Origin of the sequence: Streptomyces anatolicus, assembly GCF_019400875.1 — a bacterium.
GTDB classification, from domain to species: Bacteria; Actinomycetota; Actinomycetes; order Streptomycetales; family Streptomycetaceae; genus Streptomyces; species Streptomyces anatolicus.
On record NZ_WMBF01000009.1, the window covers coordinates 1 to 44,980 of the forward strand.

54 protein-coding genes and 3 tRNA genes are annotated in these 44,980 nt (G+C 66.8%); 53 read left to right on the forward strand and 4 right to left on the reverse strand.

Going from position 1 to position 44,980, the window contains the following annotated elements; all coding sequences use genetic code 11:
* Positions 1 to 904 (reverse strand): amidohydrolase family protein (locus tag GKQ77_RS02285; protein ID WP_219686907.1); only part of this gene is annotated, 904 nt, incomplete at its 3' end.
* 265 nt (positions 905 to 1,169) lie between these two features.
* Between GKQ77_RS02285 and GKQ77_RS02290 the strand changes: the two genes are divergently transcribed.
* The 6 genes from GKQ77_RS02290 to GKQ77_RS02315 all read left to right on the forward strand — a co-directional run bounded on the left by GKQ77_RS02290 (position 1,170) and on the right by GKQ77_RS02315 (position 3,762).
* Positions 1,170 to 1,242 (forward strand) — tRNA-Thr (locus GKQ77_RS02290).
* Between the two features lie 48 nt (positions 1,243 to 1,290).
* A tRNA-Met gene (locus tag GKQ77_RS02295) sits at positions 1,291 to 1,363 on the forward strand.
* An 89-nt stretch (positions 1,364 to 1,452) separates the two neighbouring features.
* Positions 1,453 to 1,617 (forward strand): 50S ribosomal protein L33, encoded by a 165-nt coding sequence (gene rpmG, locus GKQ77_RS02300; RefSeq protein WP_006604855.1) that lies wholly within the window; start codon positions 1,453 to 1,455, stop codon positions 1,615 to 1,617.
* A gap of 100 nt (positions 1,618 to 1,717) precedes the next feature.
* Entirely contained in the window at positions 1,718 to 2,182 is a 465-nt protein-coding gene (locus GKQ77_RS02305) for a MaoC family dehydratase N-terminal domain-containing protein (RefSeq protein ID WP_219686908.1), read from the forward strand.
* A gap of 4 nt (positions 2,183 to 2,186) precedes the next feature.
* Entirely contained in the window at positions 2,187 to 2,615 is a 429-nt protein-coding gene (locus tag GKQ77_RS02310; protein ID WP_219686909.1) for a MaoC family dehydratase, read from the forward strand.
* A 91-nt stretch (positions 2,616 to 2,706) separates the two neighbouring features.
* Entirely contained in the window at positions 2,707 to 3,762 is a 1,056-nt protein-coding gene (locus GKQ77_RS02315; RefSeq protein ID WP_219686910.1) for a UDP-N-acetylmuramate dehydrogenase, read from the forward strand.
* Here GKQ77_RS02315 and GKQ77_RS02320 read toward each other — a convergent pair.
* Positions 3,752 to 4,774 carry an adenosine deaminase gene (locus tag GKQ77_RS02320; RefSeq protein ID WP_219686911.1) on the reverse strand — a complete coding sequence of 341 codons (1,023 nt, stop codon included), beginning with the start codon at positions 4,772 to 4,774 and terminating at the stop codon, positions 3,752 to 3,754. The genes GKQ77_RS02315 and GKQ77_RS02320 overlap by 11 nt on opposite strands.
* A gap of 150 nt (positions 4,775 to 4,924) precedes the next feature.
* Positions 4,925 to 6,151 (reverse strand): pyridoxal phosphate-dependent aminotransferase, encoded by a 1,227-nt coding sequence (locus GKQ77_RS02325; RefSeq protein ID WP_219686912.1) that lies wholly within the window; start codon positions 6,149 to 6,151, stop codon positions 4,925 to 4,927.
* A 181-nt stretch (positions 6,152 to 6,332) separates the two neighbouring features.
* Here GKQ77_RS02325 and GKQ77_RS02330 point away from each other — a divergent pair.
* From GKQ77_RS02330 to truA, 46 genes are all read left to right on the forward strand, one after another.
* Positions 6,333 to 6,405, forward strand: a tRNA-Trp gene (locus GKQ77_RS02330).
* Positions 6,406 to 6,512: 107 nt separating this feature from the next.
* Positions 6,513 to 6,800, forward strand: coding sequence for a preprotein translocase subunit SecE (gene secE / locus GKQ77_RS02335; protein WP_055564537.1), 288 nt, complete (start codon positions 6,513 to 6,515; stop codon positions 6,798 to 6,800).
* Positions 6,801 to 6,877: 77 nt separating this feature from the next.
* Positions 6,878 to 7,819, forward strand: coding sequence for a transcription termination/antitermination protein NusG (nusG, locus tag GKQ77_RS02340; protein ID WP_219686913.1), 942 nt, complete (start codon positions 6,878 to 6,880; stop codon positions 7,817 to 7,819).
* A 192-nt stretch (positions 7,820 to 8,011) separates the two neighbouring features.
* A complete protein-coding gene (rplK, locus tag GKQ77_RS02345) occupies positions 8,012 to 8,446 on the forward strand; it encodes a 50S ribosomal protein L11 (RefSeq protein ID WP_030782612.1) in 435 nt (144 codons plus the stop codon).
* Between the two features lie 90 nt (positions 8,447 to 8,536).
* The gene (gene rplA / locus GKQ77_RS02350) at positions 8,537 to 9,259 is read left to right on the forward strand and encodes a 50S ribosomal protein L1 (RefSeq protein WP_125514461.1); all 723 of its coding nucleotides are present in this window, start codon (positions 8,537 to 8,539) and stop codon (positions 9,257 to 9,259) included.
* Between the two features lie 161 nt (positions 9,260 to 9,420).
* On the forward strand, positions 9,421 to 10,323 hold the full coding sequence (locus GKQ77_RS02355) for an SCO4651 family lipoprotein (protein WP_219686914.1): 903 nt from the start codon (positions 9,421 to 9,423) through the stop codon (positions 10,321 to 10,323).
* Between the two features lie 123 nt (positions 10,324 to 10,446).
* Complete coding sequence (locus GKQ77_RS02360) at positions 10,447 to 11,301, forward strand: SCO4651 family lipoprotein (RefSeq protein ID WP_219686915.1); 855 nt, start codon at positions 10,447 to 10,449, stop codon at positions 11,299 to 11,301.
* A 282-nt stretch (positions 11,302 to 11,583) separates the two neighbouring features.
* A complete protein-coding gene (gene rplJ, locus GKQ77_RS02365; RefSeq protein WP_219686916.1) occupies positions 11,584 to 12,114 on the forward strand; it encodes a 50S ribosomal protein L10 in 531 nt (176 codons plus the stop codon).
* A 108-nt stretch (positions 12,115 to 12,222) separates the two neighbouring features.
* Positions 12,223 to 12,606: a 50S ribosomal protein L7/L12 gene (gene rplL, locus GKQ77_RS02370; RefSeq protein ID WP_219686917.1), complete on the forward strand. Its 384-nt coding sequence runs from the start codon at positions 12,223 to 12,225 to the stop codon at positions 12,604 to 12,606.
* A 577-nt stretch (positions 12,607 to 13,183) separates the two neighbouring features.
* Complete coding sequence (gene rpoB, locus GKQ77_RS02375; RefSeq protein WP_125514464.1) at positions 13,184 to 16,669, forward strand: DNA-directed RNA polymerase subunit beta; 3,486 nt, start codon at positions 13,184 to 13,186, stop codon at positions 16,667 to 16,669.
* 98 nt (positions 16,670 to 16,767) lie between these two features.
* Positions 16,768 to 20,682: a DNA-directed RNA polymerase subunit beta' gene (locus tag GKQ77_RS02380; protein ID WP_125514465.1), complete on the forward strand. Its 3,915-nt coding sequence runs from the start codon at positions 16,768 to 16,770 to the stop codon at positions 20,680 to 20,682.
* 343 nt (positions 20,683 to 21,025) lie between these two features.
* Positions 21,026 to 21,397, forward strand: coding sequence for a 30S ribosomal protein S12 (rpsL, locus tag GKQ77_RS02385; protein ID WP_003948652.1), 372 nt, complete (start codon positions 21,026 to 21,028; stop codon positions 21,395 to 21,397).
* Between the two features lie 2 nt (positions 21,398 to 21,399).
* Positions 21,400 to 21,870, forward strand: coding sequence for a 30S ribosomal protein S7 (rpsG, locus tag GKQ77_RS02390; protein WP_003974303.1), 471 nt, complete (start codon positions 21,400 to 21,402; stop codon positions 21,868 to 21,870).
* Between the two features lie 39 nt (positions 21,871 to 21,909).
* Positions 21,910 to 24,036 (forward strand): elongation factor G, encoded by a 2,127-nt coding sequence (fusA, locus tag GKQ77_RS02395; protein WP_125514472.1) that lies wholly within the window; start codon positions 21,910 to 21,912, stop codon positions 24,034 to 24,036.
* 143 nt (positions 24,037 to 24,179) lie between these two features.
* Positions 24,180 to 25,373: an elongation factor Tu gene (tuf, locus tag GKQ77_RS02400; protein WP_219686918.1), complete on the forward strand. Its 1,194-nt coding sequence runs from the start codon at positions 24,180 to 24,182 to the stop codon at positions 25,371 to 25,373.
* 521 nt (positions 25,374 to 25,894) lie between these two features.
* A complete protein-coding gene (gene rpsJ, locus GKQ77_RS02405; RefSeq protein ID WP_003948644.1) occupies positions 25,895 to 26,203 on the forward strand; it encodes a 30S ribosomal protein S10 in 309 nt (102 codons plus the stop codon).
* Between the two features lie 14 nt (positions 26,204 to 26,217).
* Positions 26,218 to 26,862: a 50S ribosomal protein L3 gene (gene rplC / locus GKQ77_RS02410; RefSeq protein WP_030782583.1), complete on the forward strand. Its 645-nt coding sequence runs from the start codon at positions 26,218 to 26,220 to the stop codon at positions 26,860 to 26,862.
* 8 nt (positions 26,863 to 26,870) lie between these two features.
* Positions 26,871 to 27,524, forward strand: a complete 654-nt coding sequence (gene rplD / locus GKQ77_RS02415; RefSeq protein ID WP_219686919.1) for a 50S ribosomal protein L4 — start codon at positions 26,871 to 26,873, stop codon at positions 27,522 to 27,524.
* Positions 27,524 to 27,943: a 50S ribosomal protein L23 gene (gene rplW, locus GKQ77_RS02420; RefSeq protein WP_219686920.1), complete on the forward strand. Its 420-nt coding sequence runs from the start codon at positions 27,524 to 27,526 to the stop codon at positions 27,941 to 27,943. Before rplD ends, rplW begins: the two co-directional genes overlap by 1 nt.
* Before the next feature lie 39 nt (positions 27,944 to 27,982).
* Positions 27,983 to 28,819 carry a 50S ribosomal protein L2 gene (rplB, locus tag GKQ77_RS02425; protein WP_055698225.1) on the forward strand — a complete coding sequence of 279 codons (837 nt, stop codon included), beginning with the start codon at positions 27,983 to 27,985 and terminating at the stop codon, positions 28,817 to 28,819.
* Between the two features lie 12 nt (positions 28,820 to 28,831).
* A complete protein-coding gene (gene rpsS, locus GKQ77_RS02430; protein ID WP_125514475.1) occupies positions 28,832 to 29,113 on the forward strand; it encodes a 30S ribosomal protein S19 in 282 nt (93 codons plus the stop codon).
* Positions 29,114 to 29,155: 42 nt separating this feature from the next.
* Positions 29,156 to 29,503 carry a 50S ribosomal protein L22 gene (gene rplV, locus GKQ77_RS02435; protein ID WP_004571827.1) on the forward strand — a complete coding sequence of 116 codons (348 nt, stop codon included), beginning with the start codon at positions 29,156 to 29,158 and terminating at the stop codon, positions 29,501 to 29,503.
* Positions 29,503 to 30,345 carry a 30S ribosomal protein S3 gene (rpsC, locus tag GKQ77_RS02440; protein ID WP_125514476.1) on the forward strand — a complete coding sequence of 281 codons (843 nt, stop codon included), beginning with the start codon at positions 29,503 to 29,505 and terminating at the stop codon, positions 30,343 to 30,345. The genes rplV and rpsC overlap by 1 nt, the downstream gene beginning before the upstream one ends.
* 5 nt (positions 30,346 to 30,350) lie before the next feature.
* Positions 30,351 to 30,770, forward strand: a complete 420-nt coding sequence (gene rplP, locus GKQ77_RS02445) for a 50S ribosomal protein L16 (protein WP_030782563.1) — start codon at positions 30,351 to 30,353, stop codon at positions 30,768 to 30,770.
* Positions 30,770 to 30,994, forward strand: coding sequence for a 50S ribosomal protein L29 (rpmC, locus tag GKQ77_RS02450; RefSeq protein WP_005481220.1), 225 nt, complete (start codon positions 30,770 to 30,772; stop codon positions 30,992 to 30,994). The genes rplP and rpmC overlap by 1 nt, the downstream gene beginning before the upstream one ends.
* Positions 30,994 to 31,278 (forward strand): 30S ribosomal protein S17, encoded by a 285-nt coding sequence (rpsQ, locus tag GKQ77_RS02455; RefSeq protein ID WP_125514477.1) that lies wholly within the window; start codon positions 30,994 to 30,996, stop codon positions 31,276 to 31,278. Before rpmC ends, rpsQ begins: the two co-directional genes overlap by 1 nt.
* A gap of 130 nt (positions 31,279 to 31,408) precedes the next feature.
* Positions 31,409 to 31,777: a 50S ribosomal protein L14 gene (gene rplN / locus GKQ77_RS02460; protein WP_003974257.1), complete on the forward strand. Its 369-nt coding sequence runs from the start codon at positions 31,409 to 31,411 to the stop codon at positions 31,775 to 31,777.
* A 2-nt stretch (positions 31,778 to 31,779) separates the two neighbouring features.
* Positions 31,780 to 32,103 (forward strand): 50S ribosomal protein L24, encoded by a 324-nt coding sequence (rplX, locus tag GKQ77_RS02465; protein WP_030685463.1) that lies wholly within the window; start codon positions 31,780 to 31,782, stop codon positions 32,101 to 32,103.
* Entirely contained in the window at positions 32,103 to 32,660 is a 558-nt protein-coding gene (gene rplE, locus GKQ77_RS02470; protein WP_125514478.1) for a 50S ribosomal protein L5, read from the forward strand. The genes rplX and rplE overlap by 1 nt, the downstream gene beginning before the upstream one ends.
* A gap of 5 nt (positions 32,661 to 32,665) precedes the next feature.
* Positions 32,666 to 32,851 carry a type Z 30S ribosomal protein S14 gene (locus tag GKQ77_RS02475; protein ID WP_003956452.1) on the forward strand — a complete coding sequence of 62 codons (186 nt, stop codon included), beginning with the start codon at positions 32,666 to 32,668 and terminating at the stop codon, positions 32,849 to 32,851.
* Between the two features lie 219 nt (positions 32,852 to 33,070).
* Positions 33,071 to 33,469, forward strand: coding sequence for a 30S ribosomal protein S8 (gene rpsH / locus GKQ77_RS02480; protein WP_018528360.1), 399 nt, complete (start codon positions 33,071 to 33,073; stop codon positions 33,467 to 33,469).
* A 21-nt stretch (positions 33,470 to 33,490) separates the two neighbouring features.
* Complete coding sequence (rplF, locus tag GKQ77_RS02485) at positions 33,491 to 34,030, forward strand: 50S ribosomal protein L6 (RefSeq protein ID WP_125514479.1); 540 nt, start codon at positions 33,491 to 33,493, stop codon at positions 34,028 to 34,030.
* 3 nt (positions 34,031 to 34,033) lie between these two features.
* A complete protein-coding gene (gene rplR, locus GKQ77_RS02490) occupies positions 34,034 to 34,417 on the forward strand; it encodes a 50S ribosomal protein L18 (protein WP_219686921.1) in 384 nt (127 codons plus the stop codon).
* Between the two features lie 41 nt (positions 34,418 to 34,458).
* A complete protein-coding gene (rpsE, locus tag GKQ77_RS02495) occupies positions 34,459 to 35,067 on the forward strand; it encodes a 30S ribosomal protein S5 (protein WP_007384078.1) in 609 nt (202 codons plus the stop codon).
* A complete protein-coding gene (gene rpmD, locus GKQ77_RS02500) occupies positions 35,067 to 35,249 on the forward strand; it encodes a 50S ribosomal protein L30 (protein ID WP_005481207.1) in 183 nt (60 codons plus the stop codon). Before rpsE ends, rpmD begins: the two co-directional genes overlap by 1 nt.
* 1 nt (position 35,250) lies before the next feature.
* Positions 35,251 to 35,706 carry a 50S ribosomal protein L15 gene (gene rplO / locus GKQ77_RS02505; protein ID WP_125514481.1) on the forward strand — a complete coding sequence of 152 codons (456 nt, stop codon included), beginning with the start codon at positions 35,251 to 35,253 and terminating at the stop codon, positions 35,704 to 35,706.
* Positions 35,707 to 35,931: 225 nt separating this feature from the next.
* Positions 35,932 to 37,245: a preprotein translocase subunit SecY gene (gene secY / locus GKQ77_RS02510; RefSeq protein WP_125514482.1), complete on the forward strand. Its 1,314-nt coding sequence runs from the start codon at positions 35,932 to 35,934 to the stop codon at positions 37,243 to 37,245.
* Positions 37,245 to 37,898: an adenylate kinase gene (locus tag GKQ77_RS02515; protein ID WP_219686922.1), complete on the forward strand. Its 654-nt coding sequence runs from the start codon at positions 37,245 to 37,247 to the stop codon at positions 37,896 to 37,898. The genes secY and GKQ77_RS02515 overlap by 1 nt, the downstream gene beginning before the upstream one ends.
* 118 nt (positions 37,899 to 38,016) lie before the next feature.
* On the forward strand, positions 38,017 to 38,856 hold the full coding sequence (gene map / locus GKQ77_RS02520) for a type I methionyl aminopeptidase (protein ID WP_219686923.1): 840 nt from the start codon (positions 38,017 to 38,019) through the stop codon (positions 38,854 to 38,856).
* 153 nt (positions 38,857 to 39,009) lie between these two features.
* Positions 39,010 to 39,231 carry a translation initiation factor IF-1 gene (gene infA / locus GKQ77_RS02525; RefSeq protein ID WP_003948620.1) on the forward strand — a complete coding sequence of 74 codons (222 nt, stop codon included), beginning with the start codon at positions 39,010 to 39,012 and terminating at the stop codon, positions 39,229 to 39,231.
* Between the two features lie 58 nt (positions 39,232 to 39,289).
* Positions 39,290 to 39,403, forward strand: a complete 114-nt coding sequence (gene rpmJ, locus GKQ77_RS02530) for a 50S ribosomal protein L36 (protein WP_003948619.1) — start codon at positions 39,290 to 39,292, stop codon at positions 39,401 to 39,403.
* Between the two features lie 190 nt (positions 39,404 to 39,593).
* The gene (rpsM, locus tag GKQ77_RS02535; protein WP_030782528.1) at positions 39,594 to 39,974 is read left to right on the forward strand and encodes a 30S ribosomal protein S13; all 381 of its coding nucleotides are present in this window, start codon (positions 39,594 to 39,596) and stop codon (positions 39,972 to 39,974) included.
* Between the two features lie 65 nt (positions 39,975 to 40,039).
* Positions 40,040 to 40,444, forward strand: coding sequence for a 30S ribosomal protein S11 (gene rpsK, locus GKQ77_RS02540; protein ID WP_003948617.1), 405 nt, complete (start codon positions 40,040 to 40,042; stop codon positions 40,442 to 40,444).
* Between the two features lie 115 nt (positions 40,445 to 40,559).
* Positions 40,560 to 41,582 (forward strand): DNA-directed RNA polymerase subunit alpha, encoded by a 1,023-nt coding sequence (locus GKQ77_RS02545; protein WP_016645160.1) that lies wholly within the window; start codon positions 40,560 to 40,562, stop codon positions 41,580 to 41,582.
* 135 nt (positions 41,583 to 41,717) lie between these two features.
* Positions 41,718 to 42,218: a 50S ribosomal protein L17 gene (rplQ, locus tag GKQ77_RS02550; protein ID WP_219686924.1), complete on the forward strand. Its 501-nt coding sequence runs from the start codon at positions 41,718 to 41,720 to the stop codon at positions 42,216 to 42,218.
* 77 nt (positions 42,219 to 42,295) lie between these two features.
* Positions 42,296 to 43,150, forward strand: a complete 855-nt coding sequence (gene truA, locus GKQ77_RS02555) for a tRNA pseudouridine(38-40) synthase TruA (RefSeq protein ID WP_219686925.1) — start codon at positions 42,296 to 42,298, stop codon at positions 43,148 to 43,150.
* Between the two features lie 43 nt (positions 43,151 to 43,193).
* Here truA and GKQ77_RS02560 read toward each other — a convergent pair whose 3' ends face one another.
* On the reverse strand, positions 43,194 to 44,072 hold the full coding sequence (locus GKQ77_RS02560) for a hypothetical protein (protein WP_219686926.1): 879 nt from the start codon (positions 44,070 to 44,072) through the stop codon (positions 43,194 to 43,196).
* Positions 44,073 to 44,146: 74 nt separating this feature from the next.
* On the opposite strand from GKQ77_RS02560, the gene GKQ77_RS02565 reads away from it, so the two are divergent.
* Positions 44,147 to 44,980 (forward strand): glycosyltransferase family 87 protein (locus GKQ77_RS02565; protein ID WP_219686927.1); only part of this gene is annotated, 834 nt, incomplete at its 3' end.

Sequence of the window (44,980 nt, forward strand, 5' to 3'; positions counted from 1 at the left end):
CCCGCACCCCCGCCGCCCGCAGCAGCCGCACCGGCGCGAGCCCGCGCCGCTCCGCGCTCCCGCAGCCGCCCTGCGGCAGGCAGACCACCGTCACACCGGCCGCCGCCAGCTGCTCCGCGGCCCGCGATGCCACCTCCCTCGGCAGCCGCCCGAGACCCCCGCACGGGCCGATCGTGACCCCGGCCCGCACCCCGGCCGCCATCGCCGCGAGCCGTCCGAGCCGCGCCGGATCGTCACCGTCCGTGTGCAGATCGACGGGGCAGCCGTGCTCGGCGGCCAGCTCCAGGACCGCCTCCGCGTACCCCGTCGGATCAGGGTCCAGATCCGGACAACCGCCCACTACGGAGGCGCCCATTTTCACCGCGTCCCGCAGCATCGCGAGCCCGTCGGCACCCGCGACACCGGTCAGCAGCCGAGGCACCGCGACCGCCGTCAGATCGACGAGCCCCCGCAGCGAGCGGCGCGCCTGGAGCACGGCCTCCATCGGGCCGAGCCCCTGGACGTCACCGATCCGCACCTGCGACCGCAGGGCCGTCGCCCCGTGCCCGAGCTGGAGCAGGGCCGCCTCAGTGGCCCTGCGCTGCACGTCGGGGATGTCGTACGAGACCGGGCCCGGCACGTCCGCCGACAGCGCGGTGTCACCGTGCGCGTGCGGCTCCGCGGGGGCCGGCAGCAGCAGATAGCCGCCGAGGTCCACGCGCGCGGTGTGCGCGGCCAGGCTGCCGGCCGTACCGACCGCCTCGATGCGCCCGCCGCCGAGCCGGACGTCCACGGTCCTGCCGTCGGTGAGCCGGGCGCCGCAGAGCAGCAGCGACCCGGATTCGGACATGGGATCGGAACCGGAGGAACCGGAGGAACCGGAGGAGCCGGAGGAGTGGGGCTGCTGCGGCTGGCTGTCGGGCATCGCGCTCCTGGCGTTCGGGGGCGGCTGCTGGCGTTCGGGGCATCAAGATCACGCAGCGTGTGCCGAGCCTAGGACGGTGAAAGGTCCGCTTCGAGGAGGAGCGCAATAGTCGTACCGGTGTGGTGCCACGGGCTTACGGGTGTGGCGCCAGGGGGTGGGTGAGGTCTCCGGAGAGGCCTGGGACGGCCCTGTCGATCCCCCCGGACGGCCCTGGCGAAACGGATTTGGGCGATCGGCGACCAACCGTGTAATGTCTTCATCGCTCGCCCCAATAGCTCAGTCGGTAGAGCGTCTCCATGGTAAGGAGAAGGTCTGCGGTTCGATTCCGCATTGGGGCTCTGATGTCGAGTGATCCTCGCCTTCGTGGCGGGGAGATCCGGCATCGCAGCGGTGTAGCTCAGTCGGTAGAGCAAGCGGCTCATAATCGCTGTGTCACCGGTTCAAGTCCGGTCACCGCTACTCCTGGTAGCCGATTGTGGGGTCGGTCCTTCGATCGGCTACTCTTTTATGCGTTCATCCGTCCATCCGTCCGTCCAAGGAGCACTCACGTGGCTGCCACCGACGTCCGCCCGAAGATCACGCTGGCCTGCGTGGAGTGCAAGGAGCGGAACTACATCACCAAGAAGAACCGGCGTAACGACCCGGACCGTCTTGAGATGAAGAAGCACTGCCCGCGCTGCAACTCGCACACTGCTCACCGCGAAACGCGCTGACACACAGGCTCGTACACGAGGCCGTCCCCGTTCGTCGGGGGCGGCCTCGCGTCGTTTTGCACGGTTCCACAGAAAACCAACCACAGGAGGTACCGAGTCCATGGCGCTCGACCAGTCCTTCGTGGGGCGGTCCTATCCGCCCACCGATCCTTATGAGGTCGGCCGGGAAAAGATCCGCGAGTTCGCCGAGGCGGTGGGCGACGCCAATCCCGCGTACACCGACTCGGAAGCCGCCAAGGCGCTCGGTCATCCCGATGTGATCGCCCCGCCGACTTTTGTGTTCGCGATCACTTTCAAGGCCGCCGGGCAGGTCATACAGGACCCTCAGCTGGGGCTCGACTACAGCCGCGTCGTCCACGGCGACCAGAAGTTCGCCTACACCCGCCCCGTGCACGCGGGTGACCGGCTCACGGTCACCTCGACCATCGAGGCCGTCAAGTCGCTCGCGGGCAACGACATCCTGGACGTCCGCGGCGACGTCCACGACGAGGCCGGAGAGCACGTCGTGACCGCCTGGACGAAGCTCGTCGCGCGTGCGGCGGAGCCCGCGGCAGAGGAGGCCTGAGGCGATGACGGCGAAGATTTCCTACGACGAGGTCGAGGTCGGCACCGAGCTGCCGGCGCGGACCTTCCCCGTGACACGCGCCACGCTCGTCCAGTACGCGGGCGCCTCCGGGGACTTCAACCCGATCCACTGGAACGAGAAGTTCGCGCTCGAGGTCGGCCTTCCCGACGTCATCGCGCACGGCATGTTCACCATGGCCGAGGCGATCCGTGTGGTCACCGACTGGGCGGGTGACCCGGGAGCGGTCGTCGAGTACGGCGTGCGCTTCACCAAGCCCGTCGTCGTCCCCAACGACGACAAGGGCGCCACCATCGACGTCAGCGCCAAGGTCGCGGCCAAGCTGGACGACCGGTGCGTCCGGGTCGACCTCCTCGCCAAGAGCGGCGACCAGAAGGTCCTCGGCATGTCACGGGCGGTCGTACGGCTGGCCTGACGGCCACCGGACCGGGCTCCGCGCCCGCGGAACGGCCCCGCGGAAACGGCCCCGCCAGGACCGGCGGGGCCGTTCTCGTACTCTTGGGCACGTGCAGGAACTCCATGACGCCCCCCTCGCCCCGCTGACCACCTTCCGCCTCGGTGGCCCCGCGACCCGTCTGATCACCGCGACGACCGACGCCGAGGTGATCGCCGCCGTCCGCGAGGCCGACGACGCCGGGACCCCGCTGCTGCTCATCGGCGGCGGCTCGAACCTGGTCATCGGCGACAAGGGCTTCGACGGGACCGCCCTGCGCATCGCCACCAAGGGCTTCGCACTCGACGGCACGGAGCTGGAGCTGGCCGCCGGCGAGATCTGGACGGACGCGGTCGCCCGCACCGTCGAGGCGGGCCTCGCGGGCATCGAGTGCCTCGCCGGGATCCCCGGCTCCGCGGGCGCGACCCCCATCCAGAACGTGGGGGCGTACGGCCAGGAAGTGTCGTCGACGATCACCGAGGTGATCGCCTACGACCGCAAGACGCACGAGACGGTCGTCATTCCGAACGCCGAGTGCGCCTTCTCGTACCGCCACAGCCGCTTCAAGGCCGACCCCGAGCGCTTCGTGGTCCTGCGGGTCCGCTTCCGGCTCGAGGACGCGCAGGGCATGAGCGCCCCCATCAAGTACCCCGAGACGGCCCGCACGCTCGGCGTCGAGGCGGGGGAGCGGGTCCCGGCCACGGTCGCCCGGGAGACCGTCCTGAAGCTCCGCGCGGGCAAGGGCATGGTGCTCGACCCCGAGGACCACGACAGCTGGTCGGCCGGGTCCTTCTTCACCAACCCGATCCTCACCGACGAGGAGTTCGCGGCCTTCCACGCGCGCGTGGCGGACCGCCTCGGCCCGGACGTCGCCCCGCCCGCCTTCCCGACGGGCGACGGCCGCGTCAAGACCTCCGCCGCCTGGCTCATCGACAAGGCGGGCTTCACCAAGGGCTACGGAGAGGGCCGGGCCCGCATCTCCACCAAGCACACCCTCGCCCTCACCAACCGCGGCGGCGCGACCACCGAGGACCTGCTGGCCCTCGCCCGCGAAGTCGTCGCCGGGGTACGGGACGCCTTCGGGGTCACGCTGGTCAACGAGCCGGTGACGGTGGGCGTCAGCCTGTAGAGAGCCACGCGTCGACTCCGGAGAGCAGCTTCTCCCGTACGTCGACGGGGGCGGCCGAGCCGCGGATCGACTGCCGCGCCAGCTCGGCAAGCCCGGCGTCGTCGAAGCCGTGGTGCTCGCGCGCGATCTCGTACTGGGCGGCCAGCCGCGACCCGAAGAGCAGCGGGTCGTCGGCGCCGAGCGCCATCGGCACCCCGGCGTCGAAGAGCGTGCGCAGCGGCACGTCCTGCGGCTTCTCGTAGACCCCCAGGGCGACGTTGGACGCCGGGCACACCTCGCACGTGATGCCCCGGTCCGCGAGCCGCTTCAGGAGCCGCGGGTCCTCGGCGGCCCGCACCCCGTGCCCGATCCGTGCCGCCCCCAGGTCGTCCAGGCAGTCCCGGACCGAGGCGGGCCCGGTCAGCTCGCCGCCGTGCGGCGCCGCGAGGAGCCCGCCCTCGCGCGCGATGGCGAACGCCCGGTCGAAGTCCCGCGCCATGCCGCGCCGCTCGTCGTTGGAGAGCCCGAAGCCGACGATGCCCCGGTCCGCGTAGCGCACCGCGAGACGGGCCAGTGTGCGCGCGTCCAGCGGGTGCTTCATGCGGTTCGCGGCGACGAGGACCCGGATCCCGAGGCCGGTCTCCCGCGAGGCGCTGTCGACCGCGTCCAGGATGACCTCGAGGGCCGGGATGAGCCCGCCGAGCCGCGGCGCGTACGAGGTCGGGTCGACCTGGATCTCCAGCCACCCCGAGCCGTCGCGCAGATCCTCCTCCGCGGCCTCCCGCACAAGACGCTGGATGTCCTCGGGCTCACGCAGACAGGAGCGCGCGGCGTCATAGAGCCGCTGGAAGCGGAACCAGCCGCGTTCATCGGTGGCGCGCAGCTTCGGCGGTTCGGCGCCGGTCAGCGCCTCCGGGAGCCGCACCCCGTACTTGTCGGCGAGTTCGAGCAGGGTGGCCGGCCGCATCGACCCGGTGAAGTGCAGGTGCAGATGGGCCTTCGGCAGCTCGCTTACGTCTCGTACACGCTCCATTCGAGGATCTTGCCGTACGTACCTGGGGTCCCGGTAGCGGCTTTCCCCCTTCGGGTCCGCCCCCGAACGAAGAAACGGGCCGCCTCCCCGGGACGGAGAGACGGCCCGCACGCGCGCGTGGAGCGCTGTTTCGCGCCGGAAGCCGGGACCTCAGTCGCGGGCCTCCGACAGAAGCTTCTGGATCCGCGAGACGCCCTCGACGAGGTCCTCGTCACCGAGCGCATAGGAAAGACGCAGATAGCCCGGCGTACCGAAGGCCTCGCCCGGGACGACCGCGACCTCGGCCTCCTCCAGGATCAGCGCGGCCAGCTCGACCGAGTCCTGCGGGCGCTTGCCCCGGATCTCCTTGCCGATCAGGCCCTTCACCGAGGGGTAGGCGTAGAAGGCGCCCTCGGGCTCGGGGCAGATGACGCCCTGGATGTCGTTGAGCATCCGCACGATGGTCTTGCGGCGCCGGTCGAAGGCCTCGCGCATCTTCTCGACGGCCACCAGGTCACCGGAGACGGCCGCGAGCGCGGCGGCCTGCGCGACGTTCGAGACGTTGGACGTGGCGTGCGACTGGAGGTTCGTCGCGGCCTTCACGACGTCCCTCGGGCCGATGATCCAGCCGACCCGCCAGCCGGTCATCGCGTACGTCTTCGCGACGCCGTTGACCACGATGCACTTGTCGCGCAGCTCGGGGAGGATCGCGGGGAGCGAGGTGAACGTCGCGTCTCCGTAGACGAGGTGTTCGTAGATCTCGTCGGTCATCACCCACAGGCCGTGCTCGACGGCCCAGCGGCCGATCGCCTCGGCGTCGGCCTCACTGTAGACGGCGCCCGTGGGGTTCGACGGCGAGACGAAGAGCACCACCTTCGTGCGCTCCGTACGGGCGGCCTCCAGCTGCTCGACGGAGACGCGGTAACCGGTGGTCTCGTCGGCGACGACCGGGACCGGGACACCGCCGGCGAGACGGATCGACTCCGGATACGTCGTCCAGTAGGGGGCCGGGACGATGACCTCGTCACCCGGGTCGAGGATCGCGGCGAACGCTTCGTAGATGGCCTGCTTGCCGCCGTTCGTCACCAGGATCTGCGAGGCGTCCACCTCGTACCCGGAGTCGCGCAGGGTCTTCGTGGCGATGGCCGCCTTCAGCTCGGGGAGGCCGCCGGCCGGCGTGTAGCGGTGGAACTTCGGGTTCTTGCAGGCCTCGACGGCCGCCTCGACGATGTAGTCCGGAGTGGGGAAGTCGGGCTCACCCGCGCCGAAGCCGATCACCGGGCGCCCGGCGGCCTTGAGGGCCTTGGCCTTGGCGTCGACGGCGAGGGTCGCGGACTCGGAGATCGCGCCGATGCGCGCGGACACCCGGCGCTCGGTCGGAGAAGTTTCAGCGCTCATGACCCCATCGTTCCAGACCTGAAACGCCCCCGGCGCGCGGGTTTCCAAGACCATCGCAGCCCATCTTGTTCGACGGGGCGCCGCAGACCACGTACACTCACTGCTCGTTGGCCCTCACCGGCCGCACCCTCTCGACGCACTCCGTGCACATGGGCGGATGCGGTAGGTTGGGGGAAATCAAAGGGTCGTAGCTCAATTGGTAGAGCACTGGTCTCCAAAACCAGCGGTTGGGGGTTCAAGTCCCTCCGGCCCTGCTACACACTCCTTCGCCAGGATGTGTGCGCATGTACGTACTGCATTGCACCGCCGTGCGGCTCAACCGGGCGCGGCACGGCCACGACCCGGAATCAGGTGAGGACGAGTGACGGACGCCGTGGGCTCCATCGACATGCCTGATGCCCAGGACGAGGCGCCGGAGTCCAAGAAGAAGGCCCGTAAGGGCGGCAAGCGCGGCAAGAAGGGCCCCTTCGGCCGTCTCGCGCTCTTCTACCGCCAGATCGTCGCGGAGCTCCGCAAGGTCGTCTGGCCGACTCGCAGCCAGCTCACGACCTACACCACAGTGGTGATTGTCTTCGTCGTCATCATGATCGGTCTTGTGACCGTGATTGACTATGGCTTCAGCCACGCTGTCAAGTACATCTTCGGCTGAGCCGAGAGCGAAGGGCGCCGTTCCTGGCGCCCCTTTCGCGCGTTCCACCCCTCTGTATCCAGGAAGAAGCAGCCACCGTGTCTGACCCGAATCTGAACGACGCCGTTGAGCCTCGCGGAGAGGACGCGGAGTCCGTGGAGGACCAGCTCGACATCGTCGAGGCGGCGGACGCCGTGGAGCCGGATCAGGCCGAGGCCGCCGATGCCGCCGCGGGCCAGCCCGCCGAGGAGGCGGCCGTCCACCTGGAGGACGACGCCGAGGCTGTCGCCGAGACCGCGGACGACGAGACCGCGGACGACCTGGTCGCCGACGACCTCGACGCCGAGGCCGCCGACGCCGAGGCCGAGACCGCCGACGAAGAGGCCGCCGTCGAGGAGAGCGTCGAGGAGGAGGCCGCGCCGGTCGACCCGATCGCCGCCCTGCGCGAGGAGCTGCGCACCCTCCCCGGCGAGTGGTACGTCATCCACACCTACGCCGGTTACGAGAACCGCGTGAAGACCAACCTCGAGCAGCGTGCGGTCTCGCTCAACGTCGAGGACTTCATCTTCCAGGCCGAGGTGCCGCAGGAAGAGGTCGCCCAGATCAAGAACGGCGAGCGCAAGACGATCCGCCAGAACAAGCTCCCCGGCTACGTGCTGGTGCGCATGGACCTGACGAACGAGTCCTGGGGCGTCGTCCGCAACACCCCCGGCGTCACCGGCTTCGTGGGCAACGCCTACGACCCGTACCCGCTGACCCTGGACGAGATCGTCAAGATGCTCGCCCCCGAGGCCGAGGAGAAGGCCGCCCGCGAGGCCGCCGAGGCCGAGGGCAAGCCGGCTCCCGCCCGCAAGGTCGAGGTCCAGGTCCTGGACTTCGAGGTCGGCGACTCGGTCACCGTCACCGACGGTCCGTTCGCGACGCTGCAGGCGACGATCAACGAGATCAACGCCGACTCGAAGAAGGTCAAGGGTCTCGTCGAGATCTTCGGCCGCGAGACCCCGGTCGAGCTGAGCTTCGACCAGATCCAGAAGAACTAGCCCGCGGCCCTCGCGGCTGCCACGGCTTCCTCTGGAACACACGCCTCCGAACAGGTCAGACGGGCTGCCAAAGCCGGTCTGACCTGCTCGGTTTTTAGCCGCGCGACTATACCCGTTATCGTTGTGCGGTATGCCTCCATCCGGATGACCGGATGGCCGGCTGAAAACTCTCACTAGGACCCGGAGAGAGCAATGCCTCCCAAGAAGAAGAAGGTCACGGGGCTTATCAAGCTCCAGATCCAGGCTGGTGCCGCCAACCCGGCCCCGCCGGTCGGCCCCGCGCTGGGCCAGCACGGCGTCAACATCATGGAGTTCTGCAAGGCCTACAACGCCGCGACCGAGTCGCAGCGTGGCTGGGTGATCCCGGTGGAGATCACGGTCTACGAAGACCGTTCCTTCACCTTCATCACCAAGACGCCGCCGGCCGCCAAGATGATCCTCAAGGCCGCTGGTGTCGAGAAGGGCTCCGGCGAGCCCCACAAGACCAAGGTCGCCAAGGTCACCGAGGCGCAGATCCGTGAGATCGCGCAGACCAAGATGGAAGACCTCAACGCCAACGACCTGGACGCCGCGTCGAAGATCATCGCCGGCACCGCCCGTTCCATGGGCATCACGGTCGAGGGCTGAGACTCCTCCCCCCGTCTGACCTTTCTCCAGTGGTAGGGCCAAGCGCTGGCCCGCACCACGACTCCATACCTGAACACACCAGGAGCAGAAGTGAAGCGCAGCAAGACTCTCCGCGCTGCGGACGCCAAGATCGACCGGGAGAAGCTGTACGCCCCGCTCGAGGCCGTCCGTCTCGCCAAGGAGACCTCCGCGACCAAGTTCGACGGCACCGTCGAGGTCGCCATGCGTCTGGGCGTCGACCCGCGCAAGGCCGACCAGATGGTCCGTGGCACCGTGAACCTCCCGCACGGCACCGGCAAGACCGCCCGGGTCCTGGTCTTCGCGACCGGTGACCGTGCTGCGGCCGCGGAAGCCGCTGGCGCCGACATCGTCGGCTCCGACGAGCTGATCGACGAGGTCGCGAAGGGCCGCCTGGACTTCGACGCCGTCGTCGCCACCCCGGACCTCATGGGCAAGGTCGGCCGCCTCGGCCGCGTGCTCGGTCCGCGTGGTCTGATGCCGAACCCGAAGACCGGCACCGTGACCCCCGATGTCGTCAAGGCTGTCAACGACATCAAGGGCGGCAAGATCGAGTTCCGCGTCGACAAGCACTCGAACCTGCACTTCATCATCGGCAAGGTGTCCTTCGACGACACCAAGCTGGTGGAGAACTACGCCGCGGCCCTGGAGGAGATCCTCCGTCTGAAGCCGTCGGCCGCCAAGGGCCGCTACATCAAGAAGGCCGCCATCACCACCACGATGGGCCCCGGCATCCCGCTGGACTCGAACCGCACCCGCAACCTCCTCGTCGAGGAGGACCCGGCCGCTGTCTGAAACTGACGGCAGCCGCGTCGCGCACGCGTTCTCTGGACGGGCCCCGCAACCTTTCGAGGTGCGGGGCCCGTCCTGTTTGTGTACAAGCCTTTCGGATACGACGTCTGAGACGGGCCCGCGCCGGTGCGCGCGGGCGTCACATAGCCAAGGGGTGGGACGAGATGAACAGCACGACCATGCGGCGTACGGGCCTTTCGATCGCGGTGGCGGCCGCGCTGACGGGCCTGGCGGCCTGCGGCTCGGGCGACTCGGGCGGTTCCTCGGACAAGGCCGGGGGAGCGAAGGACAAGGGCGGGATAAACGCCAGTCCGATAGCCGCCCTGCGCACGGTCGAGAAGTCGACCGACAGCGCGGACACCGCCCGGATCGACGGCACGACCACCATGGGCTCGCAGGCGTCCATGGACATGAAGGGCGTCATGGGCTGGTCCGACGGCATCACGGGCGAGGTCACGGTGACCTTCACCGGCGGCGCGCAGGCCCAGCAGATGCAGCAGATGGGCCAGTCGAAGATCGACTACCGCTATCTGAAGAACGGCTTCTACGCGAACATGGGCGACAAGTTCGCGGCCCAGGCGGGCGGGGGCAAGCACTGGCTTGAGTACGACTACGACACGCTGGCCGAGATGAGCGGGGCCGCGGGCCAGGCCTTCCAGGACCAGATGCAGAACACCACGCCCAACCAGTCGGTGAAGATGCTGCTGGCCTCCGGTGACGTGAAGCGCGTCGGCGAGGAGGAGGTCCGCGGGACGAAGGCCACCCACTACTCCGGAGAGGTCGGCATCGCGGACTTCACCGCCAAGAGCACGAACCTCGACAAGGACCAGCTGACCGAGCTGAAGAAGCAGTTCGAGCAGGCCGGCATGGAGACGCAGACGATCGACATCTGGGTCAACGACGACGATCTGCTGGTCAAGAAGGTCGAGAAGGCCGACACCAAGAACGGCGCCTTCTCCCAGACGGCGTACTACAGCGACTACGGCACCCCGCTCTCCGTCCAGAAGCCGCCGGCCTCGGACACGGTGAGCTTCAAGGACGTCATGAACAAGCAGCCCGCCGCCTGAAGACGAGCCGGCTCGCGCCCCTGACCACCGGATAACCCGGAGGAAGGCGCCGCTTTCCTTCGGGTAATCTCGGCCCACCGCAGTAAGTGGATCAAATGTTCTGGTTTTCCTAGGGGTGGGGTCATGAGTCTTTCCGTACGTATGGGACGCAAGAGAACCGCGAGTGCCGCGCTCGCGGCCGTGCTGCTCGCCGGTGGCGCGGTCGGCTGTGGGTCGGAGAAGTCCGACAAGGCGGGGGAGGACATGGCGCCGGCGGCGGCCGTGAAGAAGGCCGCGGAGAAGACCGAGGACCTCACCTCGTTCACCTTCCGGATGAAGGGCACCGTCCCGGGGGACGGGAAGGTCCGGGCCGACGCGGCGATGAGCACCGAGCCGCTCGCCATGAGCATGAAGATGTCCGCGCCCGACCAGGGCCCGGAGAAGATGGAGCTGCGCTACGTCGACGGCGCGGTCTACCTCGGCGGCGGCAAGGAAGCCGCCAAGGAGATGGACGGCAAGAGCTGGATCAAGTTCGACGCCGCGGCCATGGGCAAGGCCGGCGGCAAGCCCGCAGCCACCTCGGCGGCCGGGCAGGCCGACAACAACCCGGCCGACCAGTCCACGCTCCTGACCAACTCCAAGGACCTGAAGAAGGTCGGCAGCGAGTCGGTCGGCGGCGTCGAGACCACCCACTACGCCGGCACGGTGACGCTGGACCGGATCCGCGAGCTCGCCAAGGACAAGGACGCGGCCGCCCGCAAGCGTGACGAGAAGTCCATCAAGCAGTACGAGGACATGGGCATCGAGAAGCTCACGATGGACCTGTGGGTCGACGGCGAGGACCACACCAAGCAGTTCCGCGCCCGCGGCAAGGGCGACAAGGGCCCCCTCGACATGACCATCACCTTCGTCGACTACAACAAGCCGGTGAACGTCCAGGCTCCGCCGAAGAAGCTGGTCATGGACCTCGGCAAGGAGATGAAGGGCATCGAGGGCTGACCAGGTTTGAACGGGGACCGGCCCGATTTGCCTGACCCGAACCTCTTCACGTAGTCTTCCCCAGAAGCCAAAGACCGCTGGTCGTTGCTGTGTTCTCACCTGAGGGTGCAGTGGCCGAAGGATCCGCTGAAACTGCGGACGACCCGCGTAGGTGACTGTGGAAGTACTCCCGGACGGGATTCTGTCCGGTTGAGTTCACGCCCCGTGCGCCTGCGCCGGGGCGTCTCGTTTTTCCCAGCCCCTTCTGAGCGGTCCTCATCACCCGGAAGGAGGCCGACGCTCATGCCGACGCCCGACAAGGCTGCCGCGGTAGCCGAGCTCACGGACAAGTTCCGCAGCTCGAACGCCGCCGTGCTGACCGAGTACCGGGGTCTCACCGTGGCCCAGCTCAAGCAGCTGCGCCGTTCCCTCGGTGAGAACTCCGAGTACGCCGTGGTGAAGAACACGCTGACCAAGATCGCGGCCAACGAGGCCGGGATCAACACGCTCGACGACCTGTTCACGGGTCCGACGGCGGTCGCCTTCGTCACCGGTGACCCGGTGGAGTCGGCGAAGGGTCTTCGTGACTTCGCCAAGGAGAACCCCAACCTCGTCATCAAGGGCGGTGTCCTTGACGGCAAGGCGCTGTCCGCCGATGAGATCAAGAAGCTCGCGGACCTCGAGTCCCGCGAGGTTCTGCTCGCCAAGCTGGCGGGCGCCATGAAGGGCAAGCAGTCGCAGGCTGCCGCGCTCTTCCAGGCGCTTCCCTCGAAGTTCGTCCGCACCGCGGAGGCGCTTCGTGCCAAGAAGGCCGAGCAGGGCGGTGCCGAGTAACTCGGCTCGCACACTGACCGCCGCCTGAGGCGACGGTCATCGCGGGCCCCACGTACGCCCGCCTCCAAATACACCCGGCACCTGCCGAATTAGTGGAAGGACGCCATCATGGCGAAGCTGTCCCAGGACGACCTGCTTGAGCAGTTCGAAGGCATGACCCTCATCGAGCTCTCCGAGTTCGTGAAGGCCTTCGAGGAGAAGTTCGACGTCACCGCCGCCGCCCCGGTCGCCGTTGCCGCTGGTGGCGCCGCTGCCGCCCCGGCCGAGGCCGAGGCCGAGCAGGACGAGTTCGACGTCATCCTCACCGGCGCCGGCGAGAAGAAGATCCAGGTCATCAAGGTCGTGCGTGAGCTGACCTCGCTGGGCCTGAAGGAGGCCAAGGACCTCGTCGACGGCACCCCGAAGCCGGTCCTCGAGAAGGTCGCCAAGGACGCCGCGGAGAAGGCTGCCGAGTCCCTCAAGGCTGCCGGCGCCTCCGTCGAGGTCAAGTGACCTCACGAGTCGTCTGACTCTCTTGACCGCACGTACGGCGGAAACGCTGTAACGCGCGGGACGCCAAGGGCGATCACCCATGTGGGTGGTCGCCTTTCGGCGTTCCCGGGCATGCGCGTGAGGGCGCCTTGCGATGTCGGTCCCGGCGAGTATGGTGATCTTCGTTGTGCCTCCGAGCGGCCCGTGACGGTGACGCTCTCAGGGCCAAGTCGGGGCAAGGGGGGCCTTGACGAACCGCACGCAGCGCGCAATTCTCAGGACGCGTCGTCACAACGATCCGCATCCGAGGCATGGATCGGTGGCGAAGAGGGCAGTATCGATGTGCATCGAGGGCGTGGCTTGCAGCAGGGGTTGAGAAAAACGAGGGTCTCCCAGAACCCGCACTGGACATCAGTGGGCCTACTGGCTACACTGACCCTTTGCGCTGCCTGTTAGCTGCCTCCTGCCCGTCACCAGGGGCATGACCATGCTTGAGCACTGTGGACCGGATCTTCCCTGACCTGGGATTTTCTGTCCCTGTGTCCCGCCTGGGACCGGTACGCGCGTAGTGAGTCCGAGCCCTCGGAAGGACCCCCTCTTGGCCGCCTCGCGCACTGCCTCGACCGCGAATACGAACAACGGCGCCAGCACCGCCCCGCTGCGCATTTCCTTTGCAAAGATCAAGGAGCCCCTCGAGGTTCCGAACCTTCTTGCGCTGCAGACCGAGAGCTTTGACTGGCTGCTCGGCAACGACGCGTGGAAGGCTCGTGTCGAGGCGGCTCTTGAAAGCGGACAGGACGTCCCCACCAAGTCCGGTCTGGAGGAGATCTTCGAGGAGATCTCCCCGATCGAGGACTTCTCCGGGTCGATGTCCCTGACGTTCCGCGACCACCGCTTCGAGCCTCCCAAGAACTCGATCGACGAGTGCAAGGAGCGCGACTTCACGTTCGCCGCCCCGCTCTTCGTCACCGCCGAGTTCACCAACAACGAGACCGGCGAGATCAAGTCCCAGACGGTCTTCATGGGCGACTTCCCGCTCATGACCAACAAGGGCACCTTCGTCATCAACGGCACCGAGCGTGTCGTCGTGTCGCAGCTGGTCCGTTCGCCGGGTGTCTACTTCGATTCCTCGATCGACAAGACGTCCGACAAGGACATCTTCTCCGCCAAGATCATCCCGTCCCGGGGTGCCTGGCTGGAGATGGAGATCGACAAGCGCGACATGGTCGGTGTGCGCATCGACCGCAAGCGCAAGCAGTCGGTCACCGTTCTGCTCAAGGCTCTCGGTTGGACGACCGAGCAGATCCTCGAGGAGTTCGGCGAGTACGAGTCCATGCGCGCCACCCTGGAGAAGGACCACACCCAGGGCCAGGACGACGCGCTGCTCGACATCTACCGCAAGCTCCGTCCGGGCGAGCCGCCGACCCGTGAGGCCGCTCAGACGCTGCTCGAGAACCTCTACTTCAACCCCAAGCGCTACGACCTCGCGAAGGTCGGCCGCTACAAGGTCAACAAGAAGCTGGGTGCGGACGCTCCGCTCGACGCGGGCATCCTCACGGTCGAGGACATCATCGCCTCGATCAAGTACCTGGTGAAGCTGCACGCCGGTGAGACCGAGACCGTTGGCGACAGCGGTACGTCGATCGTCGTCGAGACCGACGACATCGACCACTTCGGCAACCGCCGTCTGCGCAACGTCGGCGAGCTCATCCAGAACCAGGTCCGCACGGGTCTGGCTCGTATGGAGCGCGTCGTCCGCGAGCGCATGACGACCCAGGACGTCGAGGCGATCACGCCGCAGACCCTGATCAACATTCGCCCGGTCGTGGCGTCGATCAAGGAATTCTTCGGCACCTCGCAGCTGTCGCAGTTCATGGACCAGAACAACCCGCTGTCGGGTCTCACCCACAAGCGCCGTCTGTCGGCGCTTGGCCCGGGTGGTCTCTCCCGTGAGCGGGCCGGCTTCGAGGTCCGTGACGTGCACCCGTCTCACTACGGCCGCATGTGCCCCATCGAGACGCCCGAAGGCCCGAACATCGGTCTGATCGGTTCGCTCGCCTCCTACGGCCGCGTCAACGCGTTCGGCTTCGTCGAGACGCCGTACCGCAAGGTCGTCGAGGGCCAGGTCACCGACGACGTCGACTACCTGACGGCCGACGAGGAGGACCGCTTCGTCATCGCGCAGGCCAACGCGCCGCTGACGGACGACCTCCACTTCGCCGAGGCCCGCGTCCTGATCCGCCGCCGTGGCGGCGAGATCGACTACGTGCCCGGCACGGACGTCGACTACATGGACGTCTCGCCGCGCCAGATGGTGTCCGTCGCGACCGCGATGATCCCCTTCCTGGAGCACGACGACGCCAACCGTGCCCTCATGGGCGCGAACATGATGCGTCAGGCCGTGCCGCTGATCACCGCCGAGGCCCCCCTCGTCGGCACCGGCATGGAGTACCGCTGCGCGGTCGACGCCGGTGACGTGATCAAGGCCGAGAAGGCGGGTGTGGTCCAGGAGGTCTCCGCGGACTACGTCACCGTCACCAACGACGACGGCACGTACACCACGTACCGCATCGCCAAGTTCTCCCGGTCGAACCAGGGCACCTCCGTCAACCAGAAGGTTGTCGTCGACGAGGGCGCCCGCGTGATCGAGGGCCAGGTCCTGGCCGACGGTCCCGCGACCGAAGAGGGCGAGATGGCCCTCGGCAAGAACCTGCTCGTGGCGTTCATGCCCTGGGAGGGTCACAACTACGAGGACGCGATCATCCTGTCGCAGCGCCTCGTGCAGGACGACGTCCTCTCCTCGATCCACATCGAGGAGCACGAGGTCGACGCCCGTGACACCAAGCTCGGCCCGGAGGAGATCACCCGGGACATCCCGAACGTCTCCGAGGAGGTCCTCGCCGACCTCGACGAGCGCGGCATCATCCGCATCGGTGCCGAGGTCGTCGCCGGCGACATCCTCGTCGGCAAGGTCACGCCCAAGGGTGAGACCGAGCTGACCCCCGAGGAGCGCCTGCTCCGCGCGATCTTCGGTGAGAAGGCGCGCGAGGTGCGCGACACCTCGCTGAAGGTGCCGCACGGTGAGATCGGCAAGGTCATCGGCGTCCGCGTCTTCGACCGCGAAGAGGGCGACGAGCTGCCCCCGGGCGTCAACCAGCTGGTCCGTGTCTACGTGGCCCAGAAGCGCAAGATCACCGACGGTGACAAGCTCGCCGGCCGCCACGGCAACAAGGGTGTTATCTCGAAGATCCTTCCGATCGAGGACATGCCGTTCCTCGAGGACGGAACTCCGGTCGACATCATCCTCAACCCGCTGGGTGTGCCGTCCCGAATGAACCCGGGACAGGTCCTCGAGATCCACCTCGGCTGGCTCGCCAGCCGCGGCTGGGACGTCTCCGGCCTCGGTGACGAGTGGGCGCAGCGCCTCCAGGCCATCGGCGCCGACAAGGTCGACCCCGGCACGAACGTCGCCACCCCCGTCTTCGACGGTGCGCGTGAGGACGAGCTGGCCGGCCTGCTCCAGCACACGATCCCGAACCGCGACGGCGAGCGCATGGTGCTCCCCTCCGGCAAGGCGCAGCTGTTCGACGGCCGCTCCGGCGAGCCGTTCCCGGACCCGATCTCGGTCGGGTACATGTACATCCTCAAGCTGCACCACCTGGTCGACGACAAGCTGCACGCGCGTTCGACCGGTCCGTACTCGATGATCACCCAGCAGCCGCTGGGTGGTAAGGCCCAGTTCGGTGGTCAGCGCTTCGGTGAGATGGAGGTGTGGGCGCTTGAGGCTTATGGCGCCGCGTACGCCCTCCAGGAGCTCCTGACGATCAAGTCCGACGACGTGACCGGCCGCGTGAAGGTCTACGAGGCCATCGTCAAGGGCGAGAACATCCCCGAGCCCGGCATCCCTGAGTCCTTCAAGGTGCTCATCAAGGAAATGCAGTCGCTCTGCCTCAACGTGGAGGTGCTGTCCTCGGACGGCATGTCCATCGAGATGCGCGACACCGACGAGGACGTCTTCCGCGCGGCGGAGGAGCTCGGCATCGACCTGTCCCGGCGCGAGCCGAGCAGCGTCGAAGAGGTCTGACGGGTCTGGTCGGGGCCTCCTCGTGAGGCCCCGGCCCTGCCCCGGACCCGTACAGACCATGATTGAGACTCGACCCCGAAAGAGGGATTGACGACAAAGTGCTCGACGTCAACTTCTTCGACGAGCTGCGGATCGGCCTTGCCACCGCGGACGACATCCGACAGTGGTCCCACGGCGAGGTCAAGAAGCCGGAGACCATCAACTACCGCACGCTCAAGCCCGAGAAGGACGGACTCTTCTGCGAGAAGATCTTCGGCCCGACCCGGGACTGGGAGTGCTACTGCGGCAAGTACAAGCGTGTCCGCTTCAAGGGCATCATCTGTGAGCGCTGTGGCGTAGAGGTCACCCGCGCCAAGGTGCGCCGCGAGCGGATGGGCCACATTGAGCTGGCCGCTCCCGTCACCCACATCTGGTACTTCAAGGGCGTCCCCTCGCGCCTGGGCTACCTCCTCGACCTCGCCCCGAAGGACCTCGAGAAGGTCATCTACTTCGCGGCGTACATGATCACGTTCGTGGACGAGGAGCGTCGCACCCGCGACCTGCCGTCCCTGGAGGCGCACGTCTCCGTAGAGCGTCAGCAGATCGAGAACCGTCGCGACTCCGACCTGGAGGCCCGCGCCAAGAAGCTCGAGACCGACCTGGCCGAGCTCGAGGCCGAGGGCGCCAAGGCCGACGTGCGCCGCAAGGTGCGCGAAGGCGCCGAGCGCGAGATGAAGCAGCTGCGCGACCGTGCCCAGCGCGAGATCGACCGTCTCGACGAGGTGTGGAACCGCTTCAAGAACCTCAAGGTCCAGGACCTCGAGGGCGACGAGCTGCTCTACCGCGAGCTGCGTGACCGCTTCGGCACGTACTTCGACGGCTCCATGGGTGCCGCTGCCCTGCAGAAGCGCCTGGAGTCCTTCGACCTCGACGAGGAGGCCGAGCGCCTCCGCGAGATCATCCGTACCGGCAAGGGCCAGAAGAAGACCCGTGCGCTCAAGCGCCTCAAGGTCGTCTCCGCGTTCCTGCAGACCAGCAACAGCCCCAAGGGCATGGTGCTCGACTGCGTGCCGGTCATCCCGCCGGACCTGCGTCCGATGGTGCAGCTGGACGGTGGCCGCTTCGCGACCTCCGACCTGAACGACCTGTACCGCCGCGTGATCAACCGCAACAACCGCCTGAAGCGGCTTCTCGACCTCGGCGCGCCCGAGATCATCGTGAACAACGAGAAGCGCATGCTCCAGGAGGCCGTCGACGCCCTCTTCGACAACGGTCGTCGTGGTCGCCCGGTCACCGGTCCCGGTAACCGCCCGCTGAAGTCCCTGAGCGACATGCTCAAGGGCAAGCAGGGCCGCTTCCGTCAGAACCTTCTCGGCAAGCGTGTGGACTACTCCGCGCGTTCCGTGATCGTCGTCGGTCCGCAGCTGAAGCTGCACCAGTGTGGTCTGCCCAAGGCCATGGCGCTGGAGCTCTTCAAGCCGTTCGTGATGAAGCGCCTGGTCGACCTGAACCACGCGCAGAACATCAAGAGCGCCAAGCGGATGGTCGAGCGCGGCCGCACGGTCGTGTACGACGTCCTCGAAGAGGTCATCGCCGAGCACCCGGTTCTGCTGAACCGTGCGCCCACGCTGCACCGCCTCGGCATCCAGGCCTTCGAGCCGCAGCTGGTCGAGGGCAAGGCCATCCAGATCCACCCGCTCGTCTGCACCGCGTTCAACGCGGACTTCGACGGTGACCAGATGGCCGTGCACCTGCCGCTCTCCGCGGAGGCGCAGGCCGAGGCCCGCATCCTGATGCTGTCCTCGAACAACATCCTGAAGCCCGCCGACGGTCGTCCGGTGACGATGCCGACCCAGGACATGGTCCTCGGTCTGTTCTTCCTGACCACCGACGGTGAGCTGCGTGACACCAAGGGCGAGGGCCGCGCGTTCGGTTCCACCGCCGAGGCGATGATGGCGTTCGACGCCGGGGAGCTCGCTCTCCAGTCGTCCGTCGACATCCGCTTCCCGGTGGGCACCATCCCGCCGCGCGGCTGGACCCCGCCGGTCAGCGCCGAGGGCGAGGACTTCGGCGACGAGCGTGCCTACCAGCCGGGTGACAGCTTCCGGCTGCGTACGTCGCTGGGCCGCGCGCTCTTCAACGAGCTGCTGCCCGAGGACTACCCCTTCGTCGACTACTCGGTCGGCAAGAAGCAGCTCTCCGAGATCGTCAACGACCTCGCCGAGCGCTACCCCAAGGTCATCGTGGCGGCGACGCTCGACAACCTGAAGGCGGCGGGCTTCTACTGGGCGACCCGTTCCGGTGTCACCGTGGCCATCTCCGATGTCGTCGTGCCCGAGGCCAAGAAGGCCATCGTCAAGGGCTACGAGGAGCAGGACGAGAAGGTCCAGAAGCAGTACGAGCGCGGTCTGATCACCAAGGACGAGCGCACGCAGGAGCTCATCGCGATCTGGACCAAGGCGACCAACGAGGTCGCCGAGGCGATGAACGCGAACTTCCCCAAGACGAACCCCATCTTCATGATGGTTGACTCGGGTGCCCGAGGAAACATGATGCAGATGCGTCAGATCGCCGGTATGCGTGGTCTGGTGTCGAACGCGAAGAACGAGACCATCCCGCGTCCGATCAAGGCCTCGTTCCGTGAGGGCCTGACCGTTCTCGAGTACTTCATCTCCACCCACGGTGCCCGTAAGGGTCTGGCGGACACGGCTCTCCGTACCGCCGACTCCGGTTACCTCACCCGTCGTCTGGTCGACGTCTCCCAGGACGTCATCATTCGCGAGGAGGACTGTGGCACCGAGCGCGGTCTGAAGCTGAAGATCGCGGTCAAGGGCGAGGACGGTGTGCTCCGCAAGACGGAGAACGTCGAGACCTCGGTCTACGCCCGCATGCTGGCCGAGGACGTCGTCATCGACGGCAAGGTCATCGCGCCGGCCAACGTGGACCTCGGTGACGTGCTCATCGACGCCCTGGTCGCCAACGGCGTCGAGGAGGTCAAGACCCGCTCGGTCCTGACCTGTGAGTCCGCGGTCGGCACCTGTGCCTTCTGCTACGGCCGCTCGCTCGCCACCGGCAAGCTGGTCGACATCGGTGAGGCGGTCGGCATCATCGCCGCCCAGTCCATCGGTGAGCCCGGTACCCAGCTGACGATGCGTACCTTCCACACCGGTGGTGTGGCCGGTGACGACATCACCCAGGGTCTGCCCCGTGTCGTCGAGCTCTTCGAGGCTCGTACGCCGAAGGGTGTCGCCCCGATCTCCGAGGCCGCGGGCCGTGTCCGCATCGAGGAGACCGAGAAGACCAAGAAGATCGTCGTCACCCCGGACGACGGCAGCGACGAGACGGCGTTCCCGATCTCGAAGCGTGCCAAGGTCCTGGTGCGTGAGGGTGACCACGTCGAGGTGGGCCAGAAGCTCACCTTCGGTGCCACCAACCCGCACGACGTGCTGCGGATCCTCGGCCAGCGCGCGGTCCAGGTCCACCTGGTCGGCGAAGTCCAGAAGGTCTACAACAGCCAGGGCGTGTCGATCCACGACAAGCACATCGAGATCATCATCCGGCAGATGCTGCGCCGTGTGACGATCATCGAGTCCGGCGACGCGGAGCTGCTGCCGGGCGAGCTGGTCGAGCGTTCGAAGTTCGAGACCGAGAACCGTCGTGTGGTCACCGAGGGCGGTCACCCCGCCTCCGGCCGTCCGCAGCTGATGGGTATCACCAAGGCCTCGCTGGCGACGGAGTCCTGGCTGTCGGCCGCCTCCTTCCAGGAGACGACCCGAGTGCTGACGGACGCGGCGATCAACGCCAAGTCCGACAGCCTCATCGGCCTCAAGGAGAACGTCATCATCGGTAAGCTCATCCCGGCCGGTACGGGCCTGTCCCGCTACCGCAACATCCGGGTGGAGCCGACCGAGGAGGCCAAGGCCGCGATGTACTCGGCCGTCGGCTACGACGACATCGACTACTCCCCGTTCGGCACGGGCTCCGGCCAGGCCGTTCCGCTGGAGGACTACGACTACGGTCCGTACAACCAGTAAGCGGTAGTACGTCCCTTTAGGGGCGTAGCAGGCGCCCACAGGGCGGTCACTCCTCGCGGGGTGGCCGCCCTGTGTCGTATGTTGCAGCCGGGTGTGTCCCCCGCGTGGGCATTTGTTTTGACCAGAGGCGATGAGGTAGGTACGCTCAGACCTTGTGCCTGGGGTGTGCCTGGGCTCGTGCGCGTGTCTTCAACCGCATCACGGGTCCGTCAACAAGGCCACCGCAATCTGCGCCCCCCTCCGCCTTGCGGCGGGAGTCTGCAGCATTCGACACACCCGACCGCGTGGGTCGGGGACGTTCCAGGTTAGCTTTACTATTCGGCACACAGAAACCGGAGAAGTAGTGCCTACGATCCAGCAGCTGGTCCGGAAGGGCCGGCAGGACAAGGTCGAGAAGAACAAGACGCCCGCACTTGAGGGTTCGCCCCAGCGCCGTGGCGTCTGCACGCGTGTGTTCACGACCACCCCGAAGAAGCCGAACTCGGCCCTCCGTAAGGTCGCGCGTGTGCGTCTGACCTCCGGGATCGAGGTTACGGCCTACATTCCGGGTGAGGGACACAACCTGCAGGAGCACTCCATCGTGCTCGTGCGTGGTGGCCGTGTGAAGGACCTGCCTGGTGTTCGCTACAAGATCATCCGCGGTTCCCTCGACACCCAGGGTGTCAAGAACCGCAAGCAGGCCCGCAGCCGCTACGGCGCCAAGAAGGAGAAGTAAGAATGCCTCGTAAGGGCCCCGCCCCGAAGCGCCCGGTCATCATCGACCCGGTCTACGGTTCTCCTCTGGTGACCTCCCTCATCAACAAGGTGCTGCTGAACGGCAAGCGCTCCACCGCCGAGCGCATCGTGTACGGCGCCATGGAGGGCCTGCGCGAGAAGACCGGCAACGACCCGGTCATCACGCTGAAGCGCGCGCTTGAGAACATCAAGCCGACCCTCGAGGTCAAGTCCCGCCGCGTCGGTGGCGCCACGTACCAGGTGCCGATCGAGGTCAAGCCCGGTCGTGCCAACACCCTGGCGCTGCGCTGGCTCGTCGGTTACTCCCGCGCCCGTCGCGAGAAGACCATGACCGAGCGTCTGCTCAACGAGCTCCTCGACGCCTCCAACGGCCTCGGTGCCGCTGTGAAGAAGCGCGAGGACACCCACAAGATGGCCGAGTCCAACAAGGCCTTCGCGCACTACCGCTGGTAGTCGCTACCCACATCGAGACCGAGAGAAGACTGAGCCGACATGGCTACCACTTCACTTGACCTGGCCAAGGTGCGCAACATCGGCATCATGGCTCACATCGACGCGGGCAAGACGACGACCACCGAGCGGATCCTGTTCTACACCGGTGTCTCGTACAAGATCGGTGAGGTCCACGACGGCGCCGCCACGATGGACTGGATGGAGCAGGAGCAGGAGCGTGGCATCACGATCACCTCTGCTGCCACCACCTGTCACTGGCCGCTGAACGACGTCGACCACACCATCAACATCATCGACACCCCGGGCCACGTCGACTTCACCGTCGAGGTGGAGCGTTCGCTGCGCGTGCTCGACGGTGCCGTGACGGTGTTCGACGGCGTCGCCGGCGTTGAGCCCCAGTCCGAGACCGTGTGGCGTCAGGCGGACCGCTACGGCGTCCCGCGCATCTGCTTCGTCAACAAGCTCGACCGCACGGGTGCCGAGTTCCACCGCTGCGTCGACATGATCGTCGACCGCCTCGGTGCGACCCCCCTCGTCATGCAGCTGCCCATCGGCGCGGAGGCTGACTTCAAGGGCGTCGTCGACCTCGTCACCATGAAGGCCTTCGTCTGGTCCGCCGAGACCAAGATGGGCGAGGCCTACGACATCGTCGACATCCCCGACACGCACACCGAGGCTGCCGAGGAGTACCGCGGCAAGCTGCTCGAGGCCGTCGCGGAGAACGACGAAGAGATGATGGAGCTGTACCTCGAGGGCCAGGAGCCCACGGTGGACCAGCTGTACGCGGCGATCCGTCGCATCACCATCGCCTCCGGCAAGGGCGGCGACACCACCGTCACCCCCGTCTTCTGTGGCACCGCGTTCAAGAACAAGGGCGTCCAGCCCCTGCTCGACGCGGTCGTGCGCTACCTGCCCTCCCCCCTGGACGTCGAGGCCATCGAGGGCCACGACGTCAAGGACCCGGAGCTGGTCGTCAAGCGCAAGCCGTCCGACGACGAGCCGCTGTCGGCCCTCGCGTTCAAGATCGCGAGCGACCCGCACCTCGGCAAGCTCACCTTCGTCCGGATCTACTCCGGTCGCCTGGACGCCGGCACCGCGGTGCTGAACTCCGTCAAGGGCAAGAAGGAGCGCATCGGCAAGATCTACCGCATGCACGCGAACAAGCGTGAGGAGATCGACTCGGTGGGCGCCGGTGACATCGTCGCCGTCATGGGCCTGAAGCAGACCACCACGGGTGAGACGCTCTCCGACGACAAGAACCCGGTGATCCTGGAGTCCATGGACTTCCCGGCGCCGGTCATCGAGGTCGCCATCGAGCCGAAGTCCAAGGGCGACCAGGAGAAGCTGGGTGTCGCCATCCAGCGTCTCTCGGAGGAGGACCCCTCCTTCCGCGTGCACTCGGACGAGGAGACCGGCCAGACCATCATCGGTGGTATGGGCGAGCTTCACCTCGAGGTGCTCGTCGACCGCATGAAGCGCGAGTTCCGCGTCGAGGCGAACGTCGGCAAGCCGCAGGTGGCCTACCGCGAGACGATCCGCAAGGCCGTCGAGCGCGTGGACTTCACCCACAAGAAGCAGACCGGTGGTACCGGTCAGTTCGCGAAGGTGCAGATCGCGATCGAGCCCATCGAGGGCGGCGACGCGTCGTACGAGTTCGTGAACAAGGTCACCGGTGGCCGCATCCCCAAGGAGTACATCCCCTCGGTGGACGCGGGTGCTCAGGAGGCCATGCAGTTCGGCATCCTGGCGGGCTACGAGATGACGGGCGTCCGCGTCACGCTCATCGACGGCGCCTACCACGAGGTCGACTCCTCCGAGCTCGCCTTCAAGATCGCCGGTTCGCAGGCCTTCAAGGAGGCCGCGCGCAAGGCCAGCCCCGTGCTGCTCGAGCCGATGATGGCCGTCGAGGTCACCACGCCCGAGGACTACATGGGCGATGTCATCGGTGACATCAACTCCCGCCGTGGCCAGATCCAGGCCATGGAGGAGCGCAGCGGCGCTCGCGTCGTGAAGGGCCTCGTGCCCCTCTCGGAGATGTTCGGCTACGTCGGAGACCTCCGCAGCAAGACGTCGGGTCGCGCAAGCTACTCAATGCAGTTCGACTCCTACGCCGAGGTTCCGCGGAACGTCGCCGAGGAGATCATCGCGAAGGCCAAGGGCGAGTAACTCACCCCAGTTAACGCTTTAGGCTTGACACCATCCGCCGGGGTTCGACCCCGCAGGGCGAGAACCCCGGCGGCTGGCTTCCCAGCAAAGATCACCTGGCGCCGATGAAGCAAGGCGTACAGAACCACTCCCAGGAGGACCCAGTGGCGAAGGCGAAGTTCGAGCGGACTAAGCCGCACGTCAACATCGGCACCATCGGTCACATTGACCACGGTAAGACGACCCTCACGGCCGCCATTACCAAGGTGCTGCATGACGCGTACCCCGACCTGAACGAGGCCTCGGCCTTCGACCAGATCGACAAGGCTCCCGAGGAGCGCCAGCGCGGTATCACGATCTCCATCGCGCACGTCGAGTACCAGACGGAGACGCGTCACTACGCCCACGTCGACTGCCCCGGTCACGCGGACTACATCAAGAACATGATCACGGGTGCGGCGCAGATGGACGGCGCCATCCTCGTGGTCGCCGCCACCGACGGCCCGATGCCGCAGACCAAGGAGCACGTGCTCCTGGCCCGCCAGGTCGGCGTTCCGTACATCGTCGTCGCCCTGAACAAGGCCGACATGGTGGACGACGAGGAGATCCTGGAGCTCGTCGAGCTCGAGGTCCGTGAGCTCCTCTCCGAGTACGAGTTCCCGGGCGACGACCTGCCGGTCGTCAAGGTCTCGGCGCTCAAGGCCCTCGAGGGCGACGAGGAGTGGGGCAAGTCCATCCTCGAGCTGATGAAGGCCGTCGACGAGAACATCCCGCAGCCCGAGCGTGACGTCGACAAGCCGTTCCTGATGCCGATCGAGGACGTCTTCACGATCACCGGTCGTGGCACCGTCGTCACCGGTCGTATCGAGCGCGGTGTCCTCAAGGTCAACGAGACCGTTGACATCGTGGGCATCAAGCAGGAGAAGACCACCACCACGGTCACCGGCATCGAGATGTTCCGCAAGCTGCTCGACGAGGGCCAGGCCGGTGAGAACGTCGGTCTGCTCCTCCGTGGCATCAAGCGCGAGGACGTCGAGCGCGGCCAGGTCATCATCAAGCCCGGTTCGGTCACGCCGCACACCGAGTTCGAGGCCCAGGCCTACATCCTGTCGAAGGACGAGGGTGGCCGTCACACCCCCTTCTTCAACAACTACCGCCCGCAGTTCTACTTCCGCACCACGGACGTGACCGGCGTCGTGACCCTCCCCGAGGGCACCGAGATGGTCATGCCGGGCGACAACACTGAGATGACCGTTGAGCTCATCCAGCCCGTCGCGATGGAAGAGGGCCTGAAGTTCGCCATCCGTGAGGGTGGCCGGACCGTCGGCGCCGGCCAGGTCACCAAGATCAACAAGTAAGCTTCCCGCTTGCTCGCTGATCGGGGAGACCCGGTCGCTCTGAACTGAGCGCAGCGAGGAGCCCCGTCCACCTCCGGGTGGGCGGGGCTCTTTGCGTACGCGGTGTAGGTCGTGGCAGCTTGACAGCTCGTCCCGATTGGCCTTCGGCGTGCCCCGTATGGCACACTGTTCAGGTTGCTCGGTTGAGTGCCGATGCTGTGCGCCTCCCGCCGGGAGGACCGGAAGCGAGTCCCACAGTACTCGTCGCCTTATCTGTCGAGGGCCCTGAAAAGCCCGCAGGCAGCGCTTGGGCGGAAGTACGGGAATCTTTCGGGAAGTGCGGTGCGGTGGCTCGGCCAGGCGCCCGGTGGGTTTCTTCCCCCGGACCCGCGGTCATCAGGGCCGCAGCCCCTAGCAGGGAAATTCCTTCGGGAAATCTGTGTGAGCGGGACTGCGACACGCCCGACCGCGTGGGTCGGAGGAAGTAGAAAAAAGGGCCTTCCGGGGCCAGAGCGTTCGAGACAAAGGACTACTAAGTAGCCATGGCGGGACAGAAGATCCGCATCCGGCTCAAGGCCTACGACCACGAGGTCATCGACTCTTCGGCGAAGAAGATCGTCGAGACGGTGACTCGCACTGGTGCGTCGGTCGCAGGCCCGGTGCCGCTGCCCACTGAGAAGAACGTGTACTGCGTCATCAAGTCGCCGCACAAGTACAAGGACTCGCGCGAGCACTTCGAGATGCGCACGCACAAGCGCCTGATCGACATCCTCGACCCCACCCCCAAGACCGTTGACTCGCTGATGCGCCTGGACCTTCCGGCCGGCGTTGACATCGAGATCAAGCTCTGAAGGGCGAGCGAGAGATGACCAAGCAGATCAAGGGCATCCTGGGCGAGAAGCTCGGCATGACCCAGGTCTGGGACGAGAACAACCGTGTCGTCCCGGTGACCGTGGTCAAGGCCGGACCCTGCGTCGTTACCCAGGTCCGTACGAATGACAGCGACGGCTACGAGTCGGTCCAGATCGCCTTCGGCGAGATCGACCCGCGCAAGGTGAACAAGCCCCTCAAGGGCCACTTCGCCAAGGCCGACGTGACCCCCCGTCGCCACCTCGTCGAGATCCGTACCGCTGGTGCCAGCGAGTACACCCTCGGCCAGGAGCTGACTGCCGAGACGTTCGAGGCCGGTATCAAGGTCGACGTCACCGGCAAGAGCAAGGGCAAGGGCTTCGCCGGTGTGATGAAGCGTCACAACTTCCACGGCGGCAAGGCCTCCCACGGTGCCCACCGCGTGCACCGCAAGCCCGGTTCCATCGGTGGCTGTGCCACCCCCGGCCGTGTCTTCAAGGGCATGCGCATGGCGGGTCGCATGGGCAACGAGCGGGTCACCACCCAGAACCTGACCGTCCACGCCGTTGACGCGGAGAAGGGTCTGCTGCTCATCAAGGGCGCGGTCCCCGGTCCGAACGGCGGCCTCGTCCTGGTCCGTACCGCGGCCAAGGGGGCCTGAGGTAACCCATGAGCACCATTGACATCCTTTCGCCGGCAGGCGACAAGACCGGGACGGTCGAGCTCCCCGCGGAGATCTTCGACGTCGAGAAGATCAGCATCCCGCTGCTTCACCAGGTCGTCGTCGCGCAGCTGGCCGCGGCCCGTCAGGGCACGCACAAGACCAAGACCCGCGGTGAAGTCCGTGGTGGTGGCCGCAAGCCGTACCGCCAGAAGGGCACCGGCCGCGCGCGCCAGGGTTCGACCCGTGCGCCGCAGTTCGCCGGCGGTGGCGTCGTCCACGGCCCGCAGCCGCGTGACTACTCGCAGCGCACTCCCAAGAAGATGAAGGCTGCCGCTCTGCGTCACGCCCTCACCGACCGGGCGCGCAACTCCCGCATCCACGTCGTCTCCGGCGTGGTCGAGGGCGAGATCTCGACGAAGGCCGCGAAGAGCCTGCTCGGCAAGGTCAGTGAGCGCAAGAACGTGCTCCTGGTCATCGAGCGCTCGGACGAGCTTTCGCTGCTCTCCGCCCGCAACCTGCCCCAGGTGCACATCCTGGAGCCGGGCCAGCTGAACACGTACGACGTGCTCGTCTCGGACGACGTGGTCTTCACCAAGGCCGCCTTCGAGTCCTTCGTGTCTGGCCCCAAGGCCGATGAGACCGAAGGGAGCGAAGCCTGATGGCTATTCGTCACCAGAGCATCGCGTCCAAGGCTGCGAAGGCCGCCAAGGCCGCGCGTATCGCCAAGGCGAAGCGCATCGCGACCGAGGGCAAGATCGCTGTTGAGCCCACCCCGCTGAGCAAGTCCTTCTCGGACCCGCGCGACGTCCTCGTCAAGCCGGTCGTCTCCGAGAAGTCGTACGCGCTGCTCGACGAGGGCAAGTACACGTTCATCGTGGCCCCCGGCTCCAACAAGACCCAGATCAAGCAGGCCGTCGAGGCGGTCTTCTCGGTCAAGGTCACCGGAGTCAACACGATCAACCGTCAGGGCAAGCGCAAGCGCACCAAGTCTGGTTTCGGCAAGCGTGCCGACACCAAGCGCGCGATTGTGACCCTTGCTGAGGGCGACCGTATCGACATCTTCGGCCAGGCCTCCTAACGGAGCGCCCTGGTCCGAATATCGGACGAGGACTGAGAAATGGGAATCCGCAAGTACAAGCCGACTACGCCGGGCCGTCGTGGCTCCAGCGTCGCCGACTTCGTCGAGGTAACGCGGTCCACGCCGGAGAAGTCGCTGGTTCGCCCGCTGCACAGCAAGGGCGGCCGTAACAACGCCGGTCGGATCACCGTTCGCCACCAGGGTGGCGGACACAAGCGCGCCTACCGCGTCATCGACTTCCGTCGTCACGACAAGGACGGCGTGCCGGCGAAGGTCGCGCACATCGAGTACGACCCCAACCGCACCGCGCGCATCGCGCTGCTGCACTACGCGGACGGCGAGAAGCGCTACATCCTCGCCCCGCGCGGCACGCAGCAGGGTGACCGGATTGAGAGCGGCCCTGGCGCCGACATCAAGCCCGGCAACAACATGGCGCTGCGCAACATCCCGGTGGGTACGACCATCCACGCCATCGAGCTGCGGCCCGGCGGCGGCGCGAAGTTCGCCCGCTCCGCGGGTGCCTCCGTGCAGCTGCTCGCGAAGGAAGGCGCCATGGCGCACCTTCGTATGCCGTCCGGTGAGATCCGTCTGGTCGACGTCCGCTGCCGCGCCACCATTGGCGAGGTCGGCAACGCCGAGCAGTCGAACATCAACTGGGGCAAGGCCGGCCGCATGCGCTGGAAGGGCGTCCGCCCGACCGTGCGTGGTGTCGTGATGAACCCGGTCGACCACCCGCACGGTGGTGGCGAAGGCAAGACCTCCGGTGGTCGTCACCCGGTCTCGCCGTGGGGCAAGAAGGAGGGTCGTACTCGTGATCGCAACAAGGCGAGCAACAAGTACATCGTCCGTCGCCGCAAGTCGAACAAGAAGCGCTAGGAGCGGGTTTAGATGCCGCGCAGTCTCAAGAAGGGGCCCTTCGTCGACGACCACCTCGTAAAGAAGGTGGACGTCCAGAACGAAGCCGGCACCAAGAACGTCATCAAGACCTGGTCCCGTCGCTCGATGATCATTCCCAGCATGCTGGGTCACACGATCGCGGTGCACAACGGCAAGACCCACATCCCGGTGTTCGTCACCGAGTCGATGGTCGGCCACAAGCTCGGCGAGTTCTCGCCGACTCGCACCTTCCGCGGCCACGTCAAGGACGACCGGAAGTCGAAGCGCCGCTAGCGCGGGGTGGAAACGACTATGACTAACACCGAAGGGACAACCATGGAAGCCAGGGCCCAGGCGCGGTACATCCGCGTCACGCCCATGAAGGCCCGCCGCGTGGTGGACCTCATCCGTGGCATGGATGCCACGGAGGCTCAGGCGGTCCTGCGTTTCGCCCCGCAGGCCGCGAGCGTGCCGGTCGGCAAGGTGCTGGACAGCGCCATTGCCAACGCCGCGCACAACTACGACCACACCGACGCCTCTTCGCTGGTCATCAGCGAGGCGTACGTGGATGAGGGCCCGACCCTGAAGCGGTTCCGTCCGCGTGCTCAGGGCCGTGCCTACCGGATCCGTAAGCGGACCAGCCACATCACCGTGGTCGTCAGCAGCAAGGAAGGAACCCGGTAATGGGCCAGAAGGTAAACCCGCACGGGTTCCGGCTCGGTGTCACGACCGACTTCAAGTCGCGTTGGTACGCCGACAAGCTGTACAAGGACTACGTCAAGGAAGACGTCGCCATCCGTCGGATGATGACGTCCGGCATGGAGCGCGCCGGTATCTCGAAGGTGGAGATCGAGCGCACCCGTGACCGTGTGCGTGTGGACATCCACACCGCGCGTCCCGGCATCGTCATCGGCCGCCGTGGCGCCGAGGCCGACCGCATCCGCGGTGACCTCGAGAAGCTCACGGGCAAGCAGGTCCAGCTGAACATCCTCGAGGTCAAGAACCCCGAGGTCGACGCTCAGCTCGTGGCCCAGGCCGTGGCGGAGCAGCTGTCCTCCCGCGTCTCCTTCCGCCGTGCCATGCGCAAGAGCATGCAGTCGGCGATGAAGGCGGGCGCCAAGGGCATCAAGATCCAGTGTGGTGGCCGTCTCGGCGGCGCCGAGATGTCCCGGTCCGAGTTCTACCGCGAGGGTCGTGTGCCGCTGCACACGCTGCGCGCGAACGTGGACTACGGCTTCTTCGAGGCCAAGACCACCTTCGGCCGTATCGGCGTGAAGGTCTGGATCTACAAGGGCGACGTCAAGAACATCGCCGAGGTCCGCGCCGAGAACGCCGCGGCCCGTGCGGGTAACCGCCCGGCCCGTGGTGGCGGCAACGACCGCCCGGCCCGTGGTGGCCGTGGTGGCGAGCGTGGCGGCCGCGGCCGCAAGCCGCAGCAGCAGTCCGCGCCGGCTGCCGAGGCCCCCAAGGCCGACGCTCCCGCCGCCGCTGCCGCTCCGGCTGAGAGCACCGGAACGGAGGCCTGACCGAAATGCTGATCCCCCGTAGGGTCAAGCACCGCAAGCAGCACCACCCGAAGCGCCGTGGTCAGGCCAAGGGCGGTACGACGGTTGCGTTCGGCGAGTACGGCATTCAGGCCCTCACGCCGGCGTACGTGACCAACCGCCAGATCGAGGCGGCTCGTATCGCGATGACCCGCCACATCAAGCGTGGCGGCAAGGTCTGGATCAACATCTACCCGGACCGCCCGCTGACCAAGAAGCCTGCCGAGACCCGCATGGGTTCCGGTAAGGGTTCGCCTGAGTGGTGGGTCGCGAACGTTCACCCGGGTCGGGTGATGTTCGAGCTGTCCTACCCGAACGAGAAGATTGCTCGTGAGGCGCTTACCCGCGCTGCTCACAAGCTTCCGATGAAGTGCCGCATCGTCCGGCGCGAGGCAGGTGAGTCGTGATGTCGGCCGGTACCAAGGCTTCCGAGCTGCGCGAGCTGGGCGACGAGGAGCTTCTCAACAAGCTCCGCGAAGCCAAGGAAGAGCTGTTCAACCTCCGCTTCCAGGCGGCGACGGGCCAGCTCGAGAACCACGGTCGGCTCAAGGCCGTCCGTAAGGACATCGCGCGGATCTACACCCTGATGCGTGAGCGCGAGCTGGGCATCGAGACGGTGGAGAGCGCCTGATGAGCGAGAGCAACGTGACTGAGAACACCGAGACCCGCGGATTCCGCAAGACCCGTGAGGGTCTGGTCGTCAGCGACAAGATGGACAAGACCGTCGTCGTCGCCGTCGAGGACCGCGTCAAGCACGCGCTGTACGGCAAGGTCATCCGCCGTACGAACAAGCTCAAGGCGCACGACGAGCAGAACGCTGCCGGCGTCGGCGACCGCGTCCTCCTGATGGAGACGCGTCCGCTGTCCGCCACCAAGCGCTGGCGCATCGTCGAGATCCTCGAGAAGGCCAAGTAGGTAATTCCCGCAAGGGAATTCCAATAAGTACAGCTCCGAGGGGCACCCCCCTCGGAGTTCGTTCCGCCAGGCTCCCGGGGCAGTTCAGTGAACTGCCCCGGGGGAACCGGCAGACAAACAGGAGATAGACGTGATCCAGCAGGAGTCGCGACTGCGCGTCGCCGACAACACGGGTGCGAAGGAAATTCTCACCATCCGTGTTCTCGGTGGCTCGGGTCGCCGCTACGCGGGCATCGGTGACGTCATCGTCGCCACCGTCAAGGACGCGATCCCCGGTGGCAACGTGAAGAAGGGTGACGTCGTCAAGGCGGTCATCGTTCGCACCGTCAAGGAGCGCCGCCGTCCGGACGGCTCGTACATCCGCTTCGACGAGAACGCCGCCGTCATTCTGAAGAACGACGGCGACCCTCGCGGCACCCGTATCTTCGGCCCCGTCGGCCGTGAGCTGCGCGAGAAGAAGTTCATGAAGATCATCTCGCTCGCGCCGGAGGTGCTGTAAGCATGAAGATCAAGAAGGGCGACCTGGTTCAGGTCATCACCGGTAAGGACAAGGGCAAGCAGGGCAAGGTCATTGCCGCTTACCCGCGCGAGGAGCGCGTCCTGGTCGAGGGTGTCAACCGGGTCAAGAAGCACACGAAGGCCGGCCCGACCGCCAGCGGCTCGCAGGCCGGCGGCATCGTGACCACCGAGGCCCCCGTCCACGTCTCCAACGTCCAGCTGGTCGTGGAGAAGGACGGCAACAAGGTTGTCACGCGTGTCGGTTACCGCTTCGACGACGAGGGCAACAAGATCCGCGTTGCCAAGCGGACGGGTGAGGACATCTGATGACGACCACCACCACTCCGCGTCTCAAGACGAAGTACCGCGAGGAGATCGCGGGCAAGCTGCGTGAGGAGTTCTCGTACGAGAACGTCATGCAGATCCCCGGCCTCGTCAAGATCGTGGTCAACATGGGTGTCGGCGACGCCGCCCGTGACTCGAAGCTGATCGACGGCGCCATCCGCGACCTCACCACGATCACCGGCCAGAAGCCGGCCGTGACGAAGGCCCGGAAGTCCATCGCGCAGTTCAAGCTGCGCGAGGGTCAGCCGATCGGCTGCCACGTCACGCTCCGTGGCGACCGCATGTGGGAGTTCCTGGACCGCACCCTGTCGCTCGCGCTGCCGCGCATCCGCGACTTCCGTGGTCTGTCCCCCAAGCAGTTCGACGGCCGTGGCAACTACACCTTCGGTCTCACGGAGCAGGTCATGTTCCACGAGATCGACCAGGACAAGATCGACCGCGTCCGGGGTATGGACATCACCGTGGTCACCACGGCGACCAACGACGACGAGGGCCGTGCCCTCCTTCGTCACCTCGGCTTCCCGTTCAAGGAGGCGTAAGCGAGATGGCGAAGAAGGCTCTGATTGCCAAGGCTGCTCGTAAGCCCAAGTTCGGTGTGCGCGCGTACACCCGCTGCCAGCGCTGCGGCCGTCCGCACTCCGTGTACCGCAAGTTCGGCCTGTGCCGCGTGTGCCTTCGTGAGATGGCTCACCGTGGCGAGCTGCCGGGCGTGACCAAGAGCTCCTGGTAGTCCTGCCCCTCAAGGGTTTTTAGGACTCCTGGATCTCTCGGTAAGTAAAGGGTCGGCAGAGGCCCACCCCTTCATGGCTTAGGCTAGGAGGGTTGGGCGTCTGCCGCCCTGACCGACTTACTACGCCGTAGGTCCCCGCGCCGCACCCGTCCCGCCTCTGAGTGGGGAGAGGGATGGCGCAGATAGGAAACCCCGGCGAGAGAGGCCGAAGGCCAATTCATGACCATGACTGATCCGATCGCGGACATGCTGACTCGTCTGCGTAACGCGAACTCGGCGTACCACGACACCGTGGCGATGCCGCACAGCAAGATCAAGTCTCACATCGCGGAGATCCTCCAGCAGGAGGGCTTCATCACGGGCTGGAAGGTCGAGGACGCCGAGGTTGGCAAGAACCTCGTTCTCGAGCTGAAGTTCGGCCCGAACCGTGAGCGCTCCATCGCGGGCATCAAGCGGATCTCCAAGCCCGGTCTCCGGGTTTACGCGAAGTCCACCAACCTGCCGAAGGTCCTCGGCGGCCTGGGCGTGGCGATCATCTCCACGTCGCACGGTCTCCTGACCGGACAGCAGGCAGGCAAGAAGGGCGTAGGTGGGGAAGTCCTCGCCTACGTCTGGTAGTCGGGAACGGAGGAATAGCTAATGTCGCGTATTGGCAAGCTCCCCATCACGGTTCCCGCCGGCGTGGACGTCACCATCGACGGCCAGACGGTCGCGGTCAAGGGTCCCAAGGGCACCCTGAGCCACACCGTCGTCGCGCCGATCGAGATCGCTAAGGGTGAGGACGGCGTTCTGAACGTCACCCGCCCGAACGACGAGCGTCAGAACAAGGCCCTCCACGGCCTGTCCCGCACGCTGGTGGCGAACATGATCACCGGCGTGACCCAGGGTTACGTGAAGAAGCTCGAAATCAGTGGTGTCGGTTACCGCGTCCTGGCGAAGGGCTCCAACCTGGAGTTCTCGCTCGGCTACAGCCACCCGATCCTGATCGAGGCGCCCGAGGGCATCTCCTTCAAGGTCGAATCGGCGACCAAGTTCTCGGTCGAGGGCATCGACAAGCAGAAGGTCGGCGAGGTTGCGGCCAACATCCGCAAGCTGCGCAAGCCCGACCCGTACAAGGCCAAGGGCGTCAAGTACGAAGGCGAAGTCATCCGCCGCAAGGTCGGAAAGGCGGGTAAGTAAGCCATGGCATACGGTGTCAAGATTGCTAAGGGCGACGCTTACAAGCGTGCTGCCATCAAGCGTCGTCACATCCGCATCCGTAAGCACATCTCGGGTACGGCTGAGCGTCCGCGCCTGGTCGTGACGCGCTCCAACCGCCACATCGTGGCCCAGGTCATCGACGACATCAAGGGTCACACCCTTGCGTCGGCGTCGACCCTGGACTCCACGATCCGCGGCGCCGAGGGCGACAAGTCCGCGCAGGCCAAGTCGGTCGGCGCCCTGGTCGCCGAGCGCGCCAAGGCCGCCGGTGTCGAGACTGTCGTGTTCGACCGTGGTGGTAACCAGTACGCCGGGCGCATCGCCGCCCTGGCGGACGCCGCCCGCGAAGCCGGACTCAAGTTCTGAGTCGGTTCCGTAGCTAGCGGAAACAGAGAGAGGTAATTCCAATGGCTGGACCCCAGCGCCGCGGTGGCGGTGCCGGTGGCGGCGAGCGGCGGGACCGGAAGGGTCGCGACGGTGGCGCTGCTGCCGCCGAGAAGACCGCGTACGTTGAGCGCGTTGTCGCGATCAACCGCGTCGCCAAGGTTGTGAAGGGTGGTCGTCGCTTCAGCTTCACCGCGCTGGTCGTGGTGGGCGATGGTGACGGCACCGTGGGTGTCGGTTACGGCAAGGCCAAGGAGGTGCCGGCCGCCATCGCCAAGGGTGTTGAGGAGGCCAAGAAGCACTTCTTCAAGGTCCCCCGTATCCAGGGCACCATCCCGCACCCGATCACGGGCGAAAAGGCCGCGGGCGTCGTCCTGCTCAAGCCTGCTTCCCCCGGTACCGGTGTTATCGCCGGTGGCCCGGTGCGTGCCGTGCTCGAGTGCGCCGGCGTTCACGACATCCTGTCGAAGTCGCTCGGTTCGTCGAACGCGATCAACATCGTGCACGCGACCGTGGCGGCCCTCAAGGGTCTGCAGCGTCCCGAGGAGATCGCGGCTCGCCGTGGTCTGCCCCTCGAGGACGTCGCTCCCGCGGCTCTGCTGCGGGCGCGTGCCGGGGCTGGTGCTGCGTAATGGCACAGCTCAAGATCACGCAGACGAAGTCGTACATCGGCAGCAAGCAGAACCACCGCGACACCCTGCGTTCCCTTGGTCTCAAGGGCATCAACACGCAGGTCGTCAAGGAGGACCGCCCCGAGTTCCGCGGAATGGTGCACACCGTCCGCCACCTCGTGACGGTTGAGGAGGTCGACTGACATGGCGGAGCAGAACCCGCTGAAGGTCCACAACCTCCGGCCCGCCCCGGGCGCCAAGACCGCCAAGACCCGTGTGGGTCGTGGTGAGGCGTCCAAGGGTAAGACCGCTGGTCGTGGTACCAAGGGCACCAAGGCCCGTTACCAGGTTTCGGAGCGCTTCGAGGGTGGCCAGACCCCCCTCCACATGCGTCTTCCGAAGCTCAAGGGCTTCAAGAACCCGTTCAAGACCGAGTTCCAGGTCGTGAACCTCGACAAGCTGAGCGCGCTGTACCCGGAGGGTGGCGAGGTCACCGTCGAGGGTCTCGTCGCCAAGGGTGCCGTTCGCAAGAACAGCCTTGTCAAGGTCCTCGGCCAGGGCGAGGTCTCCGTGGCGCTGCAGGTGACGGTCGACGCCGTCTCCGGCTCCGCCAAGGAGAAGATCACCGCCGCGGGCGGTACCGTCACCGAGCTCGTCTGATTCCCTCAGACGTGTCGATGACATGAGCGATTCCCAGCCGGGGATGCCCCACAAAAGGGGCATCCCCGGTTGGTCGTTCCAAGGGGGGCACGGACGCCGGTAAGGTGGCGTGCACTGTCTAAGCTCCGTGCGGTCTGCCCGCACGGTTTTGTTGACTGATACGTATTCGTCGAACCTCAAGACCACCACCTCTGGCGCACGCGCGCGGGGGTCGCAGGAGGCACCGTGCTCACCGCGTTCGCCCGGGCGTTCAAGACGCCCGACCTGCGCAAGAAGCTGCTCTTCACGCTCGGCATCATCGTGATCTACCGGCTGGGTACGCATGTGCCGATCCCCGGTGTCAACTACAAGAACGTCCAGACCTGCGTCGACAACGCCAGTCAGAACCAGGGCCTGTTCGGTCTCGTCAACATGATGAGCGGTGGCGCGCTGCTGCAGATCACGATCTTCGCGCTCGGCATCATGCCGTACATCACGGCGAGCATCATTCTGCAGCTGTTGACCGTGGTGATCCCGCGGCTCGAGGCCCTCAAGAAGGAGGGCCAGGCGGGCACGGCGAAGATCACGCAGTACACGCGCTATCTGACCATCGCGCTCGCGATCCTTCAGGGCACCGGCCTGGTGGCCACGGCTCGTACCGGCTCCCTCTTCCAGGGCTGCCCGGTCGCCAGCGAGATCGTTCCCGACCAGTCGATCTTCGTCACCATGACCATGGTCATCACGATGACCGCCGGTACGGCGTGTGTGATGTGGCTCGGTGAGCTGATCACCGACCGCGGCATCGGCAACGGCATGTCGATCCTGATGTTCATCTCGATCGCCGCGACCTTCCCCGCCGCCCTGTGGGCCATCAAGGAGGAGGGCTCGCTCGCCGACGGCTGGATCGAGTTCGGCACGGTCATCGCGGTCGGTCTGGTCATGGTCGGCCTTGTGGTCTTCGTCGAGCAGGCGCAGCGGCGCATCCCCGTCCAGTACGCGAAGCGCATGATCGGCCGCAGGTCCTACGGCGGTACGTCGACGTACATCCCGCTGAAGGTCAATCAGGCGGGCATCATCCCTGTGATCTTTGCCTCTTCGCTGCTCTACATTCCGGCGCTGGTAGCCCAGTTCGCGGGCGGCAACTCGGGATGGAAGCTGTGGATCGACGCGAACCTGACCAAGGGTGACCATCCGATTTACATCACCACGTACTTCGTGCTGATCGTGTTCTTCGCCTTCTTCTACGTCGCGATCTCCTTCAACCCCGAGGAAGTCGCCGACAACATGAAGAAGTATGGTGGCTTCATCCCGGGCATCCGGGCTGGCCGTCCGACCGCTGAGTACCTGAGTTACGTACTCAACCGGATCACCTGGCCGGGTTCGCTGTATCTGGGTCTGATCGCTCTTGTGCCGACGATGGCGTTGGTGGGCTTCGGGGCCAACCAGAACTTCCCGTTCGGCGGGACGAGCATCCTCATCATCGTGGGTGTGGGTCTGGAAACCGTGAAGCAGATCGAGAGCCAGCTCCAGCAGCGCAATTACGAAGGGTTCCTCCGCTGATGCGAATCGTCCTCGTCGGGCCGCCCGGTGCGGGCAAGGGAACGCAGGCCGCGTTCCTCGCCAAGAACCTGTCGATCCCGCACATCTCCACGGGCGACCTCTTCCGTGCCAACATCAGCCAGGGCACGGAGCTGGGCAAGCAGGCGAAGGCGTACATGGACGCCGGAAACCTCGTGCCCGACGAGGTGACGATCGGCATGGCGAAGGACCGCATGGCGAAGCCGGACGCCGAGAACGGCTTCCTGCTCGACGGGTTCCCGCGCAACGTGTCGCAGGCGGAGGCGCTGGACGTGGCGCTGAAGGCCGATGACGTGAAGCTCGACGCCGTCCTGGACCTGGAGGTCCCGGAGGACGAGGTCGTCAAGCGGATCGCCGGCCGCCGGATCTGCCGCAAGGACTCCAGCCACGTCTTCCACGTGACGTACTCGCAGCCGAAGACGGAAGGCGTCTGTGACGTCTGCGGCGGTGAGCTGTACCAGCGCGAGGACGACAGCGAGGACACCGTCCGCAAGCGCCTCGAGGTCTACCACACGCAGACCGAGCCGATCATCGACTACTACCGGACCCAGGGTCTGGTCGTCACGATCTCGGCGCTCGGCAAGGTGGACGAGGTCACCGCGCGTGCGATGGACGCCCTGAAGGGCGACAAGTAGTCAGTACGCTGTTTCGGCCGCGGTGCCCGTGAGGGGACCGCGGCCTTACTGTTGTCTACGTACTCGGTACGTGTGTACGTAGCCGGTTTGTCGACGGATGACGGAGAGCGGAAGCCCCATGGTGCAGATCAAGACCCCCGAGCAGATCGCGAAGATGCGTGAGGCGGGCCTTGTCGTCGCCGCCATCCACGCGGCCACCCGGGAGGCCGCGGTGCCCGGGGCCACGACCAAGGACCTCGACGACGTCGCCCGCAAGGTGATCGCCGAGCACGGCGCGAAGTCCAACTTCCTCGGCTACGGCGGCTTCCCCGCGACGATCTGCACCTCCGTGAACGAGGTCGTCGTGCACGGCATCCCCGACGACAAGACCGTCCTCAAGGACGGCGACATCATCTCCATCGACGCGGGCGCGATCATCGACGGCTGGCACGGTGACGCGGCCTACACCGCGTTCGTCGGCACCGGTCACGCTCCGGAGCTGGTGGAGCTCTCCCGGGTGACCGAGGAGTCGATGTGGGCCGGCATCGCGGCGATGAAGCAGGGCAACCGCCTCGTCGACATCTCCCGTGCCATCGAGACGTACATCCGCCGCCAGCCGAAGCCGGGCGGCGGCAAGTACGGGATCGTCGAGGACTACGGCGGTCACGGCATCGGCACCGAGATGCACATGGACCCCCACCTCCTGAACTACGTCGAGCGCCGCCGCGGCAAGGGCCCCAAGCTGGTCCCCGGCTTCTGCCTGGCGATCGAGCCGATGGTCTCCCTCGGCACGCCGCGCACGGAGGTCCTCGAGGACGACTGGACCGTGATCACCACGGACGGCACCTGGTCCTCGCACTGGGAACACTCGGTCGCCCTCACGGAGGAGGGCCCCCTCGTCCTGACCGCACCGGACTGCGGGCGTGAGCGTCTCGCGGCGTACGGGGTGACTCCGGCGCCGGACCCGCTGGGGTCGTGACCCCCTTGCTTAAGGATCTTCGCGGTGGGGCAGACTTTCTCGATTCGTCTTTCCGAGTGCACTGACGTAGACTGACGCGTCGGCTCTCGTGCATCCGTGTGTCTGCATACGGAGCATGAAGTCGATCAAGGTAGTCGATTCGAAGGGCGAAGCGTGGCCAAGAAGCAAGGTGCCATCGAGATCGAAGGCACTGTCGTCGAGTCTCTTCCGAACGCCATGTTCAAGGTGGAGCTCCAGAACGGCCACCAGGTCCTGGCACACATCAGCGGCAAGATGCGTATGCACTACATCCGCATCCTCCCTGACGACCGGGTCGTGGTGGAGCTGTCTCCGTACGACCTGACGCGTGGCCGGATCGTCTACCGGTACAAGTAGATCTTGCCCGCACTCCGCTCACGCGGGGTGGTGGCACTGACCCGGAGAACCTCACCCAATGAAGGTCAAGCCGAGCGTCAAGAAGATCTGCGACAAGTGCAGGGTGATCCGCCGTCACGGCCGGGTCATGATCATCTGCGACAACCCGCGCCACAAGCAGCGCCAGGGCTGACGCACGACTGCAGTTCGCAGATTTTCGCGCGACGCAAGCAAGTAGATACGCAGGACCCGTCCCTCTTCAGTCCCATCAGGTAATGGAGGGCGACACCCCCGGTCGGAGGCCGGGGACCCAGCAGGTACCTCATACGGCCCGCTGGGAGTGGTTCTGCTGAAGACCTCCGAAGAATCAACAGGAGCCATGAATGGCACGCGTTGAAGGCGTTGACCTCCCGCGCGAAAAGCGCATCGAGGTTGCCCTCACCTACGTGTTCGGCATCGGCCGCACGCTGGCCCAGCAGACGCTGGACGCCACCGAGGTGGACCGCAACACCCGTGTCCGCGACCTGACCGAGGAAGACCTCGTCAAGATCCGCGAGTACGTGGACGCCAACATCAAGACCGAGGGTGACCTCCGTCGAGAGATCCAGGCCGACATCCGCCGCAAGGTCGAGATCGGTTGCTACCAGGGTCTGCGTCACCGTCGTGGCCTGCCGGTCCGCGGTCAGCGCACCAGCACGAACGCCCGCACCCGCAAGGGCCCGCGTCGCGCCATCGCCGGTAAGAAGAAGCCGGGCAAGAAGTAGTCCTCGCTCAGCGGTCTATCGACAGCTGTCGCTGCAGGACCGACCACCTCCCGTAGGAGTTATAGATGCCCCCCAAGGGTCGTCAGGGCGCTGCCAAGAAGGTGCGCCGCAAGGAAAAGAAGAACGTTGCCCACGGGCACGCTCACATCAAGAGCACGTTCAACAACACGATCGTGTCCATCACGGACCCGACCGGCAACGTGATCTCGTGGGCCTCCGCCGGCCACGTCGGCTTCAAGGGCTCGCGCAAGTCCACGCCGTTCGCCGCGCAGATGGCCGCCGAGTCGGCTGCCCGTCGCGCGCAGGAGCACGGCATGCGCAAGGTCGACGTCTTCGTCAAGGGCCCGGGTTCCGGTCGTGAGACCGCCATCCGTTCGCTCCAGGCGACCGGCCTCGAGGTCGGCTCGATCCAGGACGTGACGCCCACGCCGCACAACGGCTGCCGTCCGCCCAAGCGCCGCCGCGTCTGACGCACGGTTGTCTTGAGGTTCCGGGCGGTACGGCTCTTCGGAGGCGTGCCGCCCGTACCCTTGTAGTGAATTCAGGGCATCAAATAGTGGGTGCCCCTGACTGAAGGATTCCTTCATGCTGATCGCACAGCGCCCGTCGCTGACCGAAGAGGTCGTCGACGAGTTCCGCTCCCGGTTCGTCATCGAGCCGCTGGAGCCGGGCTTCGGTTACACCCTCGGCAACTCCCTGCGTCGTACGCTCCTCTCCTCGATCCCGGGTGCGGCCGTCACGTCCATCCGCATCGACGGTGTCCTGCACGAGTTCACCACCGTGCCGGGCGTCAAGGAAGACGTCACCGACCTCATCCTCAACATCAAGCAGCTGGTCGTCTCCTCGGAGCACGACGAGCCCGTCGTGATGTACCTGCGCAAGCAGGGCCCGGGTCTGGTCACCGCCGCCGACATCGCGCCCCCGGCCGGTGTCGAGGTGCACAACCCCGACCTCGTCCTCGCCACGCTCAACGGCAAGGGCAAGCTGGAGATGGAGCTGACCGTCGAGCGCGGTCGCGGCTACGTCTCCGCCGTGCAGAACAAGCAGGTCGGCCAGGAGATCGGCCGTATCCCGGTCGACTCGATCTACTCGCCGGTCCTCAAGGTCACGTACAAGGTCGAGGCGACCCGTGTCGAGCAGCGCACCGACTTCGACAAGCTGATCGTCGACGTCGAGACCAAGCAGGCCATGCGGCCGCGCGACGCCATGGCGTCCGCCGGTAAGACGCTGGTCGAGCTGTTCGGTCTGGCGCGCGAGCTGAACATCGACGCCGAGGGCATCGACATGGGCCCGTCCCCGACGGACGCCGCCCTCGCCGCCGACCTGGCGCTGCCGATCGAGGAGCTCGAGCTCACCGTTCGGTCGTACAACTGCCTCAAGCGCGAGGGCATCCACTCGGTCGGCGAGCTTGTCGCCCGCTCCGAGGCGGACCTGCTCGACATTCGCAACTTCGGTGCGAAGTCGATCGACGAGGTCAAGATGAAGCTGAACGGTATGGGGCTGGCCCTCAAGGACTCGCCTCCCGGGTTCGACCCGACCGCTGCGGCTGACGCCTTTGGCGCCGACGACGACGCGGATGCCGGGTTCGTCGAGACCGAGCAGTACTGAGGCTCGGGCCCGACGGTCTGATTTTGCTGCGGGATCGTCGTGGTTGATCGCGCAGTTCCCCGCGCCCCTTACGGGGCGCGGTGCCACTGACCCCGGTACCTGATACGGCCGGGGCAGACATCAAGGAGAAACACCATGCCGAAGCCCGCCAAGGGTGCCCGTCTGGGCGGCAGCGCCGCGCACGAGAAGCTTCTGCTGGCGAACCTCGCCAAGCAGCTCTTCGAGTACGGCCGCATCACCACCACCGAGGCGAAGGCCCGTCGTCTGCGTCCCTACGCGGAGCGTCTGGTCACCAAGGCGAAGAAGGGTGACCTTCACAACCGCCGCCAGGTGCTGTCCGTCATCACCGACAAGAGCATCGTGCACACGCTCTTCACGGAGATCGGCCCGCGCTACGAGAACCGCCCGGGTGGCTACACCCGTATCACCAAGATCGGTAACCGTCGTGGCGACAACGCGCCCATGGCGATCATCGAGCTGGTGGAGGCCCTGACCGTGGCCCAGGAGGCCACCGGTGAGGCCGAGGCGGCGACCAAGCGTGCCGTCAAGGAAGACTCCCTCAAGAAGGACGACGCCGCCGAGGCCAAGTCCGACGAGGCTGTCGAGGCTCCGGCCGAGGAGTCGAAGGACGCGTAAGCGTTCTGACTGGTGTAACGGGCGGGCCCGCATCCCTTCGGGGGTGCGGGCCCGTTCCGCTTGAGAGGAATTTCCACGTGAGTGATGAGGCGGCGCCCGGGTTCGTGCGGGTGCGACTGGACCTGTCGTACGACGGCAGGGACTTCTCCGGCTGGGCCAAGCAGCGGGACGGGCAGCGGACCGTCCAGGGGGAGATCGAGGCCGCGCTGCGGACCGTGACGCGGTCGCGGGAGACGTACGAGCTGACCGTCGCGGGACGCACCGACAGCGGGGTGCATGCGCGGGGGCAGGTCGCCCACGTCGATCTGCCCGAGAGCGTGTGGGCGGAGCACCGCGAGAAGCTGCTGCGCAGGCTCGCGGGACGGCTCTCGCACGACGTGCGGGTGTGGAAGGTCGCCGAGGCGCCGGCCGGGTTCAACGCGCGGTTCTCCGCCGTGTGGCGGCGCTACGCCTACCGCGTCACCGACCATCCCGGTGGCGTCGATCCGCTGCTGCGCGGCCATGTGCTCTGGCACGACTGGGAGTTGGACCTCGACGCCATGAACGCCGCCGCCGAGCGGCTGATCGGCGAGCACGACTTCGCCGCGTACTGCAAGCGGCGCGAGGGCGCCACGACCATTCGTACGCTCCAGGAGCTGCGGTGGGAGCGGCGGCCCGACGGGATCCTGGAGGCCACCGTGCGGGCCGACGCGTTCTGCCACAACATGGTGCGCTCGCTCGTCGGCGCCATGCTGTTCGTGGGGGACGGGCACCGGCCCGTGGAGTGGCCGGGGAAGGTCCTCGAAGCGGGGGTGCGGGACTCGGCCGTGCACGTCGTGCGGCCGCACGGGCTCACGCTGGAGGAGGTCGGCTATCCGGCCGACGAGCTGCTCGCCTCGCGCAGCAAGGAAGCGCGCAACAAGCGGACGCTGCCGGGCGCCGGGTGCTGCTGAGCCCCGGTGGCGGGTACCCCGGCGGCCGTCCCGGCGGGGCGGGCTACTCCGGGCCCGCCGCCGCGGCCGACGCCTGGGCCTGGCCGCGCTGGTTGATCCGCTGGAAGGCGAAGCGGGCCATGGTGTCGCCGACGGCGTAGGCCTTGCGGTCGCTCGTCGTCACGTTCTTGCCGCTGGGGTAGCCGGTGGTGGTGAAGTACGCGTAGCGGCCGTAGGCGTTGTACGTCCCGCGGCATACGCCCGTCCGGCAGAAGCCCGGCACGCCCTTGCCCGGCAACGCGTTGACCAGGCCCTTGTCCACCTGCTCCTTGACCTTCGCGGCCTCGGCCGAGGTGTCGAAGACGGCGACGCCGATGGTGACCGCGAGGCTGCCCTTGACGTAGCTGGCGCGGATCAGGCGCGTGCAGCCGTTCTTCGTGAGGATCGCGCCGAGGGCGGGCTGGGTGACGGACGCGCACTGCTTGGTGCTGTCCGTGGCGCCCTTCTTGTAGACGTTCTCTCCCGAGGTGAACGTCTTCCCGGGGAAGAGGCCCTCGGGCGTGAGCGGCGCCTTGTCCTTCTTGGCGCTGGAGATGAAGTCCTTGGGGTCCGGCGGGGGCGGCGGTGTGGTCGGCTTGAAGGTCGGGCCAGGGTCGTCGCTCGCGCCGGGGATGTCCGCGGTCGCCGGCAGCTCGCTCGCGGGCTTGTTCGAGGCGGAGGCGTCGTCGCTGTTGGCGGAGACGACGGTGAGGGCCACGGCCGTCGCGACGGCGACGGTGGCGAGCGCGCCGCCGCCGATCATCAGCCACTTGCGGCGCCGGGCGCGCGCCTCGGACGCCTCGGCGAGCGCCGCCCAGTCGGGTGTGGGCCCGCCACCGGGGCCGCCGCCGAGCCCGCCCGTTCCGCCCGGACCCCACTGAGGTCCCCCTTGCCCAAAGCTCATGGGGCGCATCTTAGACGGGGAGTCGGGGATGTTGAGCGGGGGTCACATGGGCTTCCCGGCCTAGCCTGAGCCGTATGGATACGGGCAAATCGGCTGTTAGTGGATGGTTGTCGCGGCCCGCCGGGTGGCATGTCCGGGCTGTCCTCGGTCTGGTGCTGGTCGCCGGGGCCGTCCGCGTGGGGCTGCGGACCCCGGACGGGGGGATGGACAACGCCATCGTGGTGCGGGCCGCCGAGGCGTGGATCCACGGACGTTCGCCCTACGCCGACCGGCACTTCCTCTATCTGCCGGGGGCCGTGCTCGCCGCGGTGCCCCAGGCCCTGCTGCCGGCCGCCGTGGTCCGCTATCTGGTGCCCATGGGCGTCACGGCCGGACTTGTCCTCGGGTGGGCGTGCGCGCTGCGGCTGTACGACGTGGACCGGCGCAGCAGGTTCGCGGTGTACGGCCTGCTGGGGCTCGCGCTCGGCTTCGCGCCCTTCGGCCACCTCGTCCAGCTCGGCAACTGGACGGTGGCCTCCGCAGCGGCGCTGCCGCTCGCGCTGCTGCTCGTGTGCCGGGGGCGGTGGGTCGGCGCCGGGCTCGTCATCGGGGTCGCCGTCGCCGTGAAGCCGCTGCTCGCGCCCGTCGTGCTCCTCTTCGTCTTCGCGGGGCGGTGGCGGGCGCTCGGGGCCGCGCTCGCGGTGCCCGCGGTGGTCTCGCTCGCGGCGGCGCTCGTGATGCCGGACCCCGCCGGGTTCTTCACGCGGACGCTGCCCTTCCTGCTGCGGGGCGACGACGCCTTCGTACGCCTGTATGAGGCATCGCCGTCCGCGGTGCTCGCGCGGCTCGGGGTGCCGCAGTCGGCGGCGACGCTCCTCGCGGGGTGTGCGGCGGCGGCCGGGGTGTGGTGTGCGTGGCGGCGCTGGGGG

Bases quoted from the DNA above. Each gene is read 5' to 3' on its own strand.
- rplE (WP_125514478.1), top strand. From the start codon at position 32,103: ATGACGACCACCACCACTCCGCGTCTCAAGACGAAGTACCGCGAGGAG.
- rplK (WP_030782612.1), top strand. From the start codon at position 8,012: ATGCCTCCCAAGAAGAAGAAGGTCACGGGGCTTATCAAGCTCCAGATC.
- map (WP_219686923.1), top strand. From the start codon at position 38,017: ATGGTGCAGATCAAGACCCCCGAGCAGATCGCGAAGATGCGTGAGGCG.
- rplB (WP_055698225.1), top strand. From the start codon at position 27,983: ATGGGAATCCGCAAGTACAAGCCGACTACGCCGGGCCGTCGTGGCTCC.
- rplL (WP_219686917.1), top strand. From the start codon at position 12,223: ATGGCGAAGCTGTCCCAGGACGACCTGCTTGAGCAGTTCGAAGGCATG.
- rpsG (WP_003974303.1), top strand. From the start codon at position 21,400: ATGCCTCGTAAGGGCCCCGCCCCGAAGCGCCCGGTCATCATCGACCCG.
- rplJ (WP_219686916.1), top strand. From the start codon at position 11,584: ATGCCGACGCCCGACAAGGCTGCCGCGGTAGCCGAGCTCACGGACAAG.
- GKQ77_RS02475 (WP_003956452.1), top strand. From the start codon at position 32,666: ATGGCGAAGAAGGCTCTGATTGCCAAGGCTGCTCGTAAGCCCAAGTTC.
- rplF (WP_125514479.1), top strand. From the start codon at position 33,491: ATGTCGCGTATTGGCAAGCTCCCCATCACGGTTCCCGCCGGCGTGGAC.
- GKQ77_RS02305 (WP_219686908.1), top strand. From the start codon at position 1,718: ATGGCGCTCGACCAGTCCTTCGTGGGGCGGTCCTATCCGCCCACCGAT.
- rplR (WP_219686921.1), top strand. From the start codon at position 34,034: ATGGCATACGGTGTCAAGATTGCTAAGGGCGACGCTTACAAGCGTGCT.
- GKQ77_RS02360 (WP_219686915.1), top strand. From the start codon at position 10,447: ATGAGTCTTTCCGTACGTATGGGACGCAAGAGAACCGCGAGTGCCGCG.
- rplO (WP_125514481.1), top strand. From the start codon at position 35,251: ATGGCGGAGCAGAACCCGCTGAAGGTCCACAACCTCCGGCCCGCCCCG.
- GKQ77_RS02310 (WP_219686909.1), top strand. From the start codon at position 2,187: ATGACGGCGAAGATTTCCTACGACGAGGTCGAGGTCGGCACCGAGCTG.
- GKQ77_RS02355 (WP_219686914.1), top strand. From the start codon at position 9,421: ATGAACAGCACGACCATGCGGCGTACGGGCCTTTCGATCGCGGTGGCG.
- rpsK (WP_003948617.1), top strand. From the start codon at position 40,040: ATGCCCCCCAAGGGTCGTCAGGGCGCTGCCAAGAAGGTGCGCCGCAAG.
- rplQ (WP_219686924.1), top strand. From the start codon at position 41,718: ATGCCGAAGCCCGCCAAGGGTGCCCGTCTGGGCGGCAGCGCCGCGCAC.
- GKQ77_RS02515 (WP_219686922.1), top strand. From the start codon at position 37,245: ATGCGAATCGTCCTCGTCGGGCCGCCCGGTGCGGGCAAGGGAACGCAG.
- GKQ77_RS02325 (WP_219686912.1), bottom strand. From the start codon at position 6,151: ATGAGCGCTGAAACTTCTCCGACCGAGCGCCGGGTGTCCGCGCGCATC.
- rpsQ (WP_125514477.1), top strand. From the start codon at position 30,994: ATGAGCGAGAGCAACGTGACTGAGAACACCGAGACCCGCGGATTCCGC.
- rpsJ (WP_003948644.1), top strand. From the start codon at position 25,895: ATGGCGGGACAGAAGATCCGCATCCGGCTCAAGGCCTACGACCACGAG.
- rplD (WP_219686919.1), top strand. From the start codon at position 26,871: ATGAGCACCATTGACATCCTTTCGCCGGCAGGCGACAAGACCGGGACG.
- rpsC (WP_125514476.1), top strand. From the start codon at position 29,503: ATGGGCCAGAAGGTAAACCCGCACGGGTTCCGGCTCGGTGTCACGACC.
- rplP (WP_030782563.1), top strand. From the start codon at position 30,351: ATGCTGATCCCCCGTAGGGTCAAGCACCGCAAGCAGCACCACCCGAAG.
- GKQ77_RS02560 (WP_219686926.1), bottom strand. From the start codon at position 44,072: ATGAGCTTTGGGCAAGGGGGACCTCAGTGGGGTCCGGGCGGAACGGGC.
- GKQ77_RS02545 (WP_016645160.1), top strand. From the start codon at position 40,560: ATGCTGATCGCACAGCGCCCGTCGCTGACCGAAGAGGTCGTCGACGAG.
- rplX (WP_030685463.1), top strand. From the start codon at position 31,780: ATGAAGATCAAGAAGGGCGACCTGGTTCAGGTCATCACCGGTAAGGAC.
- rpmC (WP_005481220.1), top strand. From the start codon at position 30,770: ATGTCGGCCGGTACCAAGGCTTCCGAGCTGCGCGAGCTGGGCGACGAG.
- rplV (WP_004571827.1), top strand. From the start codon at position 29,156: ATGGAAGCCAGGGCCCAGGCGCGGTACATCCGCGTCACGCCCATGAAG.
- rplW (WP_219686920.1), top strand. From the start codon at position 27,524: ATGGCTATTCGTCACCAGAGCATCGCGTCCAAGGCTGCGAAGGCCGCC.
- rpsM (WP_030782528.1), top strand. From the start codon at position 39,594: ATGGCACGCGTTGAAGGCGTTGACCTCCCGCGCGAAAAGCGCATCGAG.
- GKQ77_RS02320 (WP_219686911.1), bottom strand. From the start codon at position 4,774: ATGGAGCGTGTACGAGACGTAAGCGAGCTGCCGAAGGCCCATCTGCAC.
- rplC (WP_030782583.1), top strand. From the start codon at position 26,218: ATGACCAAGCAGATCAAGGGCATCCTGGGCGAGAAGCTCGGCATGACC.
- rpsS (WP_125514475.1), top strand. From the start codon at position 28,832: ATGCCGCGCAGTCTCAAGAAGGGGCCCTTCGTCGACGACCACCTCGTA.
- fusA (WP_125514472.1), top strand. From the start codon at position 21,910: ATGGCTACCACTTCACTTGACCTGGCCAAGGTGCGCAACATCGGCATC.
- rpsE (WP_007384078.1), top strand. From the start codon at position 34,459: ATGGCTGGACCCCAGCGCCGCGGTGGCGGTGCCGGTGGCGGCGAGCGG.
- rpmD (WP_005481207.1), top strand. From the start codon at position 35,067: ATGGCACAGCTCAAGATCACGCAGACGAAGTCGTACATCGGCAGCAAG.
- rpsH (WP_018528360.1), top strand. From the start codon at position 33,071: ATGACCATGACTGATCCGATCGCGGACATGCTGACTCGTCTGCGTAAC.
- rpmJ (WP_003948619.1), top strand. From the start codon at position 39,290: ATGAAGGTCAAGCCGAGCGTCAAGAAGATCTGCGACAAGTGCAGGGTG.